Source organism: Variovorax paradoxus, from assembly GCF_040544635.1.
In the GTDB taxonomy this organism is placed as follows: domain Bacteria; phylum Pseudomonadota; class Gammaproteobacteria; order Burkholderiales; family Burkholderiaceae_C; genus Variovorax; species Variovorax paradoxus_R.
In genome coordinates this window covers 111,724-160,534 of record NZ_JBEPKJ010000016.1, presented here as the reverse complement: position 1 = coordinate 160,534, position 48,811 = coordinate 111,724, and the positions used below count along the sequence as shown (strand labels likewise).

Annotated in this window: 38 protein-coding genes and 2 pseudogenes (1 of these 40 cut by a window edge); 18 read left to right on the top strand and 22 right to left on the bottom strand. The window is 66.4% G+C overall.

What is annotated here, in order from left to right:
- The 7 genes and pseudogenes from ABIC94_RS24330 to ABIC94_RS24300 all read left to right on the top strand — a co-directional run.
- Nucleotides 1-383, top strand: a pseudogene (locus tag ABIC94_RS24330) (type II secretion system secretin GspD); the annotation flags it as partial.
- Nucleotides 384-388: 5 nt separating this feature from the next.
- On the top strand, nt 389-1,780 hold the full coding sequence (locus tag ABIC94_RS24325; RefSeq protein ID WP_354375558.1) for a GspE/PulE family protein: 1,392 nt from the start codon (nt 389-391) through the stop codon (nt 1,778-1,780).
- Nucleotides 1,781-1,799: 19 nt separating this feature from the next.
- A complete protein-coding gene (gene gspF, locus ABIC94_RS24320; protein ID WP_354375557.1) occupies nt 1,800-3,035 on the top strand; it encodes a type II secretion system inner membrane protein GspF in 1,236 nt (411 codons plus the stop codon).
- A gap of 25 nt (nt 3,036-3,060) precedes the next feature.
- Nucleotides 3,061-3,960: a 5'-nucleotidase gene (locus tag ABIC94_RS24315; protein WP_337315481.1), complete on the top strand. Its 900-nt coding sequence runs from the start codon at nt 3,061-3,063 to the stop codon at nt 3,958-3,960.
- A 197-nt stretch (nt 3,961-4,157) separates the two neighbouring features.
- Nucleotides 4,158-4,373, top strand: coding sequence for a hypothetical protein (locus ABIC94_RS24310; RefSeq protein WP_354375556.1), 216 nt, complete (start codon nt 4,158-4,160; stop codon nt 4,371-4,373).
- 40 nt (nt 4,374-4,413) lie between these two features.
- A complete protein-coding gene (locus ABIC94_RS24305) occupies nt 4,414-6,618 on the top strand; it encodes a phosphocholine-specific phospholipase C (protein ID WP_354375563.1) in 2,205 nt (734 codons plus the stop codon).
- 13 nt (nt 6,619-6,631) lie between these two features.
- Nucleotides 6,632-8,872: a phosphocholine-specific phospholipase C gene (locus ABIC94_RS24300; protein WP_354375555.1), complete on the top strand. Its 2,241-nt coding sequence runs from the start codon at nt 6,632-6,634 to the stop codon at nt 8,870-8,872.
- 43 nt (nt 8,873-8,915) lie between these two features.
- Here ABIC94_RS24300 and ABIC94_RS24295 read toward each other — a convergent pair whose 3' ends face one another.
- From ABIC94_RS24295 to ABIC94_RS24265, 7 genes are all read right to left on the bottom strand, one after another.
- Nucleotides 8,916-10,172, bottom strand: a complete 1,257-nt coding sequence (locus tag ABIC94_RS24295) for an MFS transporter (protein WP_354375554.1) — start codon at nt 10,170-10,172, stop codon at nt 8,916-8,918.
- A gap of 99 nt (nt 10,173-10,271) precedes the next feature.
- Nucleotides 10,272-10,406, bottom strand: a complete 135-nt coding sequence (locus tag ABIC94_RS24290) for a hypothetical protein (RefSeq protein ID WP_354375553.1) — start codon at nt 10,404-10,406, stop codon at nt 10,272-10,274.
- Nucleotides 10,407-10,473: 67 nt separating this feature from the next.
- Nucleotides 10,474-11,301, bottom strand: coding sequence for a phosphonoacetaldehyde hydrolase (gene phnX, locus ABIC94_RS24285; RefSeq protein WP_354375552.1), 828 nt, complete (start codon nt 11,299-11,301; stop codon nt 10,474-10,476).
- Nucleotides 11,302-11,312: 11 nt separating this feature from the next.
- A complete protein-coding gene (locus ABIC94_RS24280) occupies nt 11,313-12,464 on the bottom strand; it encodes a TIGR03364 family FAD-dependent oxidoreductase (protein ID WP_354375551.1) in 1,152 nt (383 codons plus the stop codon).
- Complete coding sequence (locus ABIC94_RS24275; RefSeq protein WP_354375550.1) at nt 12,464-14,179, bottom strand: putative 2-aminoethylphosphonate ABC transporter permease subunit; 1,716 nt, start codon at nt 14,177-14,179, stop codon at nt 12,464-12,466. The genes ABIC94_RS24280 and ABIC94_RS24275 overlap by 1 nt, the downstream gene beginning before the upstream one ends.
- A gap of 326 nt (nt 14,180-14,505) precedes the next feature.
- Complete coding sequence (locus tag ABIC94_RS24270; RefSeq protein WP_354375549.1) at nt 14,506-15,579, bottom strand: ABC transporter ATP-binding protein; 1,074 nt, start codon at nt 15,577-15,579, stop codon at nt 14,506-14,508.
- A 25-nt stretch (nt 15,580-15,604) separates the two neighbouring features.
- On the bottom strand, nt 15,605-16,639 hold the full coding sequence (locus ABIC94_RS24265; protein WP_354375548.1) for a putative 2-aminoethylphosphonate ABC transporter substrate-binding protein: 1,035 nt from the start codon (nt 16,637-16,639) through the stop codon (nt 15,605-15,607).
- Nucleotides 16,640-16,863: 224 nt separating this feature from the next.
- Here ABIC94_RS24265 and ABIC94_RS24260 point away from each other — a divergent pair, with 224 nt between their 5' ends.
- Together ABIC94_RS24260 and ABIC94_RS24255 are read left to right on the top strand one after the other, a co-directional pair.
- Nucleotides 16,864-17,424 (top strand): phosphonate degradation HD-domain oxygenase, encoded by a 561-nt coding sequence (locus ABIC94_RS24260; RefSeq protein WP_354375547.1) that lies wholly within the window; start codon nt 16,864-16,866, stop codon nt 17,422-17,424.
- A 112-nt stretch (nt 17,425-17,536) separates the two neighbouring features.
- Entirely contained in the window at nt 17,537-19,324 is a 1,788-nt protein-coding gene (locus ABIC94_RS24255) for an ABC transporter ATP-binding protein/permease (protein WP_354375546.1), read from the top strand.
- On the opposite strand, the gene queC is transcribed toward ABIC94_RS24255, so the two are convergent.
- The 3 genes from queC to ABIC94_RS24240 are packed head-to-tail and all read right to left on the bottom strand — an operon-like array spanning nt 19,282 to nt 22,829.
- A complete protein-coding gene (queC, locus tag ABIC94_RS24250) occupies nt 19,282-20,010 on the bottom strand; it encodes a 7-cyano-7-deazaguanine synthase QueC (RefSeq protein WP_354375545.1) in 729 nt (242 codons plus the stop codon). The genes ABIC94_RS24255 and queC overlap by 43 nt on opposite strands.
- A gap of 57 nt (nt 20,011-20,067) precedes the next feature.
- Nucleotides 20,068-20,550, bottom strand: a complete 483-nt coding sequence (locus tag ABIC94_RS24245; protein WP_354375544.1) for a DUF1854 domain-containing protein — start codon at nt 20,548-20,550, stop codon at nt 20,068-20,070.
- Entirely contained in the window at nt 20,550-22,829 is a 2,280-nt protein-coding gene (locus tag ABIC94_RS24240; RefSeq protein ID WP_354375543.1) for an ABC transporter ATP-binding protein, read from the bottom strand. The genes ABIC94_RS24245 and ABIC94_RS24240 overlap by 1 nt, the downstream gene beginning before the upstream one ends.
- Nucleotides 22,830-22,968: 139 nt before the next feature.
- Here ABIC94_RS24240 and cphA (ABIC94_RS24235) point away from each other — a divergent pair, with 139 nt between their 5' ends.
- The 5 genes from cphA (ABIC94_RS24235) (at nt 22,969) to ABIC94_RS24215 (ending at nt 29,493) form a co-directional block, all read left to right on the top strand.
- Nucleotides 22,969-25,215 carry a cyanophycin synthetase gene (gene cphA / locus ABIC94_RS24235; RefSeq protein WP_354375542.1) on the top strand — a complete coding sequence of 749 codons (2,247 nt, stop codon included), beginning with the start codon at nt 22,969-22,971 and terminating at the stop codon, nt 25,213-25,215.
- Nucleotides 25,216-25,283: 68 nt separating this feature from the next.
- Complete coding sequence (gene cphA / locus ABIC94_RS24230; protein WP_354375541.1) at nt 25,284-27,851, top strand: cyanophycin synthetase; 2,568 nt, start codon at nt 25,284-25,286, stop codon at nt 27,849-27,851.
- 188 nt (nt 27,852-28,039) lie between these two features.
- Entirely contained in the window at nt 28,040-28,453 is a 414-nt protein-coding gene (locus tag ABIC94_RS24225; protein ID WP_354375539.1) for a hypothetical protein, read from the top strand.
- Nucleotides 28,454-28,542: 89 nt separating this feature from the next.
- Complete coding sequence (locus ABIC94_RS24220) at nt 28,543-29,058, top strand: hypothetical protein (RefSeq protein ID WP_354375538.1); 516 nt, start codon at nt 28,543-28,545, stop codon at nt 29,056-29,058.
- Nucleotides 29,059-29,238: 180 nt separating this feature from the next.
- Complete coding sequence (locus ABIC94_RS24215) at nt 29,239-29,493, top strand: hypothetical protein (protein ID WP_354375537.1); 255 nt, start codon at nt 29,239-29,241, stop codon at nt 29,491-29,493.
- 27 nt (nt 29,494-29,520) lie between these two features.
- On the opposite strand, the gene ABIC94_RS24210 is transcribed toward ABIC94_RS24215, so the two are convergent.
- Nucleotides 29,521-30,300 carry an SDR family NAD(P)-dependent oxidoreductase gene (locus ABIC94_RS24210; protein ID WP_354375535.1) on the bottom strand — a complete coding sequence of 260 codons (780 nt, stop codon included), beginning with the start codon at nt 30,298-30,300 and terminating at the stop codon, nt 29,521-29,523.
- 120 nt (nt 30,301-30,420) lie between these two features.
- Between ABIC94_RS24210 and ABIC94_RS24205 the strand changes: the two are divergent.
- Nucleotides 30,421-31,287: pseudogene (locus ABIC94_RS24205) on the top strand (LysR family transcriptional regulator); the annotation flags it as partial.
- 52 nt (nt 31,288-31,339) lie between these two features.
- Here the strand turns inward: ABIC94_RS24205 and ABIC94_RS24200 are convergent.
- From ABIC94_RS24200 to ABIC94_RS24155, 10 genes are all read right to left on the bottom strand, one after another.
- Complete coding sequence (locus tag ABIC94_RS24200; protein WP_354375533.1) at nt 31,340-32,257, bottom strand: dihydrodipicolinate synthase family protein; 918 nt, start codon at nt 32,255-32,257, stop codon at nt 31,340-31,342.
- Between the two features lie 6 nt (nt 32,258-32,263).
- Nucleotides 32,264-34,015, bottom strand: coding sequence for an IlvD/Edd family dehydratase (locus tag ABIC94_RS24195; protein WP_354375532.1), 1,752 nt, complete (start codon nt 34,013-34,015; stop codon nt 32,264-32,266).
- A 47-nt stretch (nt 34,016-34,062) separates the two neighbouring features.
- The gene (gene yjfF, locus ABIC94_RS24190) at nt 34,063-35,094 is read right to left on the bottom strand and encodes a galactofuranose ABC transporter, permease protein YjfF (RefSeq protein WP_354375531.1); all 1,032 of its coding nucleotides are present in this window, start codon (nt 35,092-35,094) and stop codon (nt 34,063-34,065) included.
- Nucleotides 35,091-36,128, bottom strand: a complete 1,038-nt coding sequence (locus tag ABIC94_RS24185) for an ABC transporter permease (RefSeq protein ID WP_354375529.1) — start codon at nt 36,126-36,128, stop codon at nt 35,091-35,093. Before ABIC94_RS24185 ends, yjfF begins: the two co-directional genes overlap by 4 nt.
- A gap of 145 nt (nt 36,129-36,273) precedes the next feature.
- Complete coding sequence (locus ABIC94_RS24180; protein WP_354375527.1) at nt 36,274-37,794, bottom strand: sugar ABC transporter ATP-binding protein; 1,521 nt, start codon at nt 37,792-37,794, stop codon at nt 36,274-36,276.
- A gap of 4 nt (nt 37,795-37,798) precedes the next feature.
- Nucleotides 37,799-39,013, bottom strand: coding sequence for a multiple monosaccharide ABC transporter permease (gene mmsB / locus ABIC94_RS24175; protein WP_354375525.1), 1,215 nt, complete (start codon nt 39,011-39,013; stop codon nt 37,799-37,801).
- Nucleotides 39,000-40,556: a multiple monosaccharide ABC transporter ATP-binding protein gene (gene mmsA, locus ABIC94_RS24170; RefSeq protein WP_354375524.1), complete on the bottom strand. Its 1,557-nt coding sequence runs from the start codon at nt 40,554-40,556 to the stop codon at nt 39,000-39,002. Before mmsA ends, mmsB begins: the two co-directional genes overlap by 14 nt.
- A gap of 8 nt (nt 40,557-40,564) precedes the next feature.
- Nucleotides 40,565-41,635, bottom strand: coding sequence for a multiple monosaccharide ABC transporter substrate-binding protein (gene chvE, locus ABIC94_RS24165; RefSeq protein WP_354375523.1), 1,071 nt, complete (start codon nt 41,633-41,635; stop codon nt 40,565-40,567).
- Nucleotides 41,636-41,647: 12 nt separating this feature from the next.
- Nucleotides 41,648-42,613: an ABC transporter substrate-binding protein gene (locus ABIC94_RS24160; RefSeq protein ID WP_354375522.1), complete on the bottom strand. Its 966-nt coding sequence runs from the start codon at nt 42,611-42,613 to the stop codon at nt 41,648-41,650.
- A 48-nt stretch (nt 42,614-42,661) separates the two neighbouring features.
- Nucleotides 42,662-44,113, bottom strand: a complete 1,452-nt coding sequence (locus ABIC94_RS24155; RefSeq protein ID WP_354375521.1) for an aldehyde dehydrogenase family protein — start codon at nt 44,111-44,113, stop codon at nt 42,662-42,664.
- Nucleotides 44,114-44,255: 142 nt separating this feature from the next.
- On the opposite strand from ABIC94_RS24155, the gene ABIC94_RS24150 reads away from it, so the two are divergent.
- Nucleotides 44,256-45,215 carry a LysR family transcriptional regulator gene (locus ABIC94_RS24150; RefSeq protein WP_354375520.1) on the top strand — a complete coding sequence of 320 codons (960 nt, stop codon included), beginning with the start codon at nt 44,256-44,258 and terminating at the stop codon, nt 45,213-45,215.
- On the opposite strand, the gene ABIC94_RS24145 is transcribed toward ABIC94_RS24150, so the two are convergent.
- Complete coding sequence (locus ABIC94_RS24145; RefSeq protein ID WP_354375519.1) at nt 45,216-45,992, bottom strand: SDR family NAD(P)-dependent oxidoreductase; 777 nt, start codon at nt 45,990-45,992, stop codon at nt 45,216-45,218. It lies immediately after the preceding gene.
- A 136-nt stretch (nt 45,993-46,128) separates the two neighbouring features.
- On the opposite strand from ABIC94_RS24145, the gene ABIC94_RS24140 reads away from it, so the two are divergent.
- Together ABIC94_RS24140 and ABIC94_RS24135 are read left to right on the top strand one after the other, a co-directional pair.
- Nucleotides 46,129-47,079, top strand: coding sequence for an SMP-30/gluconolactonase/LRE family protein (locus tag ABIC94_RS24140; RefSeq protein WP_354375518.1), 951 nt, complete (start codon nt 46,129-46,131; stop codon nt 47,077-47,079).
- 317 nt (nt 47,080-47,396) lie between these two features.
- A protein-coding gene (locus ABIC94_RS24135; RefSeq protein WP_354375517.1) for a two-partner secretion domain-containing protein crosses the window boundary here: on the top strand, nt 47,397-48,811 show its 5' end (the start). It continues 8,188 nt past the right edge of the window; only the first 1,415 of its 9,603 coding nucleotides appear in the window; it begins with the start codon at nt 47,397-47,399; the stop codon falls past the right edge of the window.

The following is a 48,811-nucleotide window of genomic DNA, read 5'->3' as shown; positions in this document are numbered from 1 at the left end:
TGCTGGGCAACCTGTTCAAGAACGAGATCCGCTCGCGCACCAAGAGCAACCTGATGATGTTCCTGCGCCCGGCGGTCATGCGCGACGGCGCCTCGACCGAGGCTTTTGCGTACGACCGCTACGACGAGATCCGCGGCATGCAGCAGCGCACGCAACCGAACACCGACAACATCATGCTGCGCGGGGTGAACGCCGCGCCGGTGCTGCCGGAAGCACCGGCGCCCCGCCCGGCCGATCGCCCGACCAGCAGCGAGCGCATCCAGGGCACGCAGCTCATTCCGCCGCCGCGCCCGCCGGCCGACACGCGCAGCTTGCGCCCGAGCCCGCTGCGCGGCGCCTTGCCGCCCACGGCCGACCCGACCAGCTCGCGCGAACTGCCCTGAAGCCCATGCGCCACCCCCTGCCCTACGCGTTCGCACGCAGCCAGCAACTGCTGCTCGAAGAAGCCGACGACGGCCGCTACACGCTGTGGATGTCGAACCATCCCTCGCGCAGCGCGGTCGGCGAAGTCACGCGCAAGTACGGCGTGCAGGCCTTCGAGGTGCTGGCCGACGGCCCGCTCGCGCAGCGCATCAGCGCGGCCTATGCGCAAGGCGAATCGAGCGCCGCCGCGGTGGTGAGCGAAGTGCAGAGCGACGCCGACCTGTCGCGCATGATGCAAGAGCTGCCGGCGGTCGAAGACCTGCTGGAAAGCGCGGGCGACGCGCCCATCATCCGCATGCTCAACGCGCTGCTCACGCAGGCCGCGCGCGACGGCGCGAGCGACATCCACATCGAGCCCTATGAGCGCACCTCGTCCGTACGCTTTCGCATCGACGGCACGCTGCGCGAGGTGGTGCAGCCCAACCGGGCGCTGCACGCCGCGCTGATCTCGCGCCTGAAGATCATGGCCGACCTCGACATCTCCGAGAAGCGGCTGCCGCAGGACGGACGCATCAGCCTTCGCATCGGCACGCGTGCGGTCGACGTGCGCGTTTCCACGCTGCCCAGCGCCCACGGCGAGCGCGCGGTGCTGCGCCTGCTGGACAAGACCGAATCGAAGCTCACGCTCGAATCGGTCGGCATGCAGGGCGACACGCTGGAGCGCTTCGAGCGCCTCATCGCACAGCCGCACGGCATCATCCTGGTGACCGGGCCTACCGGCTCGGGCAAGACCACCACGCTGTACGCCGCGTTGGCCCGGCTCGACGCGAGCCGCAGCAACATCATGACGGTGGAAGACCCGATCGAATACGAGCTGCCGGGCGTCGGGCAGACGCAGATCAACGCCAAGATCGAGCTCACCTTCGCGAAGGCGCTGCGCGCCATCCTGCGGCAGGACCCGGACGTGATCATGATCGGCGAAATCCGCGATTTCGAAACCGCGCAAATCGCCATTCAGGCCTCGCTCACCGGCCACCTCGTGCTTGCGACGCTGCACACCAACGACTCGGTCAGCGCCGTCACGCGCCTGACCGACATGGGCGTGGAGCCTTTCCTGCTGAGTTCCTCGCTGCTGGGCGTGCTCGCCCAACGCCTGGTGCGCAAGGTTTGCACGGCATGCGGCGGCGCCGGCTGCGATGTCTGCGGCCAGACCGGCTACCAGGGCCGCACCGGCATCTTCGAGCTGCTGGTGGCCAACGACGAAGTGCAGGCGCTCATCCACGGCAAGGCTGCCGAGAGCCAGCTCTTCGAAGCCGGCTCGCGCGGCGGCCTGCGCTCCATGCGCGAGGACGGCGAACGGCTGGTGCAGGCCGGCATCACGTCGCGCGCCGAGCTGGTGCGGGTCACGCGCGAATAAATAGCCATTTCGGTCTGCCATGCCCGCCTATTCCTTCGAAGCCATCGATGCCAGCGGCCAGTCCCGCGAAGGCGTGCTCGAGGCCGACACCGCCCGCAGCGCCCGCAGCCTGCTGCGCGCGCAGGCGCTCATTCCGCTGTCGGTCACGCCGGTCGGCAGCAGTCACGTCAACGGCACGGGCAGCGGCGGCCTGCGCCGGTGGCTGGGCGGCGGCGCCAGGATCTTCAGCTCCACCGGCCTCGCCGTCTGGACACGCCAGCTCGCGGGCCTGGTGTCTTCGGGCCTGCCGCTCGAGCGCGCGCTGACCGCGCTCACCGACGAAGCCGAGACCGAGCCCCAGCGCAACCTCGTCGCATCGCTGCGCGCCGAGGTCAACGCGGGTTCGCCCTTTGCACGCGCGCTCGCAGCCCATCCGCGCGAGTTCTCGGCCATCTACACGGCCGTGATCGGTGCGGGCGAGCAGAGCGGCAACCTCGGCCTCGTGCTCGACCGGCTCGCTGACGACCTCGAGGAGCGGCAGGCGCTGCAGCAGAAGCTTGTTGGCGCGGCGCTGTACCCCGCCATCGTCACGCTGGTGGCGATCGTGATCGTGATCTTTCTCGTGAGCTATGTGGTGCCGCAGGTGGCCCAGGTGTTCGCGGGCACCAAGCGCTCGCTGCCTTTTCTCACCACGGTGATGCTGTCGCTGAGCGCGGCGGTGCGCAACTACGGCTGGTGGATGTTGGGCGGCGTGGTGTTCGCCGCCGTTGCCGCCCGCCTGGCGTTGGCGCAAGAAGCGTTTCGACTGAAGTTCGACGCCGCCTGGCTCAAGCTGCCGCTGGTCGGCAAGCTCGCGCGCGGCTACAACGCGGCGCGCTTCGCAAGCACGCTGGCCATGCTCGCGACCGCGGGCGTGCCGATCCTGCGCGCGCTGCAGGCCGCCTCAGAAACGCTCGGCAACCGCGCGATGCGCGCGGACGCGCTCGACGCACTGGTGCTGGTGCGCGAAGGCGCGCCGCTGGCCTCGGCGCTGGCGCAGAAAAAACGCTTTCCGGGGCTGGTGTCGATGTTCGCCCGTCTGGGCGAGCAGACCGGCACGCTGCCGCTGATGCTGCAGCGCGCGGCCAACCAGCTCGGCGCCGAAGTGCAGCGCCGCGCGATGCACCTGGCCACCATTCTCGAACCCCTGTTGATCGTGGCCATGGGCGGCGTGGTGATGCTCATTGTGCTGGCGGTGATGCTGCCTATCATCCAGCTGAACCAGTTCGTCAAGTGACACCCGCCAGGAAACCCGACAACCCATGCCCGTAACGCTCGAAGACAAGCTCGTGGTCGCGATATCGTCGCGCGCGCTGTTCAACCTCGAAGAAGAAAACAAGATCTTCGAGGCCGGCGACAACGAGGGCTACATGCAGCTGCAGCTCGACCGCATCGATGTGCCGGCCGCGCCCGGCATTGCGTATTCGCTGATCCGCAAGCTGCTGCGCTTCAACGACGACGGCGTGCAGCGTGTCGAGGTGGTCATTCTTTCGCGCAACGACCCGGTCTCGGGCATGCGCATCTTCCGCTCCAGCGCGGCCGCCGACATCAAGCTGCAGCGCGGCGTGTTCACGCAAGGCCGCCCGCCCTTCGGCTATCTGCGGCCGCTGCGCGCGCATCTGTTTCTGTCGGTCAACGCGCAAGACGTGCGCGAGGCGCTCAACGCGGGCTTTCCGGCCGCGCGGGTGCTGGTGGAATCGGTAAAGGCCAGCGATGCCTGGCCCAACGAAGTGCGCATTGCTTTCGACGGCGATGCGGTGCTGTTCTCCGACGAAGCCGAGCGCGTGTTCCAGGCCGAGGGCCTCGACGCTTTCCAGGCGCACGAGCTCAGCAAGGCCGACCTGCCGCTGCCCGAAGGCCCTTTCAAGCCGCTGCTGTCTGCGCTGCATCGCCTGCAGATGGCGGGCAATGCGCAGATGCGCATCCGCACCGCACTGGTCACGGCCCGCAGCGCGCCCGCGCACGAGCGCGCCATCCGCACGCTGATGAAGTGGAACATTCGCGTCGACGAAGCGATGTTCCTCGGCGGCCTGCCCAAGGGCGAATTCCTGCGCGAGTTCGAACCCGATTTCTTCTTCGACGACCAGACCGGCCACGTCGACGCCGCAGCACGCCATGTGCCGGCGGGCCACGTCTCCAGCGGCATCAGCAACGAGGGCTGAGCCTCTCGCGGAGCGGGCGCTTTGGCGGCGCTCCGCTCCCTTGGCGCGCCCTGCGCTTTAGCGTTGTCATCGCTCCTTCATGGCGGTGTAACGGGTTCTCCCTAGTCTTGCGGTCTGTCCGGTGCGCGGTGCCTTCATGGCGCCTTTTTTTTGCCGCATCCGAACCGCCCGTACACGACAACACCAAGGAACCCACCATGCGACTCCCACTCCCCTCCGTGCGGCTCTTTTCCGCATTGGCCCTGGCCTGCGCCCTTTCCGCCTGCGGCGGCGGAGACGGAGGCGGCGGCTTCTCCGGTTTCCTGCCCGGCACCGGCGCACCGACCACGCCCACCACCCCCGACGTGCCCGCCAATCCGAACCCGCCCGCACCCGATACGGGCGTGAAGCCGGAAATGCGCTGCGCGCCTTGAGCGTCCGTCGCATCCCCTCATGACCAAACACAACAAGACCATGAATTCACGCCGCAAATTCTTGCAGGGCACCGCCACCACCGGTGCCGCCGCGCTCGCACTCGCCGCCTTTCCGCCCAGCATCCGCCGCGCGCTCGCCATTCCCGCCAACAACAAGACGGGCACCATTCAAGACGTCGAACACATCGTCATCCTGATGCAGGAGAACCGTTCGTTCGACCAGTACTTCGGCACGCTGATGGGCGTGCGCGGCTTCGGCGACCGCTTCACCATTCCGCTGCCCAACGGGCGCAGCGTGTGGCAGCAACTGGACGACACCGGCAAGGAAGTGCTGCCCTACCACCTCGACAGCTCGAAGGGCAATGCGCAACGCATGGCCGGCACGCCGCACAGCTGGAGCGACGGCCAGGACGCGTGGGCCGGCGGGCGCATGCATGAATGGGTGCGCTACAAGAAGACCGACAAGGCACCTTTCACCCAATCGATGGGCTACCTCCAGGAGGCGGAACTGCCCTTCCAGTTTGCGTTGGCCAACGCCTTCACGCTCTGCGATGCGTACCACTGCAGCATGCACACCGGCACCAATTCGAACCGCATGTTCCTCTGGACCGGCACCAACGGCCCCACCGGCGCGAACGTGGCCACGGTCAACAACGAATGGGACGGTATCGACAGCTCCGCCAACGGCTACAGCTGGAAGACCTACCCCGAGCGCCTGCAGGAAGCCAAGGTCAGCTGGATCGTCTACCAGAACATGCCCGACAACTTCACCGACAACTCGCTGGCCGGCTTCAAGCAGTACCGGCTGGCCAACGAAGCCTCCGGCAAGCCAGTGAGTGGCAGCGCGATCTCGCCTGCCTATGACCCGGCCAGCGACGACGCGGGCAACCCGCTCTACAAGGGCATTGCCAACACCATGCCCGACGGCGGCTTTCTCGAACAGTTCCGCCAGGACATCAAGAACGGCAAGCTGCCCCAGGTGTCGTGGATCGTCGCGCCCGCGGCCTATTCCGAGCACCCCGGCCCTTCGAGCCCGGTGCAGGGCGGCTGGTACACCCAGGAAGTGCTCGACGCGCTCACCGCCGTGCCCGAGGTGTGGAGCAAGACGGTGCTCTTCATCAACTTCGACGAGAACGACGGCTACTTCGACCACGTGCCTTCGCCGGCCGCGCCCTCGATCAACCCAGACGGAACGCCCGCCGGAAAAACCACGCTGCCGCTCGAAGCGCTCTCGCCCGAGTATTTCAATCATCCGAGTCCACCCGGCACCACCGACCAGCCCCCACCCGACGGCCGCGTCTACGGCCCGGGCGTGCGCGTGCCGATGTATGTGGTGTCGCCCTGGAGCCGTGGCGGCTGGGTCAACTCGCAGGCCTTCGACCACACCTCGGTGCTGCGTTTCATCGAGACGCGCTTCGGAGTGAAGGAAACCAACATCAGCGGTTTCCGCCGCGCGGTGTGCGGCGATCTCAGCAGCGCGTTCAACTTCGTATCGCCCAACGACGAAGCGCTGCCCACACTCGCAGGCCGAAAGACCAAGGCGCAGGCCGACCAGTTGCGCACAGATCAACAGGCACTTTCGCAGGTGCCGTTCCCGGCGCTTGCGCAACTTCCGCTTCAAGCCAAAGGCACGCGCCCTTCGCGCGCGCTGCCCTACGAGCTGCACACGAGTGCCCGCATCGACATCGTCGGCGGAAGAGCCCAGCTGCTGTTTGCCAACACCGGCACGGCCGCCGCGGTGTTCCACGTGTACGACAAGCTCAATCTCGACCGCCTGCCGCGCCGCTACATGGTCGAACCCGGCAAGACGCTGGACGACGCCTGGAACTCGATGAGAGACGACAGCGGCTTCTACGACCTGTGGGTGCTGGGGCCGAACGGCTTCCATCGCCACTTCAAGGGCGACCTGAACGCGCTTCGCGCAGGTGATGCGGCTGCGCCTGAAGTGCGCGTGTGCTACGACATTGCCAACGGCAACGTGTACCTGGAGATGCTCAACGGCGGCAAGAACGCCTGCAAGTTCACCGTGCGTGCCAAGGCCTACCGCACCGACGGCCCGTGGACCGCCACAGTGGCGGGCGGCGCCAAGGCCGAACTGCACTGGGACTTGGCCAGCAGCGGCGCCTGGTACGACTTTGCCGTGACCTGCGATGCCGACACGAGCTTCGTGCGCCGCTTTGCAGGCCGCGTCGAAACCGGCAAGCACTCGGTGAGCGACCCCGCCATGGGCCTGGCCGACCTGTGAGGCTGCACGCGCAATGAACTCACGCCGCAGATTTCTCACAGGCGCTGCCACCACGGGCGCCGCCGCGCTCGCGGTCTCGGCCTTTCCGCCGAGCATTCGCCGCGCGCTGGCCATTCCCGCCAACAACAAGACCGGCACCATCCAGGACGTCGAGCACATCGTCATCCTGATGCAGGAGAACCGTTCGTTCGACCACTACTTCGGCACGCTCATGGGCGTGCGCGGCTTCGGTGACCGGTTCACCATTCCGCTGCCCAAGGGCCTGAACGTGTGGCAGCAGACCGATGCCAGCGGAAAGCCGGTGCTGCCCTACCACCTCGACAGCCGCAAGGGCAACGCCCAACGCGACGGCGGCACGCCCCACGACTGGGCCGACAGCCAGGACGCCTGGGACGGCGGCCGCATGTACCAGTGGCCGCGCTACAAGACCAGCAAGGCCATGGGCTACCACAAGGAGGCGGAGATCCCGTTCCAGTTTGCGCTGGCCAACGCCTTCACGCTCTGCGATGCGTACCACTGCAGCATGCATACCGGCACCGATGCGAACCGAGCCTTCCATCTCACCGGCACCAACGGTGCGACCGCACAGAATGTGGCCTTCGTCACCAACGAGTGGGACTGGCTGGACGCCGCTCCCGCCGCGGTCAACACCGGCTACACGTGGAAGACCTACGCCGAGCGGCTGGAGGACGCCGGCGTGAGCTGGATCTCGTACCAGAACATGCCCGACGAATGGGGCGACAACATGCTGGGCGCGTTTCGGCAGTTCAGGAGTGCCAACCGCGCATCACCCTATCCCGTGACCAGCGGGTACTTCAACGCGCCCTTTTCCAACACTGGCCAGCAAATACCCTTCCACGCCTACGATCCGGCCAGCGACAACCCGGGCAACCCGCTCTACAAAGGCATCGCCAACACGCTACCAGGCACGGCTCCAGAGCAATACCTTGACGCGTTCCGGCGCGACATCAAGGAGGCCCGCCTGCCGCAGGTGAGCTGGATCAATGCCCCCTCCGCCTACTGCGAGCACCCCGGCCCATCAAGCCCAGTGCAAGGCGCATGGTTCCTGCAGGAGGTGCTGGACGCGCTCACCGCCGTGCCCGAGGTCTGGAGCAAGACCGTGCTGCTCGTCAACTTCGACGAGAACGACGGCTACTTCGACCACCTGCCCTCGCCTTCGGCACCTTCGCCCGTCGGCGGCGGCACCTTTGCCGGCAAGACCACGCTGCCCGATGCGGACCTGGCTCCTGAATACTTCACCCAGGCGGCGCCCCCAGGCAGCACAAAGCAGCCTGCCCCGGACGGACGCGTCTACGGCCCCGGCCCGCGCGTGCCGATGTACGTGATCTCGCCGTGGAGCCGCGGCGGCTGGGTCAACTCGCAGGCCTTCGACCACACGTCGGTGATCCGCTTCATCGAAGCGCGCTTCGGCGTGAAAGAGCCCCACATCGGTGCCTTCCGGCGCACGGTGTGCGGCGACCTCACCAGCGCCTTCAACTTTGCCAACCCGAACGGCGAGCCTCTGCCCACGCTGGCGGGCCGCAGCACCCGCGACCAGGCCGACCAGCTGCGTCTGAGCCAGGAGGCATTGGGCCAGGTGCCGTTACCGATCGATCCGCAACTGCCGCGCCAGCCAACGGGCACGCGCCCCTCGCGCGCGCTGCCCTACGAGCTGCATGCCAGCGCGCGCGCCGATGCGGCGGCCGGCACGGTGCAGTTGCTGTTCTCGAACACGGGCAAGGCTGGCGCGGTGTTCCACGTGTACGACAAGCTCAACCTCGGCCGCCTGCCGCGCCGCTACACGGTGGAAGCCGGCAAGACGCTCGACGACACCTGGAATGCGGCCACCGACAACAGCGGCTTCTACGACCTGTGGGTGCTCGGCCCCAACGGCTTTCACCGCCATTTCAAGGGCAACCTCGACGCGCTGCGCACGAGCGGCGCGAACCCTGAAGTACGGGTGTGCTACGACATCGCCAACGGCAACGTCTACCTCGACATGCGCAACGGCGGAACAAAGAGCTGCAAGTTCACGGTGAGCGCCACGGCTTACCGCAGCGACGGCCCGTGGATTGCAACAGTCGATGGCGGCGCCGCGGCCGAACAGCATTGGGAGCTCGCCACCAGCGGCCAGTGGTACGACTTCGCGGTCAGCTGCGATGCCGACCCCGGCTACCTGCGCCGCTTTGCCGGCCGCGTGGAAACCGGCAAGCACACCGTGAGCGATCCGGCAATGGGCCTGTCCGATCTCTGACGGTCCTTGCATCGCAGCGGCGTGGGCCTTGCGCGGTAGGCCGCTACGCCGCGGCGGTGCGAAGCCACAGCTTGCGAACCCTGAACGTCAGCAGTGCCGCGATGCTGACGTTCAGCAGGTTCCAGCCGATGCCGTTCAGGAACGCCGCGTGGTAGCTGCCCGTCAGGTCGAAGATCTTGCCCGACATCCAGCCGCCCAGCGCCATGCCGAAGAGCGTGAACATCAGCACCGTGCCCACGCGCGCGCCTGCTTCCGCGGGCGGAAAGTGCTCTCGCACGATGATTGCGTAAGACGGCACGAGGCCGCCCTGGAACAGGCCGAACAGCGCCGAGATCACATACAGCGGCACCAACCCGTCGAACGGCAGGAACAGCAGCAGCGCCACGCACTGCAGCACGCCGCCCAGCAGCAACGTTCGCAGCCCGCCGATGCGATCGCAGATGGCGCCCGACACGAGCCGGCTCACCACGCCGAAGCCCAGCATCAGCGACAGCATCTGCGCACCCCGCGCGGCGCCGTAGCCGAGGTCGCCGCAATACGCCACGATGTGAACCTGCGGCATCGCCATTGCCACGCAACAGGCTACGCCTGCCACGCACAGCAGGCCCTGGGCGGTGCCCATGCTGAAACCGAATGGCCGCATCATGTCGCGCACCGGCGGCGCCGCGCTGGATGTCGAACCGGCCGGCACAGCGGCCAATGCCGGTGGCCGTGCACGAAAGAACAGCGCGAGCGCCGCCATCGCCAGGCCGCAGAAAATGCCCATGCCGATGTAGGTCTGGCGCCAGCCGACCGTCTCGATGAAATGCTGTGCAATGGGCGGCCAGATAGCGCCGGCCACGTAGTTGCCGCTTGCGCACACCGCCACCGCAATGCCGCGCCGCTTGACGAACCAGAGCGATGTGTCGGCCACCAGCGGTGCGAAAGCCGCGGCACTGCCCAGCAGCCCGACCAGCACCGCCTGCGCCGCGATGAAGGCGACGATGCTGTCGGCCATGCCGCACGCCACATAGCCGACACCGAGGCTCAGAGCGCCGATCAGCAAGGGCCACATCACGCCGAAGCGATCGGCCAGCCGCCCCATCAGCACGCCGCCCACGCCGAAGCCGAGCATCAGCAGGGTGTACGGCAAGGAGGCATCGGCGCGCGCGACACCGAACTCGGCCTGCACCGCAGGCAGCATCACGGACACCACGTACATGCCGCTGCTGCCGACCGTCATGACCAGCAGGGTGATGCCGAGCCGCAGCATGGCATAGCGCGAATCGGCTTGATGGATGGTTGTCTCGGGTGTTCTCATTTTTTCTCCGCACCGAGAATACCCCCGGATGCGAAGACGCATGGACGCGAGCGCGCAATACCCGGCGGCGCGAGGCCACCTGACGCCCGATGCGGCGAATCAGCCTGCGGACAGTGCCGGCACCACGACATTCACCGAAGCCTTGGGCATCGGCCCGCCCGGCTTGGGCCTGTCGTCGCAGCCGGCCGTCACCAGGCCGATGCAGAACAGAAGAACGAAGGCTGTGCTTCTCATGCGGCGGATGCTATGCCCGCTGCCTTGCAAGTCAAGTCGGACGCCGCGCCGTGCCGCGGCGGACCTGTCAGGCGGCAGCCGGCCGCTCGCCGCCGTGCAGCCGGCGCTCGATGTCTTCGAGCACATTGGGCAGATCGGCGACGCTGTCGATCACGTAGTGGGCGCCCGCGGCCTGTAGCTGCGAGATGGCGCGCTCTCGGTATTCCTGCTGCTGTGCAGCATCGAGCGCCTGCCATTCGGCGAGCGTGAGGCCGACCGCGTTGCCGCTGACCGCGAGGCCCACGGCCCAGGTGCCCGCGTTGAGGCCTTCCTGCAGGCCCACACCGGTGTCGTCGACCTTGACCACGGTGTGCGGCGGCCACACGCCCAGGTCGGCAAAGCAGCGGTACATCATGAGCGGCGACGGGCGGCCCTCGGCAAGATCGCCGGCGCACACGAGGTTGTCGGGCGAGTAGCCGCCAGCCGCGGCAATGGGCACGACGACCTCCATGATCGGGCGGTTGTAGCCGGTGGTCGAACCGATCTTGAGGCCGCGTTCGCGCGCGGCGTTGACGGCATCCAGCGCGCCGGGAATGAACTCGACATGGTCGCGCACGCTGGCCGCGTTCATCGGCGTGAACACTTCGTAGAGGTGGTCGACATCGGCATCGCTGAAGGCGTGGCCCTGGCTGGCCTCCCACTGCGAGGCGATGCGCGGCAGCGTACCCAGTGCCTTGATGTGGTCCCACTTGGCCATGCCCATGGGGCCGCGTGCCTCGGCAATGATGATGTCCACGCCGAACTGTTCGAACAGCTTGACGAAGGCGCCCATGGGCGCGCAGGAACCGAAGTCGATGATGGTGCCGGCCCAGTCGAAGACGACGGCCTGGAGCTTGGAGTGGTTGTGGGCGTTCATTGAGAGGGTGTTCACCATTTCTGGAATACGTCGTGCGCAATGCCGAAGCCGGTGCTCGCGCCGGTGCCGCTGGTGACCAGCACCACGCGTGTGGCGCTGTCGGGCGCATCGATCACGCAGGGTGCGGCCTTCGACGAGGGATAGACGCCGGTCCACCGCTCGGTGACTTGCGCGGTTTCGAGATTGAGCGTGCTGCGCAGGTGGCGAAGGACGAGCTGGTCGACTTCTTCCATCGCAAACGGTTCGGGCGCATCGCCGTAATGGTGCGAGTCGCCGACCACCAGTGAGCCGTCGGCGCTTTGCACCACGATGAGGTGAATGCCGTGCGCAAGCGAAGCGGCCTCTTCCTCTTGCAGCCGCGCGCGCAAGGCTGCGGCTTCGGGCAAGGTGCTGTAGCCCTCGTAGCGCACCAGGCTCAAGTCCATCATCACCGAGCCCGGCAGCCGAAACCCCGCCTCCGGTACGACGCGCAGCATCTGCAGGCGGCACAGCGTGAGCTCGTGCGCGGCAATGCGCTCGGCAAACAGGCCGTGCAGGTCGGTGTTGGTGCACACCACCACGCGCTCGCCGCGCAAGGTGCCGCGCGAGGTGCGCACACGCGGCGTTTCGACCTGGTGCACGGTCTCTCCGAAGCGGAACACCACGCCGTGCACTTCGGCCAGCCATTTCGCAAGCAGGCCGATGGCGGTGCGCGATTCGACGCGCAGCTCGTGCGGGCTGAACAGCACCGAGCGCGCGTCGGCCAGGCTCAGCGCCGGCGCCTTGGCCTGCGCGTCGGCCGCATCGAGCAGCTCGCAGGCTTCGCCCATCGGCGTCCGCATGAAGGCTTCGAGCACGTCGTGCGCCTCGGGCCGATAGGCCGCGAGCCAGAGGTTGCGGTGAACGATGTCGATACCGGCCTGCGGCGCGATGTGTTGCCAGACCTCGCGGGCGTGCATCGCGCGGCGCCAGGTATCCCCCGGCGCCTGGCCGGTGATGGTGATGAAGCCGAAGTTGCGGATCGACGCGCCGATGCAGGCCGCATCGCGCTCGACCACGCACACCTTGAGGCCGCGCAGGGCTGCCGTGTAAGCATGGGCCATGCCCACGATGCCGGCACCGACGACGATCAGGTCGAAGCTGTCTTTGTTGTTGTTACTGCTGTCGATTCGAGGTCCGGGCATTACCGGTTTCTCCAGGTTTGGGTACGCGCGAGCGCCCAGTGCCCGGCCAGTGCGAACACGCCACGGCCGACGGCGGCCGTGAGCATGATCAAGGAGGCCATGGCGGCGGCGGGCGCCACGTCGCCGGCATCGTCCATGTTGAGCACGGCAATGGCGGCGAGCGTGGTCTGCGGCGAGTAGAGGAACACGACGGCCGACACGGTCGTCATCGCGTTGACGAAAAAATAACCGCCCACGTTGAGCACGGTGGGCAGCGCCACCGGCAGGTGCACGCGCCAGAGCGTGCGCCAGAAGGGAACGCCCATCGACTCGGACACCAGCTCGTATTCGCGGTCGAGCTGGCGCAGCGCAGTGAGCGAAGTAAGGTGCGCCACCGAGAAGAAATGCGCCACCGTGCACACCACGAGGATGGTCATGCTGCCGTAGATGGCGCGCAGCGGGTTCGAGGGCGAAATGAAGAAGAAAATGTAGCCCACGCCCAGCACCAGCCCCGGCACCGCGAGCGGCAGGTTGGCCAGCAGGTTGAGCAGCTCGCGCGGCAGGCCGAAGTGGCGCGGCTTCTCGACCAGGTAGGCCGAAACGAAGGTAACGAATGCACCCGCCACCGCGGCACACACGGCGAGCCGCAGCGAGTTGAAGTAGCTGCCCCAGCCGCCGCCGTCCATGTTGCTGAAGTCGTAGTTCTTGAGCGACGGGGCAAGCTTGTAGGGCCAGTAGGTGGCGAGCGATGCGAACACCGCCATGCCGATCATCACGAGGATGCCGCAGGCCGTGATCGTGCAGAACACGAGCAGTGCGCGGTCGCGCGTCTTGACGGGCTCCGGTTTGTAGGGCGTGGCGCGCGCCGAGAGCGCCGCGGCCTGCTTGCTGCGCACGTGCCGCTCGACCAAAAACGAGAGCACCGCCGGAATCAACAGCACCAGGCCAACGACGGCGCCCATCTGAAAATTCTGCTGCCCGACCACCTGCTTGTAAATGTCGGTGGCAAGCACGCCGGTCTGCCCGCCCACCACCTTGGGCACGCCGAAGTCGGTGATGACCAGCACAAACACCACCATCGCGGCCACGATGAGGCCATAGCGCGAGGACGGCAACGTCACTGTGCGGAAGATGCGCCAACGAGAAGCACCAAGCGTTTGCGCCGCTTCGTAGAGACGGCCGTCGGAAGTGGCCATGGCGGTGGTGAGAATCAGCAGCGCGTGCGGCAGCGTCCAGAACACCGAGCCGAGCACAATGCCCAGCGGGCCGTAGATGGACACATCGCCAAGCAACCCCTTGAAGAGCCCCTGGTTGCCGAACAGATAGACCAGGCTGATTGCCGGCAGCAGCGAAGGCGCAAGCAGCGGAATGAGCGCCACCGCACGCAGAACACCCTTGGCCGGCATGCACGAGAGCGTGAGCCCGTAGGCGTACACATAGGCGATCGCGGTGCAGATCACTGCGCTGATCGCCGCGAGCCCCAGGCTGTTGAAAGCCGACTGCACCAGCGCGGGGTTCTCGAGGTAGCGCGCAAAGTTGGCCAAGCCGACGAACACGCCGGTGCGGTCGAAGAAGCTCTGGCCGACCAGTGCGCCGACGGGTAGCGCGACGATCACGATCAGCAGCAGTACGACGAGCCACACGGCGGCGCCTGTGAGCCAGCGCTCGCGGTCGAATGCGCTGGTGCGTGTCATCACGGCCGGAATGGTGGCGATGGCCTCTGGGGAGCTGCTCATGTCAACAGGACCCCGCTCGATTTGGCGGTGGTTGAGTTCAGGGCGGGTGCAAAGGCCACCGGGTACTCCCCTCCGCGAATGTCCCCCGGGCTTCGCCCTCCTCCTTTATTTCGCTGCGGGGAGCACCCGATGCCCTGTGCACTGGGGCACGCTCTGGGTGTACCGCTGATCAACCACCGCCCTTTGCAACGCACCCGCTGGCGGGGTGCCTTGCGCAGCGAAATAAAGGAGGAGGCCGCAGGCCGGGGGACATTCGCGGAGTAAGGTACCCCGTCGGCGGGTGCGCGCCCCGAACGACCCGCCGCAATCAGAAAGCGAGCACTCATTCAATGCGCCAGAACAGACAGCGCATTCAAAGGCAGCTGGATATGCACCATGCTGCTGGGCACCAACGGCTCGCCGCCATCGCCGCGTGCATCGGCCGGCAGCTCGGCTTCGATCTCGATACCCAACGGCTCGCAAGCCAGCCGTGCCGAGGTGCGGTTGCCGAAGAACTCCGTGTCCAAGAGCCGCGCCGCAAAGCTGTTGGCACCCAGCTCGGAACCGAAGCGCTTGACCACCACGTGCTCGGGCCGAATGCCCACCGTAGCCTGCGCGCCGACGCTCAGGTTGCCCGGCGCACAGAACAATTCGCTGTCGCGCACACGCACCTTGCCATCGGCCAGCACCGTGGCCGGCAGCATGTTCATGCGGCCCACGAAACCTGCCGCGAAACGGGTGCGCGGCTGACGGTAGAGCTCGTCGGGCGTCCCGGCCTGCTCGATGCGGCCGTTGTGCATCAGCACCACACGGTCAGCCATCGAAAGGGCTTCTTCCTGGTCGTGCGTGACCATGATGGTGACGATGCCCAGGCGCTTCTGCAGCGAGCGTATTTCACTGCGCAGGCTCGCGCGCACCTGCGCGTCGAGTGCCGACAACGGTTCGTCCAGCAGCAGCAGGCGCGGGTTGGGTGCCAGCGCGCGGGCCAACGCTACACGCTGCTGCTGCCCACCTGAAAGCTGCACCGGGTATTTGTCGGCATGCGCCGTCAGCCCGACCAGATCCAGCATCTCGCGCGAGCGCTTGGCCATTTCGCGGGCCAGTGCGCCTGTGGGATGCAGGCCGTAGGCAATGTTCTGTGCGGCCGTGAGGTTAGGGAACAGCGCGTACGACTGGAACACCACGCCAAAGCCGCGCGCCGCGGGCGGCAGGCCCGCAATGTCCTGCCCGCCCAGCAGGATCTGCCCGCTGTCGGCACGCTCGATGCCGCACACGATGCGCAGCAGCGTTGTCTTGCCGCAGCCCGAGGGCCCGAGCAGGCACACGAACTCGCCCGGTTCGATGTCGAGGTCGATACCGTCGAGCACCCGCGTGGCGCCAAAGGACTTGCCGATGCCGCGAAGAGAAAGAAAGCTGGTCATCTGCTGGTGCTGTTCTCAAGCCCGATCACATCGGCTTCTTTTCCGACTTCGATTCGTAGCGCTTCGACCATTCCGTCAGGATGCGGTCGCGATTGGCGGCGGCCCAGGTGAAGTCGTTCTTGGCGAGCAGCTTCTCGACGTCGCCCGGCACAAACTCCAGCTTTTCCTGGATGCCCGGCAGCGCGAGCACCGCGAAGTTCTTGGCATAGAGCTCGTTGGCCTGCTTGGTCACGGCCCAGTCGGCGAGCGCCTTGGCGGCGTCCTGCTTCTTGCTGGTCTTCAGGATGCCGGTGGCTTCCATGTCCCAGCCCAAACCTTCCTTGGGCAGCACGATGTCGATGGGAGCGCCGTCGCGCTTGGTCTTGTTGGCGCGGTATTCGAACGACATGCCGAGCGCGAACTCGCCGGCGCCGGCCTGGCGGCAGGGCTTGCTGCCCGATTGGCTGTAGATGCCGATGTTCTGGTGCAGCGCGTCCATGTACTTCCACGCTTTTTCTTCGCCCATCATCTGGATCCAGCCCGACACCATCAAGTAGCCCGTGCCCGACGCCGCGGGGTTGGGCATGGTGATCTGGCCCTTGTAGACCGGGTTGGTCAGGTCGGCCCAGCTGGTGGGCTTGGGCAGGCTCTTCTTCTGCGCTTCGGCGGTGTTGAAGCAGATGGCCGACGACCACACGTCCATGCCCACCCACTTGGGCGGATTGGCCGGGTCGCGCATCGTGGGCTTGATGGCGTCGAGGCCCTTAGGCGCATATGGCTGGAGCATGCCTTCCTTGTCGAGCAGCATCAGCGAGGTGGCGGCCAGGCCCCACACAACGTCGGCTTGCGGGTTGGCCTTTTCGGCCAGCAGCTTGGCGGTGACGATGCCGGTGGAGTCGCGCACGAACTTCAGTTCGACGGCCGGGTTCTCCTTTTCGAAGGCGGCCTTGTAGGCCTGCACCTGATCGGCTTCGAGCGCCGTGTACACCAGCAGCTCGGTGCGGCCCTGGGCCGAAGCGGCAAAGGCCAGCGAGAGCAGAGCGGCCGGCACGGCGGCCCAGCGGATAGAACGACGCAGCATGGGGAATACCTCGGAAAAGAAAACGAAGCGGGAAGTAATGCGGAAGAAGAAAGTACCCACGGCTAGCGCCATGAACGCGGCGATGCTGGCAGCGGCGTGTGACAGGCATTTGTCAGAAGGCACGCGCCGGCATGGCGCTTGCAAGGCATCGTCATGCCCTTGTCACCGCAATGCACGATGCTGGCGCACTGCCGCCTGCGCTTTCCGTCTTTTGTTTCAGAGCCATGACACTCGACCTCGCCGAGATCGCCCGCCTGTTCGCCGAACGGGGCGGGGTCGCCTATGCGGGCGAGCCGGTGTCGCAGCTCGAACATGCGCTGCAATGCGCCTGGCTGGCCGAGCAGGCCGGTGCGGACGATGCGCTGGTCACGGCCTCGCTGCTGCATGACCTCGGCCACCTGCTGATCGCAGAGCACCAGACGCTCTCGCGCTCGCCCACCGAACTGGGCATCGACGACCGCCACCAGTACATTGCCATGCCGGTGCTGCGCGGCGCCTTCGGGCTGGAGGTGCGCGAGCCGATCCGCCTGCACGTGGACGCCAAGCGCTACCTTTGTGCAACCCGCCCCGACTACTTCGCGCGGCTTTCCCCCGATTCGGTGCGCAGCCTGGCACTGCAGGGCGGGCCGATGAGCGCCGAAGCTGTCCGGCGCTTTGCCGACCATCCCTGGTCGGGCGACTCAATCCGGCTGCGGCTCTGGGACGAAGAGGCCAAGGTGGCCGGACTCGAGACGCCGCCGCTCAAGCACTTTCTGCAGACTGCGGCGCGGGTCATGCTGCGCTGAGGCACGCGGCATCGCCGGCCTGGGGGCGCGATCTTCAGGCCGGCTTAAGAAATTTGTCTAGGATGGCTTCCTCAAGATCTCCGCGCGCAAGCGCCTTCGAGGAAAGCCCCGCATGTCTCCTTCCGTCAACGAACGCGCCAAAACCTTCGTCCAGGTACTGCGCCGCGTTTTAACGCTCGCGGCCCCCTACTTCCGGTCGGAGGAGAAGTGGCGCGCGCGGATCATGTTCGCGGCCATCGTCGCGCTCAACCTGGCCTACGTTTATGCGCTGGTGCTCTTCAACCAGTGGTATGGGCGCTTCTACGACGGCCTGCAGAACAAGGACGCGGCCGTGTTCTGGCGCGAAGTCCGCGTGTTCTGCGTACTGGCCTTCTTCAATATCGCGCTGCAGGTGCTCAAGTTCTACGTGACCCAGTTGCTGCAGTTGCGCTGGCGCGCCTGGATCACGCGCAACTATCTCGGCCGCTGGATGGCCAACCGCACGTTCTACGAGCTGGAACTCGCACGCTATGCCAAGAGCGACAACGCCACGCCCGACAATCCGGATCAACGTATTCAGGAAGACATGCAGCTCTTCACGGCCGCGACCATGACGCTCTCGATGGGGCTGCTGAACGCCGTGGTCACGCTGATCAGCTTCGTGGGCATTCTCTGGGGCCTGTCGGGCACCACGGCGCTGCCGATCGGCGGCAGTACCTACGAGATTGCCGGCTCGATGGTCTGGCTCGCACTTGTCTACTGCGTGGTCGGCACGGTGATCACCCACTACATCGGCCGGCCGCTGATCGGGCTGAACTTCCGCCAACAACGCTTCGAGGCCGACTTCCGGCACCACCTGGTGCGCGTGCGCGAGTACAGCGAGGCAATCGCCCTCGATCGGGGAGAGACGGTGGAACGCGGGCAGCTCGACCTGCGTTTTGGCGCGGTGCTGCGCAACTATCTCGCGCTCATCAAGCAGCAGAAGAACCTCGTGACCTTCACCGCCTTTTTTGGCCAGGCGGCAGTGATCTTCCCGTTCGTGGTGGCGGCACCACGCTTCTTCAGCGGCGCAATCCAGCTGGGGCAACTGATGCAGATCTCGTCGGCCTTCGGCAAGGTGCAAGACGCGCTGAGCTGGTTCGTCGACAACTACGACAACGTGGCTTCGTGGCGCGCGACAGCCGACCGCCTTACAAGCTTCGACGACGCGATCCGTGCGCATGCCGAGAAAACGAACGCCTTCGAACGCAGCGATGCAGAAGTGCTGCGCACCGACGGCCTTTCGCTGAGCCTGCCGGGTGGCAGCAAGCCGCTGCTCGCGAATGCAGCGCTTTCGGCCGCGGCCGGCGACAGCGTGCTGGTGCAGGGCCCCTCGGGCAGCGGCAAGTCCACGCTGTTCCGCGCCTTCGCGGGCATCTGGCCGTTCGGAAGCGGCAAGGTACAGGTGCCGGCGGACGCGATGTTCTTGCCGCAGCGGCCCTACGTGCCCAACGGCCCGCTGCGCCAGGCGCTGGCCTATCCCGAAGATGCCGGCAAGTACAGCGACGCCGAGCTGCGCCAGGCGCTGGCCGACGCGCTGCTGCCTGACTTGGCCGCCCGGCTGGACGACAGCGACGCCTGGAGCCAGAAGCTCTCGGGCGGTGAACAGCAGCGGCTTGCGATAGCGCGCGTGCTGCTGAAGAAGCCGCGCTGGGTCTTCGCCGATGAGATCAGCAGCGCGCTCGACGCGCCGGCCGAGCGCGCGCTTTATCAGCGGCTTTCTGAAATGGTGCGAAACCGGGGCGGCGCGATGGTGTCGATTGCGCACCGCGCGGCCGTGGGCGAGTTTCACACCCAGCGCTGGACGCTGGTGCCGGAGCCCGAGGGCGCCGCCGCGCGCTATCGCGTGGAGGTGACAGCAGCAGGCGGCGCCGCCGCGTAGCGCTCCCACCCCTTCTTGCGCAAGTCGCAAGCGGGGCACTCGCCGCAGCCATAGCCCCAGGCCTGCCGATGCTCGCGGTCGCCGAGGTAGCAGGTGTGGGTCTCTTCCACGATCAGGTCGACCAGCGGCTCGCCGCCCAGGCGGTGCGCCATCTGCCAGGTTTCGGCCTTGTCGATCCACATCAGCGGCGTTTCGATGACGAGGCGGCGTTCCAGCCCGAGCGAGAGCGCGAGCTGCATGGCCTTCATGGTGTCGTCGCGGCAGTCGGGGTAGCCCGAAAAATCGGTTTCGCAGACGCCGGTGACGATCACCTGCAGGCCGCGCCGGTAGGCCAGCGCACCGGCAAGCGTGAGGAACAGCAGGTTGCGGCCGGGCACAAAGGTGTTGGGCAGGCCGTCGGCCTGCATTTCGAACGCAACCTCTTCCGTCAGCGAGGAGCCGCCGAGCTGCGCCAGCGCGGCGAGCGTAAGCAGGTGGTCTTCGCCCAGGCGCGGCGCCCAGTCTGGAAAGCGCTCGCGCAGCTTCGACAGGATGGTGCCGCGCACGTCGAGTTCGACGCGGTGCCGCTGGCCGTAGTCGAAGCCCAGCGTCTCGACGCGCTGGTACTTGGAGAGCGCTTCCGCGAGGCAGGTGGTCGAGTCCTGGCCACCGGAGAACAGGACGAGGGCGGTGGTGTGCAGGGGCATTTCTCTTCGAAGGCGGCGGGCCGTTGCGGGTTCAAAAGCCCCGATTTTCGCAGCCTGCTAGAGAAAGCGCTCGAGCAGCTTGCGCGAGGGGCGGTCGAGCGCCTTCACGTCGGGAATGCGGAACTGCACGCCGTGCGCGCTGGCAATCAGCAACGCGCCGCCTTCGAGCCGGCGGATGTCTTCCTCGGCCTTGAGCACGAAGGTGGTTTCACCGCGGTCGGTGCTCACGGTCCAGGTGCTGGGCACGCCGAAGCTCGAGACGCCGTGCAGCTTGAGCAGCGTGGGCGCGAAGTCGCGCACTGCCAGCTCTTGCTCCAGCAATGCACGCGTCTCCGGCGCCAAGGTTTCGACGCGATCGATCCAGACCAGTTCGCGGCCCTCGCTGCCGACCAGCGACACGCCCTCGCCGGGAGCGCTGAGCGGAAAGGCGCGCACGGGTGTCACGCCCACGTGGCGCTCGCCCTCGGCATCGGTCAGCACCAGGCGGCCGAAGGCATCGCGCTCGAGGCTGAAGGAAGGGATGGAGGTGTTCCCGTTCATCACGCGTCTCCCGCCGGATGCGCTGCATGGCTGATCAGCGGCAGCTGGGCGCCCGCGCGTTCGTCCACCGCGCCTTCGCTCGCATCGTCGTCCGCCTGGCGCAGCTGCGCCTGGTAGAGCCGCCAGTAGGCGCCCTGCTTCGCCATCAGGTCGTCGTGCGGACCGACCTCGACCACCTCGCCGCGGTCCATCACCACCAGCCGGTCGGCCTTGCGCAGCGTCGACAGGCGGTGCGCAATGGCAATGGTCGTGCGGCCCTGCACGAGATTGTCGAGCGCCTTCTGGATTTCTTTTTCGGTTTCGGTGTCCACGGCCGACGTGGCTTCGTCGAGGATCAGGATGCGAGGGTCGATCAACAGCGCGCGCGCAATGCTGATGCGCTGGCGCTCGCCGCCCGAAAGGCCTTGGCCGCGCTCGCCCACGAGCGAGTCGTAGCCGTGCGGCAGGCGCAGGATGAAATCGTGCGCATGCGCGGCGCGTGCGGCGGCCACGATTTCTTCGCGCGTGGCATCGGGCTTGCCGTAGGCGATGTTCTGCGCGATGGTGCCGAAGAACAGGAACGGCTCCTGCAGCACCAGGCCGACGTGGCGGCGGTAGTCGGCCACGGCAAAACGGCGGATGTCGGTGCCGTCGACCTTGATGGCGCCATCGGTCACGTCGTAGAAGCGGCAGATCAGGTTGACCAGCGTGCTCTTGCCCGAACCGCTGTGGCCCACCAGGCCGATCATCTCGCCGGGCTCGATGGTCAGGTCGAGGTCGCGGATCACCGCGCGGGAGCCGTAGCGAAAGCCCAGCCCGCTCATCTCGATGCGGCCCTGCACGCGTTCGATCTTCACCGGGTTGGCGGGCTCGGGCACGTTGCTCACGTGGTCCAGGATATCGAAGATGCGCTTGGCGCCCGCCGCCGCCTTCTGCGTGACCGAGACGATGCGGCTCATCGAATCGAGCCGCGTGTAGAAGCGGCCGATGTACGCAATGAAGGCGGTGAGCACACCCACGGTAATGCTGCCGCGCGCCACCTGCCAGATGCCGAAGCCCCAGACCACGAGCAGGCCGATTTCGGTCAGCAGCGAAACGGTGGGCGTGAACAGCGACCAGGTGCGGTTGAGCTTGTCGTTGACCTGCAGGTTGTAGACGTTGGCAATGCGGAAGCGCTCGGCTTCGCGGCGCTCCTGCGCAAAGGCCTTGACCACGCGAATGCCCGGAATGGTGTCGGCCAGCACGTTGGTGACCTCCGACCACACCCGGTCGATCTTCTCGAAACCCGTGCGAAGGCGGTCGCGCACCACGTGGATCATCCACGCGATGAAGGGCAGCGGCACCAGGGTGACCACCGCCAGCAGCGGGTTGATGGACACCAGAATGACCGCGGTCATCACGATCATCAGCACGTCGTTCGCAAAGTCGAGCGCGTGCAGCGAGAGAAACACGTTGATGCGGTCGGTTTCCGAGCCGATGCGCGCCATCAAGTCGCCCGTGCGCTTGCCGCCGAAATAGTCGAGCGGCAGCGTGAGCAGATGCTCGTACGTGGTGGTGCGCAAATCGGCGCCGATGCGCTCCGACACCAGCGCCAGCAGATAGGTGCGCGCCCAGCCCAGGCCCCAGCCGACCAGCGCCGCGCCCAGCAGGCCGCTCAGATAAAGCGCCACGCGGGACGGATCGATCTTCTGTCCGTTCTGGAACGGAATCAGGATGTCGTCCATCAACGGGATGGTCAGGTACGGCGGCACCAGCGTCGCCGCGGTGGAAATCAGGGTCAGGAAAAAACCCGTGATCAGCTGCTTGCGATAGGGCTTGGCGAAACGGCCCAGGCGCAGCAGCACCCAGGTCGACGGCGGCGTCTGCAGTTCGGTATCGGTGGCGGCCGTGTCGTCGCCGTCGGGTTCCGCTGTCGCCTCGGCGACAGTCCCATCCACGCGCTGGCCGAACAGTTTGAGCAGCCGCAGCGCGGCGGGTTGGTTCGCCAATGTGTAACGCCAGCGCGCCAGACGACCTTGGGGGCCGACGAGATCGAGGGTTCCAACGCCCGAATGATCGTTCAGATACAGTTCGAGAGATGGATCAGATAGTGACCACTCACACCATTGCCCACCCGGTTGCAGCGCCAATAGCCGCCGATCGGTCAAGGCGACGAGGCCAAACGTAAACAGAAGTTCTTCGTCGAGGTCAACCGGGAATGTGACCAGAACGTTTTCCGCGGCAGTGAGCCGGCTTTTCAGCGCGCCTGATGCCGCCTCTGTTTCGCCCTCCCGGGTGCCGACTGGATCGTGATGTTGCATTGTGTTTCTTTGACTCTTGCCCGTCGCGGGCCGCAGGGACCGCGTCATGGCGTCCTTTGTCGGGCGCCGATTCTGACCGATTGCCATGGGCGCGCTTGAAGGCGCCGTGGTGCTCGGCCAAAGCACCTCGAACGTTTGCATGACCCGTTTCGACGACATCCGCCTGCTGCGCATCAACTATTTGCGCGGCCCCAACCTCTGGACCTACCGTCCGGTGCTCGAAGTCTGGCTCGATCTGGGCCAACTGGAAGATTACCCTTCCAACAAGATCGACGGGTTTACCGACCGCCTGACGACCCTGCTGCCGGCGCTCATCGAGCACCACTGCGGCGTGGGCGAGCGCGGCGGCTTCATCCAGCGGCTCACCGAAGGTACCTGGTCGGGCCACGTGCTCGAACACGTGGTGATCGAACTGCTGAACCTGGCCGGCATGCCGACCGGTTTCGGGCAAACCCGCAGCACCTCGGAGCACGGCGTTTACCGCATGGTGTTCCGCGCGCGCGACGAACAGGTGGCCCGGGTGGCGCTCACCGAAGGCCACCGCCTGCTGATGGCCGCCATCAACAACGACCCGTTCACCGCTGGTGACGTGCAGAAGGCGGTCGATGCGGTCAAGGCCAAGGTCGAAGACTGCTACCTGGGCCCGAGCACCGCGGCCATCGTCTCCGCCGCCACCGACCGCGGCATTCCGCACATGCGGCTGAACAGCGGCAACCTGGTGCAGCTGGGCTACGGCGCCAACCAGCAACGCATCTGGACCGCCGAGACCGACTACACCAGCGCCATCGGCGAATCGATTGCCAGCGACAAGGAACTGACCAAGTCGCTGCTCGCGAGCTGCGGCGTGCCGGTGCCCGAAGGCCAGGTGGTGGCCAGCGCCGAAGAAGCCTGGGAAGCTGCCGAGGACATCGGCCTGCCGGTGGTCGTGAAACCCTCGGACGCCAACCACGGCCGCGGCGTGTCGCTCGAACTGACGACGCGCGAAGAAGTCATGGCCGCTTTTGCGGTCGCCGAGCCCGAAGGCAGCGACGTGATGGTCGAGCGCTTCATCCGCGGCCACGAACACCGCCTGCTGGTGGTGGGCGGCGAAGTGGTGGCGGCCGCGCGCGGCGAAATCATTACCGTGACGGGCGACGGCAAGAGCACCGTGGCCGAGCTCATCGAAAAGCAGCTCAACAGCGACCCGCGCCGCGGCGCCGAAGAGGAATACCCGCTCGACCTGATCGTGCTGGCCACCGACGCCAAGCTGCAGCTCGAACTCAAGCGCCAGGAACTCGACGGCGCTTCCGTGCCGGCTGCCGGCCGCGTGGTCACCATCCAGCGCAACGGCAACATGGCCAACGACTGCACCGACCAGGTCCACCCCGAAGTGGCGCATGCCGCCGTGCTGGCGGCGCGCGTGGTGGGGCTCGACATTGCAGGCATCGACCTCGTGGCACAGGACATCGGCAAGCCGCTCGGCCCGCAGCGCGGCGCCATCGTCGAAGTGAATGCCGGCCCCGGCCTCTTGATGCACCTGAAGCCGGCCGTCGGCTCGCCGCGACCGGTGGGCCGCGCCATTTGCGACCACCTGTTCCCCAACGACGCTCCGGGCCGCATTCCGGTGGTGGGCGTGGCGGGCTCCAAGGACACCGCCGTGCTCGCACGGCTCGTCGCCTGGGTGATCAACCTCGGCGGGCGCCACACCGGCCTTGCCTGCCGTGACGGCCTGTTCCTCGAACGCCGCCGCGTCGATGCACGCGACAGCGCCAACTGGGACGCCGGCCACCGCCTGCTCGTGAACCGCGCGGTGGAAGCCGTGGTGATCGAGAACGGCGCCGAAACCATCCTGCGCGACGGCTTGGCCTACGACCGCTGCGAAGTCGGCATCGTGACCGACCTCGAAGGCGCCGAAGCGCTGGCCGACTACGACATCACTGAGAGCGATCAGCTGGTCAAGGTGCTGCGCACGCAGGTCGACGTGGTGCTCGGCGAAGGCACGGCAGTGCTAAACGCCGGCGATCCCCGCGTGGCCGGCCTCGCGCCGCTGTGCGACGGTGCCGTCATTCTTTATGCGGCCGATCCGCAGGCCGCAGCGCTTGGCGCGCACCAGGCCGCCGGCGGCAAGGCCGTGCTGGTGCGGCAAGACCGCGTGGTGCTGGCCAACGGCAGCAGCGAATCGTTCCTGCCGGGCCTCGGCCGCCTGACCATCTGGCGCGCAACGCACGCGGGCGTCAGCCTCGAGAGCGTGCTGGCCGCCGTGGCCGCGGCCTGGGCGCTGGGCATCCCGCTGAACCTCATCGGCGCAGGCGTCGAGGCTTTCGAAGCCGACCTGCAAGCGGCGCTGGCCTCGCTGCAGCTCTCGCAGACCCAGCCGCTTTCGTCCCAACAACAACAATTTGCCTGATGCGCACCGCCGCCCCGACTCCCCCCGAGCGAGGCGGCCCCCATCGTCCAACCGAACCGCGTCGCCCCATGAAAGTCACCCGCATCCGCGCCCTGCGCGGCCCCAATCTCTGGAGCCGCCACACCGCCATCGAAGCGGTCGTTGCCTGCGAAGGCGATGAAAACGCCATCAGCCGGCTGCCGGGCTTCGAAGCCCGTTTGCGTGCGCGCTTTCCCACCATCGGCGAACTGCACCCGATGGTGCTGGGCCAGCCGCTGGCGCTCGCGCATGTGCTCGAAAATGCCGCCGTTGCGCTGCAGGCCCAGGCCGGCTGCGCCGTGAATTTCGGCCACACCGCACCCACGATGGAAGAAGGCGTCTACCAGGTCACCTTCCAGTACAGCGAAGAAGCGGTGGGACGCCGCGCGCTCGCACTGGCCGAAGAGCTGATCGCAGCCGCGCTGGCCGACACGCCCTTCGACGCCACCGCCGCCATCACCGAACTGCGCGACCTCGACGAATCCGAGCGCCTCGGCCCGAGCACCGGCTCCATCGTCGATGCCGCCGTGGCGCGCGGCATTCCGTACCGCCGCTTGACCAGCGGCAGCCTGGTGCAGTTCGGCTGGGGCTCCAAGCAGCGCCGCATCCAGGCGGCCGAAATCGACAGCACCAGCGGCGTGGCCGAGTCGATTGCGCAGGACAAGGAACTCACCAAGCAGTTGCTCAATGCAGCCGGCGTGCCCGTGCCGCTCGGCCGGCCCGTGGCCGATGCCGGCGACGGCTGGGCCGCGGCCATGGAAATCGGCCTGCCCGTGGTGGTGAAGCCGCAGGACGGCAACCAGGGCAAAGGCGTCACCGTCAACATCACGACGCAAGAGCAGCTCGCGGCCGCCTACGAATCGGCCGCGGCGTACGGCGAAGTCATGGTCGAGAAATTTCTGCCGGGCTTCGACTTCCGCCTGCTGGTGGTGGGCGACCGCCTCGTGGCGGCCGCGCGGCGCGATCCGCCGAACGTGATCGGCGACGGCAGCTCCACCGTGCGCCAGCTCGTGGACACCGTGAACCTCGACCCGCGCCGCGGCGAAGGCCACGCCACCTCGCTGACCAAGATTCGCCTCGACGACATCGCCATCGGCCGGCTCGAGGCCCAGGGCCTCACGCCCGACAGCGTGCCCGCGCGCGGCGAGCGCGTGGTGCTGCGCAACAACGCCAATCTTTCCACCGGCGGCACCGCCACCGACGTGACCGACACCGTGCACCCCGAAGTGGCCGCACGCGCGGTCGATGCGGCGCAGATGGTCGGCCTGCACATCTGCGGCGTCGACATGGTGTGCGAAAACGTGCTGCGCCCGCTCGAAGAGCAGCATGGCGGCGTGGTCGAAGTGAATGCCGCGCCCGGCCTGCGCATGCACATCTCGCCCTCGTTCGGCCGCGGCCGCGCAGTCGGCGAGGCCGTCATGGACACGCTCTTCGCACCCGGCGACGACGGCCGCATTCCGGTGGTGGCCGTTACCGGCACCAACGGCAAGACCACCACGGCGCGCCTCATCAACCATCTGCTCGCATCGAGCGGCCTGCGCACCGGCATGACCAACACCGACGGCGTGTACGTCGACGGCCGGCAGACCGACAGCGGCGACTGCAGCGGGCCCAAGAGCGCGCGCAACGTGCTCATGCATCCCGACGTGGATGCGGCCGTGTTCGAAGTGGCGCGCGGCGGCGTGCTGCGCGAAGGCCTCGGCTTCGACCGCTGCCAGGTGGCCGTGGTCACCAACATCGGCAGCGGCGACCACCTGGGCCTGAACTACATCACCACCGTCGAAGACCTCGCGGTGCTCAAGCGCGTGATCGTTCGCAACGTCGCGCCCGACGGCTATGCGGTGCTCAACGCCGCCGATCCCAACGTGGCCGCCATGGCCGCCGGCTGCCCCGGCCACGTGATCTTCTTTACCGCCGACCGCCAGCATCCGGTCATGGCCACGCACCGCGCGCAAGGCAAGCGCACCGTCTACGTCGACCAGGACGCGCTGATTGCGGCCGAAGGCTCATGGCGCGAACGCATCGCGCTGCGCGATGTGCCGATCACGCGCAATGGCACCATCGGCTTCCAGGTCGACAACGTGATGGCCTCGGTGGCCGCGGCCTGGGCCGTGGGCCTCGACTGGGACACCATTCGCAGCGGCCTCGCAAGCTTCATGAACGACGCGGCCGGCGTGCCGGGGCGCTTCAACGTCATGGACTACCGCGGCGCCACCGTGATCGCCGACTACGGCCACAACACCGACGCCATGCGCGCGCTGGTGTCGGCCGTGGACACCATGCCGGCCAACAAGCGCTCGGTGGTGATCAGCGGCGCGGGCGACCGGCGCGATTCCGACATCCGCGACCAGACCGCCATCCTGGGCCAGGCTTTCGACGACGTGATCCTCTACCAGGATGCGGCCCAGCGCGGCCGTGCCGACGGCGAGGTGATGGCGCTGCTGCGCCAGGGCCTGCAGGGCGCGTCACGCACGCGCTACATCGACGAGATCCGCGGCGAGTTCGTCGCCATCGATACCGCGCTTGCACGCCTGCAACCGGGCGATCTGTCGCTGATCCTGGTCGACCAGGTCGAGGAAGCGCTCGCGCACCTGGCGCAACGCATCGCGGCGGGCTGAACGAACGCACGGCAGGCCGGCCAATGCCGGCCCGCTGTGCCGGATTCGTTGCCGGACACGTCCCACACGCATCGGCGAGTCTGGCCGGGTCTGCTGTCTATGCAGTCCCACACCCCGGAAGAGTGCACCGGACCACACTGCTGTTCCGGTCGCGCTTTCGGAGGGCGCGCCCTAACCAGGAGCACCCGATGACAACAACAGTTCGTTCCACCCTTTCTGCTGCCGCGCTTTTTGCAGCAAGCGGTTTCCTCCTATTCGGCATGGCGTCGGCACAGGCGCAGGCGCCAGGGACCGCCGCGCGCGCACAGCAGGAGCGCGCCACCTGCGACGGCGTGCAGCAAGACCGCGCGGCATGCCTGCGCGAAGCTGGCGCCGCGCGCCAGGAAGCAGGCCGCGACGGTCTTACGAGCGCCACCCCTGGCCGCTATGACGCCAACGCCATGGCGCGTTGCCGCGAACAGCCCGTCGCCGACCGCGCCGATTGCGAAGCCCGCCTGCAGGGCGGTGCACGCACGAGCACCGAAGGCAGCGTGATGGGCGGCGGGGTCATCCGCGAAACCGTGACGCCGTTGCCGGCGCAACCCGCCGCACCCACGCGCTGAAGCGCCGAGCACGGGCCGCACGGAACCCCGACGCGGCCTGTCTTGTCCAACAGTTCTATGTTTCATCAGGTCACTCCAAGGAGCCCACCATGAACAACACCACCCGTTCGATGATTGCCGCCCTGATAGCCGTGGGCGGTATTGCCGCCGCTACATCGGCCGCGGCCCAGCCGCGCCGCGGCGATTCCACCTATCAGCAGGAAGTCTCGGTCTGCGGACACAACCAGCAAGACCGCGCGGCCTGCATTCGCGAGGCCGGCGCCGCACGTCAGGAAGCTGCGCGCGGCGGGCTGACCAGCGCGCCCGACTACCAGCGCAATGCGCTCGCGCGCTGCGGACTCCAGCCGCCGGCCGATCGAGCCGACTGCGAAGCACGCGTGCTTGGCGGCAGCGGCAACACCCGCGGCGCCGTCGATGGCAGCGTGATGGGCGGCGGCGTGATCCGCGAGTCGGTCACCACCGTCGTCATGCCCGCGCCCGCCGTGATGCCGGCCCCGATGCCCGCACCTTCACGCGTTCCCGCGCCGGCCATTGCTCCGATGACGCCAATCGCACCTATGGAGCCGATGCCGGCTCCCATGCCCATGCCTGCGCCCGCCCGCTGAAGCACTGAGCCAATCCACGCACCCGTCGCCCACGTTCATGCGGGCGGCGGGCTGCATACTGCGCCGCACAGGCCACGCGCAAGCGTGATGCGATGACCCCGTTTGTCACACGACTGTCATAAATCACGGCAGCGTGCTAGCTATAGTTCTCGGTCTCTGCCTACCGAGGAACTCTTTCCCATGAATGCCATCAAGGTCGCTCGCCGATTCATAGAAACGGACCCGGCCAACGAATCGGCCAAGATCCTGGCCCAGCTCGTGTTGGCGCTCGAATCCGAACGCAGCTTCGAACTGGTCACGCTCTACAGCCTCGACTACAAGAGCTTCGAGCTCGCCATGGACATCCTGAAGGAATGGCGGCTCGACCGCTATTACGCAAGCAAGTCGAAGCTGTTCGACCTGTCGCTGCAAGTGAGCGAGCTCGAGAAGACCTGAGCGAAACCCGCTGGGTGGGCCGCGTGCTCAGACCAGCATCCCTCCCGACACTTCGATGCGCTGGGCATTCACCCAGCGATTGCCCTCCCCCAGCAAGCCCGCGATCGCGCCGCCGATATCGTCCGGCTGGCCCGCGCGTCCCAGCGCGGTGAAACCGGCGACCATCGCGTTCACCTGCGGGTTGTCGCGCACCATGCCTCCACTGAAGTCGGTTTCGATCGCACCCGGTGCGATCGTGTTCGCCGCGATGCCGCGCGCGCCAAGTTCCTTCGCGAGGTAGCGCGTGAGCGTTTCCACGCCGCCCTTCATCGCGGCGTAGGCGGACGCGCCCGCCATGGAAAACCGCGTGAGACCCGACGACACGTTGACGATGCGCCCACCGTCGTTGATGAGCGGCAGCAGCTTCTGCGTGAGGAAGTACGTGCCCTTGAAGTGCACGTTGTAGAGCATGTCGAACTGTGCTTCTGTCGTGTCCTCGAAGTTCGCGTGCAGGCCCACGCCGGCGTTGTTCACCAGGAAATCGAAGCGCTCGCGCTGCCAGGTGGCAGCCAGCGCCGCCTTCACCGAATCCGCGAATGCGGCGAAGGTTTTGCTGTCGCCGACGTCGAGCCTGAGTGCGACTGCGCGGCGCCCCTGCGCCTCGATCTCCGCCACCACTGCCTGCGCGCTGGCGTCGTTCGACACGTAGGTCAGGATCACGTCGACGCCATCGGCGGCGAGCGCCAGCGCGGCGCTGCGGCCGAGACCGCGGCTGCCGCCGGTAATGAGTGCGATGCGGGATGGGTCAGGGAGTGTGGAAGCTGTCATTTCAAAGTCCTCGGTGGATTGATCGGTGAGTCGACGGGTGGACTTTAAAAATTACCGGCGGAAAGATAAATTCCGCGAAACTGCGCACACTGTTATTCAGAAAGGAAACAATCCTCGGCCATGAACACCGACGAATTGCGCATCTTTTCAAGGGTGGCCGAACTCGCGAGCTTCAGTCGCGCCGCAGACCAGCTCGGCCTGACCCGCGCGCGCGTGTCGTTGGCCGTGCAGCAACTCGAAGAGCGGCTCGGCACGCGGCTCCTGCAGCGCACGACGCGCAGCGTGCGACTCACCGAGGACGGAGGGCGCTTCCTCGATCGCTGCAAGGACTACCTGGCCGAGGGCGAACAGCTCGCCACCATGTTCCATTCGCACGCCGGCGGTCTCACGGGGCGGCTGCGCATCGATCTGCCGAACATTGTGGCGCGCGACCTCGTCATTCCGCGCCTGCCCGAATTCCTGGCTCGGCATCCCGCGCTCGAGGTCGGCGTCAGCACCTCGGACCGCCGCGTCGACCTCGTGCACGAAGGCTTCGATTGCGTGTTGCGCGTCGGCATGCTCGGCGACTCGGAACTCGTCGCGCGGCCGCTCGGTGCCATGCGAATGGCCAATGCTGCGAGCCCCGCGTATCTGCGCGCGCACGGCACGCCCCGCACGCTCGAAGATTTGGCGCAGCACCGCGTCGTTCATTTCGCGCAGACGCTCTCCTCCAGCGATGCAGGCTGGGAGTACCGCGATCCCGCCGATGGCATGTACAAGACATGGCCCGTGCGTGCGACCGTCACGGTGAATGGCACCGACGCCTACCAGGCGGCCGCGCTGGCCGGCCTGGGTCTGATCCAGGCGCCGGTCGCAGGCCTGGAGGCGAGTTTCGCCGCCGGCGCGCTCGTGCAGGTGATGCCGGAGTTCAACGCGCGCCCAATGCCGGTTTCGCTGCTCTACGCCAACCGGCGCCAACTCGCACCGCGCGTGCTGGCCGTGATGGACTGGCTCACCGAGATCGTCGCGCCCTACTTCGTCGAAGGGCGCGGCGCTGCTGTCAGCGCCCCCAGCGCAGCACCAGCGGATCGAGCCGCTTCGCCGTCTCGATCAGGCCGGCGCGTGTCTCGGGGTGCATCGCCGGCAGCGGATGCCGCGGCGCCTCGCAGGCGATCACGCCGCCCTCCTTCATGAGCGACTTGCAGGCCAGAAGGCCGGCCTGGCGGTTCTCGTAATTGATGAGCGGAAGCCACTGCTGGTAGAGCGAAAAGGCCTTCTCGCGGTCGCCGGCGCGGTGCGCCTCGATGATGGGGCGGATGCCGTCGGGAAAGCCGCCGCCGGTCATCGAGCCGGTGGCGCCGGCGTCGAGGTCCGGCATCAGCGTGATGGCTTCCTCGCCGTCCCACGGGCCCTCTATCGCATCGCCGCCGAGGCGGATCAGCTCGCGCAGCTTGGAAGCGGCACCCGCGGTTTCGATCTTGAAATACGCCACCTGCTCGATCTCGCGGGCCATGCGCGCAAGAAAAGCAGCCGACAGCACAGTGCCGCTCGCGGGCGCATCCTGAATCATGATCGGAATGTTCACGGCGTCGGAAAGACCGGCGTAGAACTCGAAGATCTGCGGCTCCGGCACGCGGAACGTGGCGCCGTGATAGGGCGGCATCACCATCAGCATGGCGGCGCCCATGTCCTGCGCGCGCCGGCTGCGCTCGGCGCAGATGCGGGTGCTGTAGTGGGTGGTGGTCACGATCACCGGCACGCGGCCGGCCACGTGCTCGAGCGCCGTGCGCGTGAGCACCTCGCGCTCTTCGTCGGAGAGCACGAACTGCTCGGAGAAGTTGGCAAGAATGCACAGCCCGTCGGAGCCCGCATCGATCATGAAATCGAGACAGCGCTTCTGGCTCTCGAGGTCGAGTGCGCCCTGTTCGGTGAAGGTGGTGGGCACCACCGGGAAGATGCCGCGGTATCTGGGGGTCATGATGGATCAGTGTGAGTGACGGGGAACGGCGGAACCTCTGCAGCCCACCAGAAAGTCGAAGTCGCAGCCTTCATCGGCCTGCAGCACATGATTGACGTAGAGCTTCTGGTAGCCGCCGCCGCGCGTGCTCATGGGCTGTGCATCGCTGCTCGACAGCGAAGCCAGGCGCGCCGCCAGTTCTTCATCGCTGATGTCGAGGTGCAGCCGCCCCGCATCGCAATCGAGCTCGATCCAGTCGCCGTCGCGCACCGCGGCCAAGGGTCCGCCGTCGGCCGCCTCGGGTGCCACATGCAGCACCACCGTGCCGTAGGCCGTACCGCTCATGCGCGCGTCCGAGATGCGCACCATGTCCTTCACGCCCTGGCGCAGCAGCTTCGGCGGCAACCCCATGTTGCCCACCTCGGCCATGCCGGGGTAACCCTTCGGGCCGCAGTTCTTCAACACCATTACCGAGCTCGCGTCGATGTCGAGCGATTCATCGACGATGCGCTCCTTGTAGTGCTCGAGGTTCTCGAACACCACGGCGCGGCCACGGTGCTTCAGCAGCTCGGGCGATGCCGCGGAGGGCTTGAGCACCGCGCCGCGCGGCGAGAGATTGCCGCGCAGGATGCGAATGCCGCCGTCGGCGATCAGCGGGTTGTCGAGCGGACGGATCACTTCGTCGTTGAGGCTCGGCGCCTCGCGCACGTTGTCCCAGATCGACTGGCCGTTGACGGTGAGCGCGCCGGGGTGCGGCAGCAGGCCGTTCTCGCCGAGGCGCCGCAGTACCGCGGGCAGGCCGCCCGCGTAATAGAACTCTTCCATCAGGAAGCGGCCCGAAGGCAGCAAGTCGACAATCGTCGGCGTGTTGCTGCCGATGCGCGTCCAGTCTTCCAGCTCGAGGTCGACGCCGATGCGCCCCGCAATCGCCTTCAGGTGGATCACCGCGTTGGTCGACCCGCCGATGGCCGCATTGACGCGAATGGCGTTTTCGAATGCCTCGCGCGTGAGAATTTTCGACAGCGTGAGCCCTTCTTTCGCCATCTCGACCGCGCGCATGCCCGACATCTGCGCAAGCACATAGCGCCGCGCGTCGACCGCCGGAATGGCTGCGTTGTGCGGCAGCGAGGTACCGAGCGCCTCGGCCATGCAGGCCATGGTCGAGGCCGTGCCCATGGTGTTGCAGGTGCCCGCCGAACGCGACATGCCGCCCTCGGCCGAAAGGAACTGGTGCAGGTTGATCTCGCCGGCCTTGAGCGATTCGTGCAGCTGCCACACGGCCGTGCCCGAGCCGATGTCCTTGCCGTCGAGTTTGCCGTTGAGCATCGGCCCGCCCGTGACCACGATGGCCGGGATGTCGCAGCTCGCGGCGCCCATCAGCAATGCGGGCGTGGTCTTGTCGCAGCCCGTGAGCAGCACCACCGCATCGACCGGGTTGCCGCGAATGGCTTCTTCCACGTCCATGCTCGCCAGATTGCGCGTGAGCATGGCCGTGGGCCGCAGGTTCGATTCGCCGTTGGAGAACACCGGAAACTCGACCGGAAATCCGCCCGCCTCCGAAATGCCGCGCTTCACATGCTCGGCAATCTTGCGGAAGTGCGCGTTGCACGGCGTGAGCTCCGACCACGTGTTGCAGATGCCGATGATCGGCCGGCCGTCGAACTCGTGGTCCGGTATGCCCTGGTTCTTCATCCAGCTGCGGTACATGAAGCCGTTCTTGTCGGCCGAGCCGAACCATTCGGTCGAGCGAAGCTTCTTCTTGGGGTTTTGGTCCGGCATGCGGAAGTTTCCTGAAAGCGAGAGAAAGAGAAAAGGCAGGGAACGCGTCAGCGCCGGGGCGCACGCGAAGTGAAGAAGCGTTGCAGCAGGCAGAACACGAAGAGCAGCGCACCCACGACGATGCGCGTCCACCACGAGCTCAGCGTGCCGTCGAACGAAATAAGCGTCTGGATGATTCCGAGCATCAGCACGCCGAACAGCGTGCCCGCCACGTAGCCCACGCCGCCCGTGAGCAGCGTGCCGCCGATGACCACCGCCGCAATCGCATCGAGCTCCAGCCCCAGCGCATGCAGGCCGTAGCCCGAGAGCATGTAGAAGGTGAAGATCACGCCCGCCAGCGCCGAGCAGAAGCCCGACAGCGTGTACACGCCGATGAGCGTGGAGCGCACCGGCAGGCCCATCAGCATGGCCGACTGTTCGCTGCCGCCAATGGCGTACACCGCGCGGCCGAAAGGCGTGCAGTGGGCGATGAACACCGCGGCCAGCAGCACCGCGATGGCGATCACCGCGCTGATCGACAGCGAAGCCTCGCCCCAGACCGGGATGCGAATCTGCGAGACCTCCGAGTAGAACTCGTTGGTGATGCTGATCGAATCGATGCTGATCAGGTAGCAAAGCCCGCGCGCCAGGAACATGCCCGCCAGCGTCACGATGAAGGGCTGCAGCCTGAACCGCTCGATGAGCAGCCCCATGAATGCGCCGAAGGCCGTGCCCATGGCCAGCACCAGCGGGATGACCACGGCGGGGCTCCAGCCGTGCTTCTCGACCAGGGAGGCCGACACCATCGTGGTGAGCGCAATTACCGAGCCCACCGAGAGGTCGATGCCGCCCGAAAGAATCACGAAGGTCATGCCCACGGCGACGACGATCAGGAAGGCGTTGTCGATCAGCAGGTTGAGGAACACCTGCGCCGAGAAGAAGCCGTCGTAGAACACCGAGCCGAGCGTGGCCATCAGCATGAACAGCGAGATGGTCGCGGCCAAAGGAAAGTACTTCGGGTTGAGCCCTGCCCTGCCCCCTCTCCCGCGAGCGGGAGAGGGTTGGGGTGAGGGCGCAGCCGCTTCAATCACCGCGCTCATGCCCGTTCCCCTTCATGCACAGGCCGCTGCACCAGCGACCGTACTTCCGCCCTGAACTCCGGCGACTGCAGCAGCATCACCGCGAACACCACGACGGCCTTGACGACGAGGTTGATCTCCGGCGGCACACCCAGCGAGTAGATGGCATAGGTCAGCGTCTGGATGATCAGCGCACCGATCACGCTGCCCATGAGGCTGAAGCGCCCGCCGGTGAGCGCGGTGCCGCCCAGGGTCACGGCCAGAATCGCATCGAGCTCGAGCAGCTGGCCTGCGTTGTTGCCGTCGGCGCTCTTCACATTGGAGCTGATCAAGAGGCCCGCTATGCCCGCACACACGCCGCAGAACGCATAGGCACCGACGATGAGCCGCCGCGCCTGCACGCCCGCGACACGCGCAGCCGTCGGGTTGATGCCCACCGTTTGAATGAAAAGACCGAGCGCGGTGCGGGTGATGGCCAGGTAGAGCAGCACGAACACCACTGCCACGATGAAGAGCGAAAACGGCAGCCCCAGGAGATAGCCGCTGCCGAGGAAGAAGAAGGGTTTGTAGTAGATCGTGATGATCTGCCCGTCCGCGATGAGCTGCGCAATACCGCGCCCCGCCACCATGAGAATCAGCGTCGCGATGATCGGCTGCATGCCGACCTTGGCGACCAGCAGGCCGTTCCACAGGCCGCACAGCAGCGCAATGGCGAGGGCCGCCAGGATGGCCAGCCACATCGGAAACCGGCTCACGTCGCTCGCCACCGAGCCGCCGATCATCCAGGCCGCCACGGCTGCCGCAATGGCCACCACGGCGCCCACCGAAATATCGATGCCGCGCGTGGCAATGACCAGCGTCATGCCCAGAGACACCAGCACCAGCGGCGCCGCGCGATTCACGATGTCGATCAGGCTGCCGTAAAGATGGCCGTCGCGCCATTCGAGGTGCAGGAAGCTGGCGTTGAATGCGGTGTTGACCGCGAGCAGCAGCACCAGTGTGACCACCGGCCAGGCGAGGCGATGGCTCATGAGCGATGAAAGGCGATTCGTCATGGCTTCGGTCCTGCTCCTTCCCCTTTCGGGGGAAGGTTGGGATGGGGGCAGGCGGCGCTAGCGATGCGGCAGCGCTCAATCGAAGGCCGCTGTGCCCCTACCCCTGCCCTCCCCCGGAAGGGGAGGGAGAAAGACAAAAGGGTGCTCATGCTGCTGCAATCATTTCGTAGACCTCGTCTTCGGTCGAGCCACCCGGCAGCTCGCCCACCTTCTTGCGATCGCGCAGCACCACGATGCGATGCGCCACGCGCACCACCTCGCTGATTTCGGAAGAAATGAAGATCACCGCCATGCCCGCACGTGCGAGCCGCAATATCTCTTCCATGATTTCCTGCTTGGCCGCCACGTCGATGCCGCGCGTGGGCTCGTCGAGTATCAGCAGGCGCGGTTCGGTCGCGAGCCAGCGCGCGATCATGGCTTTCTGCTGGTTGCCGCCCGAGAGCAAGCCGATGGGCGTTTCCACGCTCGCGGTCTTGATGCCGAGCGCCGCAACAAAGCGCTCGGCCATCGCCGTCTGTTCGGCGTGCGACAGAAAACGCCGCACACCCAGGCGCGCCTGCAGCGCGAGCGCGATGTTCTCGCGCACCGACAGCTCGGCGACGATGCCGTCGGTCTTGCGCTCCTCCGGGCACAGCGCCAGCCCTTCGCGGACGGCGTCGGCCGGGTTCGAAAAGCTGACCGAGCGGCCGTCGACCTTCAGCACGCCGCGGTCGGGCGCCTCGAGGCCAAACAGCAGGCGCGCGAGTTCGGTACGCCCGGCACCGAGCAGGCCCGCGATGCCGACGACCTCGCCGGAACGCACGCGCAAATCGGTCGCCTGCAACTGCCCGGCCTGCCCCAGGCCCTCGGCCTGCAACAAGGCCGGCGCCGCTTCGTCGAAAGCCGGCAGTGCAGCGGGCCGGGCCGACTGGGCCGCGAGTTCCCGCCCCAGCATGGCGGCAATCAGCGCCTGCGGCCCCAGGTCCGCGGCACGCCACTCGCCCACCCAGTTGCCGTTGCGCAGCACCGTGATGCGATCGGACACCGCGTACATCTGGTTCAGAAAGTGCGTCACGAAGACGATGGCCAGACCCTCCGCACGCAGGCGCCGCAGCACCTCGAACAGCTTCTCCACTTCGTCGTCGTCAAGGCTCGAGGTCGGCTCGTCGAGGATCAGCACCTTCGACGACACACCGAGCGCACGCGCAATGGCCACCAGTTGCTGCACCGCCACCGAATAGCTCGACAGCAGCCGGGTCACGTCGATGTCGAGCCCGATGCGCGCCAGCAGTTCGGCGGCGCGCCGGTTGACGGCCGCCCAGTCGATGCGAAAGCCCTGCGCCGCGCCGCAGCGCGGATAACGTCCCGCAAACACGTTCTCGGCCACCGAGAGGTTCGGGCACAGGTTGACCTCCTGGTAAACCGTGCTGATGCCCAGCTTCTGCGCTTCAAGCGGCGATGCCGGATGAATGGCTTGTCCGTCGAGGCATATTTCGCCGCCGCTCGACGGCAGCACACCCGTCAGCACCTTGATGAGCGTCGACTTGCCCGCGCCGTTCTGGCCCATCAGCGCATGAATCTCGCCCGGATAGAGCCGCAGCTGCACATCGCGCAGCACCGGAATGCCGCTGAATTGCTTGTGGATGCCGCGCAGTTCGAGCACGGGTGAAATGCTGCCGCCCGTCATGCGCTTACTTGTTCTTGTTGTAGACGTCGATGAACACCGCGGCCAGCAGCACCAGCCCCTTGATCACCTGCTGGTAGTCGATGCCGATGCCCAGGATCGACATGCCGTTGTTCATCACGCCCATGATGAAGGCGCCGATCACCGCGCCCATCACCCGGCCCACGCCGCCCGAGGCCGAAGCCCCGCCGATGAAGCAGGCCGCGATCACGTCGAGCTCGAAGCCCAGGCCGGCCTTGGGCGTGGCGGTGTTGAGCCGCGCCGCGAACACCAGGCCCGCGAGCGCGGCCAGCGCGCCCATGTTCACGAAGGTCAGGAACGCGAGGCGCTGCGTCTTCACGCCCGACAGCCGCGCCGCCTTCTCGTTGCCGCCCAGCGCGTAGATGCGCCGGCCGATGGTGGTGCGGTTGGTGACGAAGTCGTACACCACGATCAGCACCGCCATCACGATCAGCACGTTGGGCAGGCCCTTGTAGGTCGACAGCAGGTAGCTGAAGAACAGGATGATGGCCGCGAAGAACAGGTTCTTCACAAGGAAGAACACATAGGGCTCCGTTTCCATGCCGTGCGCCGCGAGCTTGGCGCGCCCGCGCAGCTTGAAGAACACCAGCGCCGCCGCGGCCAGCGCGCCCACCACCAGCGAGGTGGTGCGCAATGTGTCGCCGCCCAGCGGATCGGGAATGAAGCCCGAGCTCAGCCGCTGGAACTCGACCGGGAACGGCCCGACCGACTGCCCCGCCAGCAGCGCCAGCGTGAGCCCCTTGAACACCAGCATGCCCGCGAGCGTGACGATGAACGACGGAATCTTGCGAAACGCGACGAACCAGCCTTGCGCTGCGCCGATGACCGCGCCCGCCGCAATGCTGATGATGGCCGTCGGCACGAAATGCCATTCGTACTCGACCATCAGCACCGCCGCCAGCGCACCGATGAAACCGCAGACCGAGCCCACAGAAAGGTCGATGTGCCCCGCCACGATCACCAGCAGCATGCCCAGCGCCATGATGACGACGTAGCTGTTCTGCAGCAGCAGGTTGGTAAGGTTCAGCGGCCGCAGCAGCGTGCCGTCGGTCAGCACCTGGAACAGCACCATGATCGCGACCAGCGAGATCAGCATGCCGTATTCGCGCAGGTTGTTCTTCAGGAAGCCGGCGTGCAGCTTCGGGGCGGCCTCTGCAATGGGGACCGCGGCGTTCACCGCGTTGACTTCAGGCTGCGACATGAACAGAACTCCCCGCGCTCACGATGGCATGCATGATGCGTTCCTGCGAAGCCTCGGCGGCCGTAAATTCGGCCACGAAACGGCCCTCGTTCATGACATAGATGCGGTCGCACATGCCTAGCAGTTCCGGCAGTTCGGAAGAAATCATGAGAATGCCTTTGCCCTCGCTCGCGAGCTGGTCGATGATGGTGTAGATCTCATATTTGGCGCCGACGTCGATGCCGCGCGTGGGCTCGTCGAGAATCAGGAGTTCGGGTTTGGTAAAGAGCCACTTGCTGAGCACCACCTTCTGCTGGTTGCCGCCCGACAAATTGACCACCAGCTGCTCCACGCCCGAAGACCGGATGTTGAGCGCCTTGCGGTAATCGCTCGCGACCTTGAATTCGCGCGCGTCGTCGATCACCATGGAACTGGAAACCGCCTCCAGGTTGGCCAGGCTCACGTTCTTGCGAATGTCTTCTTCCAGCACCAGCCCCAGGCCCTTGCGATCCTCGGTGACATAGGCAATGCCCTGGTCGATGGCCTTGCGCACCGTGCCCACGTCCACCGGCTGGCCGTGCATCAGCACCGTGCCGCTGATGCGCTGGCCGTAGGACTTGCCGAACACGCTCATTGCGAGCTCGGTGCGCCCCGCGCCCATGAGGCCCGCGATGCCGACGATTTCGCCTTGGCGCACATGCAGGTTCACGCCCTTGATCTGCTCGCGATCGGCATGCAGCGCGTGGTGCACGCGCCAGTCGCGCACTTCGAACACGGTTTCGCCGATCTTCGGATGGCGCTGCGGATAGCGGTGCGCCATGTCGCGGCCGACCATGCCGCGGATGATGCGGTCCTCGCTGATCGGCTGGTTGCGGCAGTCCATCGTTTCGACCGTGGCGCCGTCGCGCAGCACGGTGATCGAATCGGCCACCTTGGCAATCTCGTTGAGCTTGTGCGAGATCAAAATCGACGCGATGCCCTGGCGCTTCAGTTCGAGCAGCAGCATCAGCAAGGCGTCGCTGTCGTTCTCGTTGAGGCTGGCGGTGGGCTCGTCGAGAATCAGCAGCTTCACCTCTTTCGCCAAGGCCTTGGCAATTTCGACCAGCTGCTGCTTGCCCACTCCCAGGTCGGTCACCAGCGTGGTCGGCAGCTCTTTCAGGCCCACCTTGGCAAGCAGCTCGCGCGTCTTCCCGTAGGCGGCAAACCAGTCGATCACGCCGCCGCGCGTGATTTCGTTGCCGAGGAAGATGTTCTCGGCAATGGACAGCAGCGGCACCAGTGCAAGTTCCTGGTGGATGATGATGATGCCGAGCTTCTCGCTGTCTGCAATGCTTTTGAAGCGGCGCAGCTCACCCTCGAAGTGGATCTCCCCGGTGTACGAGTCGCACGGGTAGACGCCGCTCAGCACCTTCATGAGCGTCGACTTGCCCGCGCCGTTCTCGCCGACCACCGCATGGATCTCGCCCGCGCGCACCGCCAGGTTGACATTGCTCAGCGCCTTCACGCCGGGAAATGTCTTGGTGATGCCGCGCATCTCGAGGATGCTGCGCGAGTTCGCTTCCATGCTGCTCTTCACTTGACCTGGCTTTCCTTGTAGTAGCCGCTGTCGACCAGCACCTGCTTCCAGTTGGTGCCATCCACGCTCACGGGCTTGAGCAGGTACGAAGGCACCACCTTGACGCCGTTGTTGTAGGTCTTGGTGTCGTTCACTTCAGGTGTCTTGCCCGAGAGCATCGCGTCGACCATCGCCACCGTGACCTTGGCCAGCTCGCGCGTGTCCTTGAACACGGTCGAGGTCTGTTCCTTGCGCAGGATCGACTTGACCGAAGGAATCTCCGCGTCCTGGCCCGAGACGATGGGCATCGGCTGCGAAGCCGAGCCGTAGCCCACGCCCTTGAGCGACGAGAGAATGCCGATCGAGAGGCCGTCGTACGGCGACAGCACCGCATCGACGCGGTCCTTGGTGTAGTAGGCCGACAGCAGGTTGTCCATGCGCGACTGCGCCACCGCGCCGTCCCAGCGCAGCGTGCCGACCTTTTCCATGCCCAACTGCTTGCTGCGCACCACCAGCTTGCCGCTCTTGATGTACGGATCCAGCACCGACATTGCGCCGTTGTAGAAGAAGAAGGCGTTGTTGTCGTCCGGCGAGCCGCCGAACAGCTCGATGTTGAACGGACCCTTGCCGCTCTTCAGGCCGAGCGCCGCCTCGATCGACTGCGCCTGCAGCACGCCGACCTGGAAGTTGTCGAAGGTGGCGTAGTAGTCGACGTTCTTCGAGCCCTTGATGAGCCGGTCGTACGCGATGACCTTCACGCCCTTGTCGGCGGCTTTCTGCAGCACGTCGGACAGCGTGGAGCCGTCGATGGCTGCGATGACCAGCACCTTCGAGCCCTTGGTGACCATGTTCTCGATTTGCGCGAGCTGGTTCGGAATGTCGTCGTCGGCGTACTGCAGGTCGGTCTTGTAGCCCTTTTCCTTGAAGTACTTGACCATGTTGGCGCCGTCGGCGATCCAGCGGGCCGACGACTTCGTGGGCATCGAGATGGCGATCGGGCCCTTGTCCTGCGCATGCGCGAGCGGTGCGATGCCGGCAACGGCCAGCGCGATGCCTGCGAGCGAGGCCTTGAGGAAGTTGCGTTTCATGGGTGCTTGCTCTCAGTACTTGCGGTTGGGAAACTCTTTGGCGGCCACTTCCATGGGGAAGATGCCTTCTTCGGTCACGATGCGCTTGGGCAGCGCCTTGCCGGCCTTGATGTCTTTCACAGCGCTCATCAGCTGCGGCCCGAGCAGCGGGCTGCATTCGACCGACACGTTGAGCTTGCCGGCGATCATGGCTTCGAAGGCGCCCTTGACGGCATCGATCGAGATGATCGTGATGTCCTTGGCCGGCTTCAGGCCCGCTTCCTCGATGGCCTGAATCGCGCCGATGGCCATGTCGTCGTTGTGCGCGTACAGCACGTTGATCTTCTTGCCCTCGGCCTTCAGGAAGGCTTCCATCACTTCCTTGCCCTTGGCGCGCGTGAAGTCGCCGGTTTGCGAGCGCACGATCTTGAACTTCGGGTCGGCCTTGATGATTTCTTCAAAACCCTTCTTGCGGTCGATGGCCGGGGCCGAGCCCACGGTGCCTTGCAGTTCGACGATGTTCACGTCGCCCTTCTGGTCCTTCATCTTCTCGACCAGCCAGCGGCCGGCCTTGCGGCCTTCTTCCACGAAGTCGGAACCCATGAAGGTCACATAGAGCGAGTCGTCCTTGGTGTTCACGGCGCGGTCGGTCAGCACCACCGGAATCTTCGCGGCCTTGGCTTCGCGCAGCACGGTTTCCCAGCCCGATTCGACCACCGGCGAGAAGGCGATGACGTCGACCTTCTGCGCAATGAACGAGCGGATCGCCTTGATCTGGTTTTCCTGCTTCTGCTGGGCATCGGAGAACTTGAGCTCGATGCCTGCTTCCTTGGCGGAAGACTTGATCGACTCGGTGTTGGCGGTGCGCCATTCGCTCTCGGCGCCAACCTGGCTGAAGCCCAGCACGATTTTCTTCTGCGCCAGTGCCGTGGCGGGCAGAAGCCCACCGAGCGAAGCTGCGGCGAGCGCGATATTGAGGGTGCGGCGATTGAGTTTCATGGCTTGTCTCCTTCTTTCTAAGTGCTTGTTGAAAACCGTCCGTGGTGGTCAGGCCAGCATGTAGCCGGTCTTGACCGTCGTGTAGAACTCCGCGGCGTGGCGCCCTTGTTCGCGCGGCCCGTAGCCCGACCCCTTGCGGCCGCCGAAGGGCACGTGGAAATCCACCCCCGCGGTCGGCAGATTGACCATCGTCATGCCGACCTCGGCATGGCGCCTGAAATGCATCGCGTGCTTGAGCGAGTTGGTGCAGATGCCCGCACTGAGGCCCGAGGGCGTGTCGTTGCACAGCGCCAGCGCTTCGTCGTAGTCGGCCGCGCGCAGCACGCAGGCCAGCGGGCCGAAGATTTCCTCGCGTGCAATGCGGTGTCCCGGCTTGGCCAGAAAGAGCGCCGGGCTCATGTAGTGGCCGGCGGTGGCGCGCGTGAGCGGCTCGCCGCCCCACACATGCTCGGCACCTTCTTCTTTCGCGATCTCGACCCAGGCCAGGCTGCGCGCAAGCCGCTCTTCGTCGACCAAAGGCCCGATGTCCACGCCGCGCTCCAGCGCATGGCCGATCTTCAGCTTCTTGAGGCGCTCGCGCAGCCGCGAAACGAAAACATCGTGCACGGCGGCTTCGACGATGAGCCGGCTCGACGCCGTGCAGCGCTGCCCGTTGGAGAAGTAGGCGCCTTGCACCGCGCAGTCGACCGCGTGATCGATATCGGCATCGGCCAGCACGACGAGCGCGTTCTTGCCGCCCATCTCGAGCTGCACCTTGGCGCGCCGCGAGGCGGCCGCCTGGAGTATGCGTTCGCCGTTGCGCGCCGAACCGGTGAAGCTCACCGCATCGACCAGCGGGCTATCGACCAGCGCCTGGCCGGCTTCCCGGCCGCTGCCCATCACCAGGTTGAAAACGCCCGCCGGCAATGCGGCGCGGCTGATGATTTCGGCCAGCGTCCAGCCGCAGGCCGGCACCAGTTCGGCCGGCTTGAACACCACGCTGTTCCCATGCGCGAGCGCGGGCGCAATCTTGGTGGCCGGCACCGCGAGCGGCGAGTTCCAGGGCGTGATGAGCCCGGCCACGCCCACCGGTTCACGCGTGACGTCGACCTGCACGCCGGCGCGCAGCGAGGCCATGTTCTCGCCTCCGCCGCGCATCGCCTCGCCCGCAAAGAACTTGAAGGTCTGGCCGGCGCGGGTGGCCTCGGCCACGGCTTCCGGCAGGGTCTTGCCGACCTCGCGCGCCAGCAGCAGGCCGAGTTCGTCCCTGCGCGCCAGCAGTTCGGTTCCGATGCGGTCGAGCACGTCGGCACGGCGCTGCGGCGTGCTGTGGCTCCAGTGCGGAAAGGCGTCGGCGGCCGCGCGAATCGCGAAGTCCACCTGGCGGCGGTCAGCACGTGCGTATTCGGCCACCACTTCACTGGTGTCCGAAGGATTGGCGCTCACACCGGTGGTCGCGCTGGTTTCCCAGCGGCCGTTGATGTATTGCCGCACGTTCTGATGAAGCTCGCCGTGAATCACCGGGCGCCTTGCCTTGTCTCTCGTTTTTGGAAGTGCCGCGAGTCTAGGAACAGAATTGATATCAATCCAATCATTTTTTCGACAAAATGCATATCAATCGCTGGATTCTGGAAAACCCGCGCAGCCCAAAGTTTCAATAACCATGACCAACTACAACCACTGGTTTATCCGGGCCCGTCTCAAGACGCGGCAACTGCTTCTGCTGGTGGCGCTGGCGGAGGAAGGCAACATCCACCGCGCGGCGCAGGTGCTCAACATGACGCAGCCCGCGGCTTCCAAGCTGCTGAAAGACCTGGAAGACGTGCTCGAGGTGCCGCTGTTCGACCGCCTGCCGCGCGGCATGCGCCCCACCTGGTACGGCGAAACCATGATCCGCCACGCCCGCGTGGCGCTGGCCAGCCTGAACCAGGCGCACGACGAACTCACCGCGCTGAAGGCGGGCCGCTTCGGCCAGGTGGGCGTCGGCGCCATCACCGCGCCGGGCCTCACGCTGATGCCGCCCGCGGTGGCCATGGTGAAGCGCGAACAACCCGACCTGCGCGTGTCGCTCGAAATCGAGACCAGCGCCGTGTTGATCGACCGGCTCGAGCAGGGCAAGCTCGACATCCTCGTGGCGCGGCTCTTCGCCGAGCACGACAAGTCGCAGCTGCGCTACGAAGCGCTGGCCGAGGAGCCGGTGTGCGCGCTGGTGCGCCCCGGCCATCCGCTCCTGGGCGTGAGCGGCCTGACGCTGCGCGACGTGGTGGGCGCCGGCTGGATCGTGCCACCCGCGGGCAGCGTGCTGCGCCACCGCTTCGAGCTGATGTTCCAGGAGGAAGGCCTGGTGCCGCCGAACAACATCATCGAGAGTTCGGCCCTGCTCTTCATCACGCGCATGCTGCAGCAGAGCGACATGGTGGCTGTGCTCGCATCCGACGTGGCGCGCTACTACGCCGCCCACGGCATCGTGTCGCTGCTGCCGCTGGACATGCCCTGCCACATGGACGCCTTCGGCATCATCACGCGCACCGACCGGCTGCCGTCGCCGGCGGCCAAGGTGATGATGAAGGCTTTGAAAACCGCGAGCCTGAGCGTCTACGGCCGCAAGCTGGAAATGGACTGATCAGGTCCAGCCCGCGTCCACCGTGAACTCCTGCGCGGTGCACATCTTCGCGTCGTCCGACGCCAGGAACAGCACCATGCGCGCGATGTCTTCGGGCATCAGCTTGTCGGGCAGGCACTGGTTGCGCTTGAGCGCCTGCTCGCCCTCGTCGTCGAGCCAGAGCTGCACCTGCCGGTCGGTCATCACCCAGCCGGGCGACACGGTGTTGATGCGGATACGGTCGCGGCCCAAGTCGATCGCCAAGCCGCGCGTGAGGCCGTTCACCGACGATTTGGCGATGGCATAGCACGGGTAGCCCGCGCCCTTGGTCTGCCAGCCCGTCGAACCCAGGTTGACGACCGAGCCGAAACCCAGCCGCCGCATGCCCGGCACCACCGACTGGATCGCGAACAGCCCAGGCCGCTCGTTGATGGCCATGCGGTTGTCGTAGTACTCGGGCGTAACCGACTCGAGCGTGTGGCGGTCGTCGCTCGCCACGTTGTTGACCAGCACGGCGAAGTCGCCCAACTCGGCGGACGCGTCGGCAATCGCCTTCTGCATGGCGCCGATGTCGCGCACGTCGCAGGCGCGCCACCACGGCATCGCATGGCCTTCATCGGCGATCCGTTGCGCGAGCGCCGCACTGGCGCCTTCGGCAATGTCGATGAACGCCACGCGCGCGCCCTGCGCTGCAAACGCGGCAACAATGGCCGCGCCAATGCCGCTGCCGCCACCGGTGACGAACACTGCGCGCCCCTTCAGGCACGGGTGAATCGAGAGCTTCGGGGAATCCTTCAAGATGTGCGTCTCCAAATCGGCAGTGACATTGCAAAATTGATATCACTTAATGCCATAAAGTTTGATTTCTATTATCAATATGCCTTGATACGATCCGCCCCGTCAAGGACCCGAGACAACGAAGACGCAAAAACAAATGACCCAGACCGGCAGCACATCCACGCCCGCACCCCTCGGTGCGCCATCGATCCTCGGCCAGCCCGAATGCCTGTGGCCCGCGGGCGCCACGCTCGGCGAAGGCACGCTGTGGTCGCCGCGCGAACAGGCGCTCTACTGGATCGACATCCTCGGATGCCGCCTCTCCCGGTACGACCCGAAGACCGGCGCGCGCCAAAGCTGGCAGTTCGATGAAGAGATCACCGCGCTGGCCGAACGCGCGGGCACGCCGGGGCTGATCGTCACGATGCGACGCGGCTTCGCTTTTTTCGACCCGGCTGTCGATGTGCCGCCGCGCTACCTGCACCAGCCGGAAACCGACCGGCCCGGCAACCGATTCAACGATGGCAAGTGCGACAGCAAGGGCCGCTTCTGGGGCGGCACGATGGACTTCAATTGCGTGGCGCCGACGGGTGCGCTCTATCGCTTCGATGCCGACAGCCGCTGCACGCGCCACGACGACGGCTTTGCGGTCACGAACGGGCCGACCTGGTCGCTCGACGAACGCACGATGTATTTCAACGCCACCGTCGAAGGCTGCGTCTACGCGTATGACTTCGACAGCGAGGCCGGCACGGTAAGCAACAAGCGGGTGTGGCTTCGCTTTGCCGATGGCGACGGACTGCCCGACGGCATGACGACCGACGCGGCCGGCCGGCTGTGGATTGCGCGCTGGGGCGGGCACTGCGTGAGCTGCCACGACCCGGTGAGCGGCGCCGAACTGTGCCGCATCGAGCTGCCCGCAAGCAACGTCACCGACTGCGCCTTCGGCGGCGAGGACCTGTGCACGCTCTACATCACCACCGCGCGCAGCGGGCTCACGGCCGAACAGATCGAAGCGGAGCCGCTGTCCGGCGCGCTGTTCGCGGTTCGCATTGCGAGCCCCGGCCTGCCCGCCGCGGAGTTCGGCGCGGCCGCGGTCAAGGCGTAGACCTCTCTCCACGGCGGAACTCGCGGGCGCTCGAGGGCAATCTTCTTGTCCGGAAAACGAGAACCACTGAGAAACGTAGCAGGCAGACCACAGCCAAATCGCGCCAGTGACAACTTAGTGACTCATTGCCACGGATGAACGGCGTGACATATGTGGCGCGCCTAGCCTGAATCTGCGCGCGCTTCATCCTGTCGGCATTGTTTATAGCTTTCCCCCTAGACAATCCGGGGCCGTCGGCGGTGGTGCCGACGGATCAGCACGCCTTCCGAAGTGGCGTGCATGGCTGTCACGCAGAGAGATCAGGGAAGAAGAACGACATGAATAAGAATTTGCACCGTATTGTGTTCAATGCGAAGCGCGGACTGCGCATGGTCGTTCAAGAAACGGCCAAGAGCACCGGTAGGGGATCCTCCAAGGCCACGACCGCGGCGACCGGTGCATCTGCCGGTGCCGCAGCCTTTGCACCGATGCTCGTGGGTGCCGCATTCGCGGGCATGCTGTCAGCCTCGCCTGCTCAAGCCCAGATCGTCGGCGCCCCCAATGTTCCCGGCAACCTGCGGCCCACCGTGATGGTCGCGCCCAACGGCGTGCCGCTGATCAACATCCAGACGCCCAGCGCCGCCGGCGTCAGCAGAAATATATTCAATCAGTTCAACGTGGCCCCCAACGGCGCCATCCTGAACAACAGCCGGGTCAATGTAGGCACGCAGCTCGGCGGCATCGTCCAGGGCAATCCGTATCTCGCGACCGGCCCCGCACGCATCATCGTGAACGAGGTGAACGGCGGCAGCCCGAGCCAGCTGCGCGGCTACATCGAAGTCGCGGGGCAGCGGGCCGAGGTGATCATCGCCAATCCTGCAGGCATCAGCATCAATGGGGGCGGCTTCATCAATGCATCGCGCACCACGGTGACCACGGGCACACCGCAATTCAACGCCATCGGCGGCCTCGACAGCTTCCTCGTGCGAGGCGGCACCGTCACCATCGATGGTGCGGGCCTGGATGCCAGCAAAACGGATTACGCCGCCATTCTCGCGCGCGCCGTGCAGCTCAATGCAGCGATCTACGCCACCGACCTCAAGGTGGTCACAGGCGCGAACCAGGTCAGCGCTGACCATACGCAGATCACGCCCACGGCGGGCACTGGTGCCGCACCGACCTTCGCCCTGGACGCGGCTGCCCTCGGAGGCATGTATGCCGGAAAAATCACGTTGGTGGGCACGGAAGCGGGCCTCGGCGTGCGCAACGCCGGCAGCATCGGCGCGAGCAATGGCAACCTCGTCGTTACGGCAGCTGGACGCCTTGAAAACACCGGCAACCTCGAAGGCACGCGCGTGGAACTCGCCAGCGCCGGCGACATCGACAACCGCAGCGGAACGATCCGCCAGACCAGCAGCGTGGGTCTCGCGATCACCGCACCGGTGCTGTCCAACACGAATGGCGGCATCATCGGTGCCGAGCCGTTGCCTGCGCCCACGGCGGGTTCGGGCGGCGGTACAAGCACCGGAGGCAGCACCGGCACGGGCGGCACCACCAGCCCGGGCACGCCCACGGCTGGAACGGGTTCCACCTCGAGTTCCGGCGGCACAGCCTCGCCCGCACCGGCACCGTATGTGCCCACCTCGCCCGGCACCCTCACCGCGGCAGGCACCATCCTGAATGACGGCGGCAAGATGTACGCTGGGGGCCCGATCACACTGAACACCCCGCAGATCAACAACGCGGGCGGCTC

Coding starts and splice junctions, on each gene's coding strand:
- ABIC94_RS24290 (WP_354375553.1), bottom strand. CDS start 10,406: ATGAGAAGCACAGCCTTCGTTCTTCTGTTCTGCATCGGCCTGGTGACG.
- ABIC94_RS24180 (WP_354375527.1), bottom strand. CDS start 37,794: ATGACGGGCGGCAGCATTTCACCCGTGCTCGAACTGCGCGGCATCCAC.
- ABIC94_RS24210 (WP_354375535.1), bottom strand. CDS start 30,300: ATGACAGCTTCCACACTCCCTGACCCATCCCGCATCGCACTCATTACC.
- yjfF (WP_354375531.1), bottom strand. CDS start 35,094: ATGAGCGCGGTGATTGAAGCGGCTGCGCCCTCACCCCAACCCTCTCCC.
- ABIC94_RS24315 (WP_337315481.1), top strand. CDS start 3,061: ATGCCCGTAACGCTCGAAGACAAGCTCGTGGTCGCGATATCGTCGCGC.
- ABIC94_RS24240 (WP_354375543.1), bottom strand. CDS start 22,829: ATGCAACATCACGATCCAGTCGGCACCCGGGAGGGCGAAACAGAGGCG.
- ABIC94_RS24275 (WP_354375550.1), bottom strand. CDS start 14,179: ATGAGCAGCTCCCCAGAGGCCATCGCCACCATTCCGGCCGTGATGACA.
- ABIC94_RS24200 (WP_354375533.1), bottom strand. CDS start 32,257: ATGACCCCCAGATACCGCGGCATCTTCCCGGTGGTGCCCACCACCTTC.
- ABIC94_RS24195 (WP_354375532.1), bottom strand. CDS start 34,015: ATGCCGGACCAAAACCCCAAGAAGAAGCTTCGCTCGACCGAATGGTTC.
- ABIC94_RS24305 (WP_354375563.1), top strand. CDS start 4,414: ATGAATTCACGCCGCAAATTCTTGCAGGGCACCGCCACCACCGGTGCC.
- ABIC94_RS24310 (WP_354375556.1), top strand. CDS start 4,158: ATGCGACTCCCACTCCCCTCCGTGCGGCTCTTTTCCGCATTGGCCCTG.
- cphA (WP_354375541.1), top strand. CDS start 25,284: ATGAAAGTCACCCGCATCCGCGCCCTGCGCGGCCCCAATCTCTGGAGC.
- ABIC94_RS24215 (WP_354375537.1), top strand. CDS start 29,239: ATGAATGCCATCAAGGTCGCTCGCCGATTCATAGAAACGGACCCGGCC.
- mmsB (WP_354375525.1), bottom strand. CDS start 39,013: ATGTCGCAGCCTGAAGTCAACGCGGTGAACGCCGCGGTCCCCATTGCA.
- phnX (WP_354375552.1), bottom strand. CDS start 11,301: ATGAACGCCCACAACCACTCCAAGCTCCAGGCCGTCGTCTTCGACTGG.
- ABIC94_RS24265 (WP_354375548.1), bottom strand. CDS start 16,639: ATGCTGCGTCGTTCTATCCGCTGGGCCGCCGTGCCGGCCGCTCTGCTC.
- ABIC94_RS24295 (WP_354375554.1), bottom strand. CDS start 10,172: ATGAGAACACCCGAGACAACCATCCATCAAGCCGATTCGCGCTATGCC.
- ABIC94_RS24270 (WP_354375549.1), bottom strand. CDS start 15,579: ATGACCAGCTTTCTTTCTCTTCGCGGCATCGGCAAGTCCTTTGGCGCC.
- ABIC94_RS24220 (WP_354375538.1), top strand. CDS start 28,543: ATGAACAACACCACCCGTTCGATGATTGCCGCCCTGATAGCCGTGGGC.
- ABIC94_RS24260 (WP_354375547.1), top strand. CDS start 16,864: ATGACACTCGACCTCGCCGAGATCGCCCGCCTGTTCGCCGAACGGGGC.
- cphA (WP_354375542.1), top strand. CDS start 22,969: ATGACCCGTTTCGACGACATCCGCCTGCTGCGCATCAACTATTTGCGC.
- ABIC94_RS24245 (WP_354375544.1), bottom strand. CDS start 20,550: ATGAACGGGAACACCTCCATCCCTTCCTTCAGCCTCGAGCGCGATGCC.
- ABIC94_RS24150 (WP_354375520.1), top strand. CDS start 44,256: ATGACCAACTACAACCACTGGTTTATCCGGGCCCGTCTCAAGACGCGG.
- queC (WP_354375545.1), bottom strand. CDS start 20,010: ATGCCCCTGCACACCACCGCCCTCGTCCTGTTCTCCGGTGGCCAGGAC.
- ABIC94_RS24325 (WP_354375558.1), top strand. CDS start 389: ATGCGCCACCCCCTGCCCTACGCGTTCGCACGCAGCCAGCAACTGCTG.
- mmsA (WP_354375524.1), bottom strand. CDS start 40,556: ATGGAAGCGAACTCGCGCAGCATCCTCGAGATGCGCGGCATCACCAAG.
- gspF (WP_354375557.1), top strand. CDS start 1,800: ATGCCCGCCTATTCCTTCGAAGCCATCGATGCCAGCGGCCAGTCCCGC.
- ABIC94_RS24300 (WP_354375555.1), top strand. CDS start 6,632: ATGAACTCACGCCGCAGATTTCTCACAGGCGCTGCCACCACGGGCGCC.
- ABIC94_RS24140 (WP_354375518.1), top strand. CDS start 46,129: ATGACCCAGACCGGCAGCACATCCACGCCCGCACCCCTCGGTGCGCCA.
- ABIC94_RS24160 (WP_354375522.1), bottom strand. CDS start 42,613: ATGAAACTCAATCGCCGCACCCTCAATATCGCGCTCGCCGCAGCTTCG.
- ABIC94_RS24225 (WP_354375539.1), top strand. CDS start 28,040: ATGACAACAACAGTTCGTTCCACCCTTTCTGCTGCCGCGCTTTTTGCA.
- chvE (WP_354375523.1), bottom strand. CDS start 41,635: ATGAAACGCAACTTCCTCAAGGCCTCGCTCGCAGGCATCGCGCTGGCC.
- ABIC94_RS24185 (WP_354375529.1), bottom strand. CDS start 36,128: ATGACGAATCGCCTTTCATCGCTCATGAGCCATCGCCTCGCCTGGCCG.
- ABIC94_RS24280 (WP_354375551.1), bottom strand. CDS start 12,464: ATGCCCGGACCTCGAATCGACAGCAGTAACAACAACAAAGACAGCTTC.
- ABIC94_RS24255 (WP_354375546.1), top strand. CDS start 17,537: ATGTCTCCTTCCGTCAACGAACGCGCCAAAACCTTCGTCCAGGTACTG.